Here is a 57671-nt window from a genome sequence, read left to right on the forward strand (position 1 = left end):
TCTCCCAAGGGCGTCTCGAAGCGCTGCTGAACTTCCAGACGATGGTCGCCGACCTGACCGGGGTCCCGGTTTCGAACGCCTCGATGCTGGACGAGTCCACGGCAGCCGCCGAAGGCATGACCCTGATACGTCGGGCCGGACGTGCCAAGTCCCCGCGGTTCGTCGTGGACGACGATGCTTTCCCGCAGACGCTCTCGGTGATCGAAACCCGCGCCGAGCCGTTGGGGATCGAGATCGTACGAGCCGATCTCTCCCGGGGAGCGGCGGGACTCCCCGAAGGTGACTTCTTCGGCGCGCTGCTTGCCTACCCGGGAGCGTCCGGAGCGGTTCGGGACCACGAGGAGGTCATCGCCGAGATTCACCGGCGCGGCGGTATGGCCGTGGTCTCGGCGGATCTGCTGGCGTTGACCATGCTGCGCGCCCCGGGCGAGATCGGTGCCGACGTGGTGGTCGGCACGACCCAGCGATTCGGGGTCCCGATGGGCTTCGGAGGCCCCCACGCGGGCTACATGGCCGTGCGCAAGGGAGTGGAGCGGCAGCTTCCCGGTCGACTGGTCGGAGTGAGCGTGGACGCCGATGGCAACCAGGCCTACCGGCTCGCGTTGCAGACCAGGGAACAGCACATCCGCAGGGAGAAGGCGACCAGCAACATCTGCACGGCCCAGGTGCTGCTCGCCGTGGTCGCCTCGATGTACGCCGTCTACCACGGCCCCGCGGGGCTGCGCTCGATCGCCACCCGCACGCACCGGATGGCCACCGTGCTGGCGGAGCAGCTGCGGCGTGGCGGGGTGCAGGTCTGCCACGACGAGTTCTTCGACACGGTTCTCACCCGCGTCCCCGGCCGCGCCGACGACATCGTGGCCGCCGCGCGCCGCAACGGGGTGAACCTGCGCAGGGTTGATGCCGATCACGTCGGTGTCACCTGTGACGAGACCACGACCAGGGACCGCCTCGCGCTGGTCTGGCAGGCCTTCGGGCTCGAGGAGGGCGAGCGTGCTCCGGTGGACGAGCTGGACGCGGAAGTCGGCCCCGCACTGCCCGCGGGACTGCTGCGCGAGAGCGACTACATGACCCACCCCGTGTTCCACCGCTACCGCTCGGAGACCGCCCTGCTGCGCTACCTGCGCAGGCTGTCGGACTCCGACGTGGCTCTGGACCGGAGCATGATCCCGCTCGGCTCGTGCACGATGAAGCTCAACGCGGCCGCCGAGATGGAGCCGATCACCTGGCCCTCCATAGCCGAGCTGCACCCGTTCGCACCGGCGGAGGACGCGGCCGGGCTGCTTCGGGTGGTGGAGGACCTCCAGGACTGGCTGGCCGAGATCACCGGTTACGACGCGGTGAGCCTGCAACCGAACGCGGGCAGCCAGGGGGAGTTCGCCGGCCTGCTGGCCATTCGGGCCTATCACCACGACCGTGGTCAGGGGCAGCGCGACGTCTGCCTGATCCCGGCCAGTGCGCACGGCACGAACGCGGCCAGCGCGGTCATGGCCGGACTGCGGGTGGTCGTGGTGCGTTGCGACGACGAGGGCAACATCGAGATGGACCACCTGCGTGAGCTGGTGGACAAGCATCACGACGACCTGGCCGCGATCATGATCACCTATCCTTCCACGCACGGGGTCTACGAGGACACGGTGCAGGAAGTCTGCGGGGTGGTGCACGAGGCCGGTGGCCAGGTCTACGTGGACGGCGCCAACCTCAACGCCCTGATCGGGCTCGCCCGCATGGGCAAGTTCGGTGCCGACGTCTCCCACCTGAACCTGCACAAGACCTTCTGCATCCCGCACGGCGGAGGCGGGCCCGGCGTCGGGCCGATCGGTGTGCGCGAGCACCTGTCGCCGTTCCTGCCGAACCATCCGCTGCAGCCGCAGGCGGGACCGGAGACCGGGGTGGGACCGATAAGCTCCGCCCCGTGGGGCAGTGCTTCCATCCTGCCGATCTCGTGGGCCTATGTCCGCATGATGGGGGCCGACGGTCTCCGCCGGGCCACGCTCACCGCCGTGGCCTCGGCGAACTACGTGGCCAGTCGGTTGAACGACCACTTCCCCGTGCTCTACACGGGTAACGGCGGTTTCGTCGCGCACGAGTGCATCCTGGATCTGCGGGAGATCACCAAGAACGCGGGGCTGAGCGTCGACGACGTGGCCAAGCGGCTGGCCGACTACGGCTTGCACGCCCCGACGATGTCCTTCCCCGTGGCGGGCACGTTGATGGTGGAACCGACCGAGAGCGAGAACCTCGAGGAGCTGGACCGCTTCTGCGACGCGATGATCGCGATCCGGGCCGAGATCGACAAGGTCGCGGCGGGTTCTTGGCCCGCCGAGGACAACCCGTTGGTCAACGCTCCGCACACGGCCGCGGCGCTGGCGGGGGACTGGGAGCACCCCTACGGCCGGTGGGAGGCCGTGTATCCCGTGGGTACCCCGGAGAACAAGATCTGGCCGCCGGTGCGGCGGATCGACCAGGCCCGCGGTGATCGCAACCTGGTGTGCTCCTGCCCGCCGCTCTCGGCGTACGAGGGGTAATCGGGCGAGACGCGACTCCATCTAATACGGTGGGCTCTTTACGTGACCGACTCCGAGAGGGGTAAGAGCAGTATGCTCACCATCAGTGAGAACGCGGCCGAGGTCATCAAGTTGATCTTGACCGGCGGAGAGTCCCCCGAGGGGGCCGGTCTGCGTATCAGCTCGCCTAACGGGCAGGCCGCGGCCGAAAGCCTGGAGGCGGCGGTCGCGACCGCTCCCGAGGACGACGATGAGGTCATCGAGCAGGCCGGTGTGCGCGTCTTCCTGGACACGCAGGCCTCCACCGTGCTCGGGGACAAGACGCTGGACGCCGAGCGGGACGACAACGGGGAGTTGGGTCTGACGGTCAGCGGCTGACCCGTACGCAGTATCGGGGCGGGGTGGCCACCTGCGTGGCCACCCCGCTCAGCGCTTCAGCAGCTCGGCACAGACACCGATCAGACGCCCCCGGAGGCGGGAAGCCCGTTCGCCGAACGCGCGTTGCCGACGGACGTACTCGGCACGTCCGTGCGCCGTTTCGATCTCGATCGGCGAGTACCCCAGTTCGCTCAGGTCGTAGGGGCTGGCGCGCATGTCCATCTCACGGATGTCGGCGGCGAGTTCGAAGCAGTCGCCCATCAGTTCGGAGGGGACGAACGGGTCCAGCTTGTAGCACCACTTGAACACGTCCATGTTGTTGTGCAGGCAGCCCGGTTGCTCCATCCGAACCCGGTCCTGCTGCGTCGGCTGCAGCGAGTTGAGGGGGCGTGCCGCGGTGCTGAAGAAGCGGAACGCGTCGTAGTGACTGCAGCGGATCCGCATGGACTCGACGACCTCGTCGGTCCCACTTCGCCCGAGACGCAGCGGCCAGGAGGAGTGCCGCAGTTCGTCCTGGGAGATCCGGTAGACCATCGCCCATTCGTGAAGTCCGAAGCAGCCGAGCTGTGCAGTCCGCGATTCGGTCGCTCCGAGCAGCCGGTGGATGAACTCCACGGTCTCGCGTCGTTGCGGGGTGAGCTCCGCCGGATCGACCGCGACCCCCTGCGGGGTCTCGACGTACCCCCGGCGCTCGAGGAAGTCCCGTCCTCCCTCCAACGCCACCCCGAACCCGGGTTGCCAGCGTTCCAGGCGGGAGGGGCGCTGGGTGTAGTAGGTGAACAGGAAGTCCATCACCGGATGCTTCTCACCGCGCTCGCGGCGTCGGCGGTGCGGTTCCGTCCAGTGCAGCATGCGGTTCCGGTGCTGTTCGGCGCGCGCTCGCCACTGGGCTTCCGTCAGGACCTGCTCGACCACGTCCACCACGGTAGTCCAGCGCGTCCCGCCCGATTCGGGAGGAGCCCCACGGGCGGGTGACGTCGGTGCTCGAGGAGGCCGCGGGTGCGCCCCGGCCCGTCGGGCGGCCGGTGCTCGGACCGGTGGACGGGCGAGCACCGACCACCCCGCGGGATCACCTCACGTGCGTGGCGTCCCGGACGGTGCCGACGTACTCCTCGACGAGGTCCTCCAGCGCGACCACCCCCAACGGTTTGCCACCGTCGTCGATGGCGGTCGCGAGGTGGCTACCGGTGCGGCGCAGTGTCGTCAGGGCATCGTCGAGACGAGCCCGGCTCCGGACGTTCGGAAGCGCACGCACCCGCGAGGGCGCGACCGGAGTGCGTGACGAACTGCCCGCCTGGTCCAGCACGTCCTTGACGTGCAGGTACCCGAGCAGCCTGCCGTTGTCGGCGCGGACGGGGAACCGGGAGAACCCGGTGGATGAGACCGCGTGCTCCACATCGGCCAGCGTCGGGTCTCCCGGCAGCGTGGTGAGCTCGTGGAGCGGAACCAGCACGTCACCGACGGTGCTTTCCACCGAGGAGAGCGTCTTGGCCAGCCTGCGGTGTTCGGACTGGTCCAGCAGGCCCTCCTTGCGCGACTCCACGAGCAGTTCGGCCAGTTCCGAAGAGGTGTAGGCGGTTTCCAGGTCCTCCTTGGGCTGGACCCGCAGCATCCGCAGCACCGCGTTGGCCAGCATGTTGAACAGCGCGATGAGCGGGCGGGCGATTTTGACGAACCCCACCAGAGCGGGGACCAGCCACAGCGCAAGCCTCTCCGGCTCCGCGATCGCGAGGTTCTTCGGAACCATCTCGCCGATCAGCACGTGCAGTACGATCACCACGGCGAGTGCGATCGCGAAAGCCACCGCGTGCAGCAGCACGGACGGTGCGGGCACGGGACCGAGCAGCCGTTCCAGCTGGTGGGCGACAGCGGGCTCTCCGAGCCGCCCCAGCCCCAACGAGCACAGGGTGATTCCCAGCTGGGAGCTGGTCAGCATCAGCGAGCCCTCCTGGCTGGCCCTGATGACGGTCCTGGCCCGGTGCACCCCCTGCTCGCGCAGTGCTTCGAGGCGGTCGCGGCGGGAGGACAGCAGCGAGAACTCGGCACCGACGAACAACGCGTTCAGCAGCAGCAGGAGGACCGTCAGCCCGATGGCAGTGCCGTCGTTCATCGGGACACCTCCTGCTCCCGGTGGGCCCACTCGGGTAACTCTCGGGCGTCGAGCTCCGCGGGCAGGTGCTGCAGCCGCAGCTCCGCGATCCGGTTCCGGTCCATGGCGGTGACGGTCAACATCCAGTCACCCTCCTGGATCCCGTCACCGGGGGCGGGGATCCGTCCCAGCCCGGACAGCACCAACCCGGCGACCGTTTCGTAGTCGCCTTCCGGCATGGCGAAGCCGGTGGCCTCCTCCAACTCGTCGGCGCGCAGCAGTCCCGAGATGGTCCAGCTGGACCCACCGGTGCGGCGGACCGCGGCCGCTTCGCGTCGGTCGTGCTCGTCCCGGACGTCACCGATGATCTCCTCGACGACGTCCTCGAGGCTGACGATGCCCGCCGTGCCTCCGTACTCGTCGACGACCAGGGCCATCTGCAGCCCGGAACCGCGCAGTCGTTCGAGCAGCGCGTCCCCCTCGAGGGACTCCGGCACCGTGGGGACCGGCTTGGTCAGCGGTCCGACCGCGGTGTCGGCTCGTGCTTCCAGCGGCACCCCGAACGCCTGCTTCACGTGCACCACACCGTTCACGTTGTCCAGATCCCCGCTGTGCACGGGAAAGCGGGAGAACCCGGTGCGGCGCGCGGTGTCGATCAGCTCGAGGACGTCGTCCGTGGCGTCGAGAGACTCGACGCGGACCCGTGGAGTCATCAGTTCCTGCGCCGTGCGTTCCCCGAAGCGCAGCGAGCGGTCCATCAGGGCGGCCGTGGCCTCGTCGAGAGTGCCGTGCTCGGCGCTGGAACGCACGATCGAACCGAGCTCGTCGGGGGAGCGGGCCGAGCGCAGCTCCTCCTGGGGTTCGATCCCCATCCTGCGCAGGAACCAGTTCGCGCTGTTGTTCATTCCGTTGATCAGCGGGCTGAACAGCCGGGAGAACAGGGAGTGGTAGCCCGAAACCGTTCGCGCGGTCGGAAGGGGACGTGCGATGGCGAGGTTCTTGGGAACCATCTCGCCGAAGACCATCGACAGGGTGGTGGCCAGGAAGATGGCCAGCACCAGGGCGACCGGAACGGCCACTCCCATCGGGGCCCCGAGGGTGCTGATCAACGGCCGGAGCAGGTCACCGATCAGCGGCTCGGCCACGTAACCGGTAACCAGCGTGGTCAGCGTGATCGCAACCTGCGCACCGGACAGCTGGAAGGACAGGGTGCTGTGCGCGCGACGCACCGCCTTGGACCGCCGGTCTCCGACCTCGGTGACGTGGGCGTCGATCGTGCTTCGCTCGAGGGTGGTGAGGGAGAACTCTGCCGCGACGGCCAGCGCGGTGCCGAAGGTCAACACCCCGACGAACAGCAGTCCGGCCACAGCGATAAGAACGTCCATCAGCGCCCGCCTCGCTCTCGGCGGGCCCGGCACCGTGGCCGGTGATCGTCAACAGAGGCGCCGGGTCTTCGACCCGGCCCGGTACTGTCGTCGGTCGAGTGTGCCTCGGGCACTGACGCTGTCCCTCCTTTGCGTCACTTCACGTGGCTGCACACGGCCTAACGGGAGTCGCCCTCGACCGTGCGAGCTCGGTGGTCGTGTGTTCGGTATCGGTATTCTAGCGCGTCTCGGGGCGGTGAGGCCCGGATTGTGGCGCGGATATCTACGCGGGCCGCGCGCGGCGGCCGCTGATCGGGTCGCCCGCGACGTCGTCGAGGCGGCGCCGCACGCGCCGCCAACCGGCCCGGCCGAGCAAGCCGTCCGGACGAGACCCCTCAGGGCTGTCTGCCGAGCATGGCCAGCAGCTTGCTCTGCGGATCCGCCGATTCGGCAACCGGTTCGGGCGGCGCGAAGATTCCCGCCCCCCGGATCGCGTCCATCTGGGGTTCGAACACGGCGTGGACGGTCTCCACCAGTTCGGGGTCCAGCGTCGCGTCGGCCTGGATCCCTCTGGCCAGGTCCCACGCGTGCACGGCCAGGTCCATGGTCATCTGCCAGCCGTACTCCTCGGTCGGGACGGTGCCTCCTGTCACGTGCACACGTCCGTCGAGCGAAACGTTGTCCCAGGCGGAGCGCGCGATCCCGCTCGCCTCCTCCCAGGCCGCGCGGGGAGCCTCGCCGACCTGGTCGCCGTCGAAACGGTCGCCGACCTCCTCCAGGGAGTGCCCCTCCAGCAGCCAGGGCACCCACAGCTGTTCGCTGATCAGGTGGTTGAGCAGGTCGCGCACGCTCCACTCGCTGCACGGGGTGGGGTCGTCCAGCTGGTCGACGTCGGTGCGCTGGACGCGCTGGTCGAATTCGCGCATGGCGAGCCGGTGTGCCGGCAACAGTTCCATCGTCCCTCCACGGCGTCGTGTTCTCGGGCGGGTGGAAGCTCTCGCGGAGAGGGTAGCCGATTCGCCAGGCGGGGGCGTGTCATCGGACACATTGAGTGTTCGGCTGTGCTACAAGCACAGTGAAGAGCAGTTCGACATTACTGTACGAAACATTTTTCATGCGAGAGGTCGCACATTCGAGGGACCTAGTGCTCGTTTCCAGTGACGGAGCGCGTATCCTCCCGCAAGTTGTTAGGTGGCTACAGCCGCCGTGCCATGCGTACGAGAGGACGTGATCGTGAACACCTCCACGGTTACGAACGAGCCACGCGGGAGAGGTTTCTTGGGCCAGCCTCCCGGGCTCTCCACGCTGTTCTTCACCGAGATGTGGGAGCGCTTCTCCTACTACGGGATGCGGGCCATCCTGGCGCTGTATCTCTACACCGCGGTCGCCGACGGCGGTCTGGGGCTGGACGAGAACAGGATCGCGGTGCCGCTGGTCCTGGCTTACGGCTCCTCGGTGTACCTGACCGGTGTCGCCGGTGGTTGGCTGGCCGATCGCGTGCTCGGGTCGCAACGCGCCATCTTCTACGGCGGCGTGCTGATCATGTTCGGGCACATCGCCATGGCCGTCCCCGGTGGCCTCACCGCGCTGGGGGTGGGGCTCGGCCTCATCACGATCGGTACCGGCCTGTTGAAGCCGAACGTGTCCAACGTGGTGGGCGGTCTCTACGACAAGGAGGACACGCGGCGCGACGCCGGCTTCTCGATCTTCTACACGGGCATCAACCTCGGTGCCTTCATCAGCCAGATCCTGACTCCGGCCCTGCAGACCGGCATCGGTTTTCACTGGGGCTTCGGTGCGGCCGCCGTCGGGATGGCTCTCGGCCTGGTCCAGTACGTCCTCGGACGTGGTCGTCTCGGTGAGGCGGGGCGCCGGCCGGTCAACCCGCTGCCCGCCGACCGCAGGAACACGGTCCTGACGAGGGTCGCGCTCGTCGCCGTGCTGATCCTGGTCGCGCTCGGGGGCGCCGTCTTCCTGTGGGGCATCCCGGGGCTGATCAACAGCATCACCGGGATCTCGATGGTGCTGCCGGTCGCGTACTTCGTGGTGATGTTCAGGAGCAACCAGATCACCAAGATGGAGCGGGACCGTCTGGTCGCCTACATCCCGCTCTTCCTCGCCACGGCCATCTTCTTCCTGCTGTTCGAACAGCAGGCCGCGACACTGGTGGTGGTCACCGACCAGCAGACCGACACCACCGTGTTCGGCTACGAGTTCCCGGTCGGCTGGTTCCAGTCGGTCAACCCCCTGGCCATCATCATCCTGGCTCCGCTGTTCGCCATCATGTGGACCAAGCTGGGGCGGCGTCAGCCGAGCACCCCGGGCAAGTTCGTGGGTGGTCTGGTCTTCGTGGGGCTCGCCTTCCTGTGGGTGGTGTTCTCCAGTCTGTTCACCAACGCCGAGGGGCTGCTGAACCCCTTCATGATCGGGTTCGTGTTCGTGCTGCTGACCATCGGCGAGCTCATGCTCTCCCCGGTGGGGCTCTCGGCCACCACGAAGTTGGCTCCGCAGGCGTTCTCCTCGCAGACGATGGGGCTGTACTTCCTGGCCCCCGCCCTGGGGCAGGGCGTGGCCGCGCAGGTCACGAAGTTGTACTCCGCCGACCACCAGAACCTGTACTTCGGTGGTGTCGGGCTCGTGACCGTCTTCCTGGGAATCGTGCTGGCGTTGCTGGTTCCGGTGATCAAGAAGTACATGCGCGGCGTGCTGTAGTTCGGTCTCCGCGGGGTGAGCCGAGGGAGAGTGCGGATCCGCTGCTGGTCGTGTGACCGCCGGAGGAGTGTGGACCCGGCTCGCTTCGTCGAGCCCTGACGCGAGCGGGCACGATCGTCGCCGAAGTGGTGATCGCGAGGCGGCGGTCGTGCCCGCTGCTCCCGGAGGCACGGATCGACCGTGGTGCTGGTTCCCCGCCGACGGGGTGCTCCGCGGCAGCGGCTGATGCCGCGGAATCGTCGGTTCTGCTCCTTTTCGAGCCGGCGGTGGTGCAGATCACGGTCAATGGCCGTCAGGGAAGCGCGAAGATGTCACCGAGCACGGTGTCCTCGCCCCGCAGCCGGTGACCCGCCGGACTGTCGTGAACGACGAGCAGCTTGTCGCCATCGGGCTCGGAAACGACCGAGATCCCCTCCGCGTGGTCGTCACCGGACCCGTGCGGCAGTTCGAGTTCCACCGGGAGCTGTTCGGCACGCAGCACTTCCGGATCCCGCGAACGGGCCGCGCCCTTCCAGCGGTGCACCCGCACGGGCCCGTCCAGCTCCATGGACGGACCGGCCAGGATCAGCAGGTCCTCACCGTGGGGACACAGATCCCGCACCCCCAGGCCGTCGAGGTCGAGGAAGTGCTTGCGGTAGCGCGATCCCCCGAAGCTGTCCAGCACGAGTTCGGCGGGGTTCCGGCCCTCGACGGGGGCGATCTCCAGCAGCACCGCCCACCCGCGCAGGACGGGGCCGCGCATTCCGAGGAAAAGGTGTTCGCCCTTGAGCGCCACCCCCTCGATGTCGAGACCGTTGTCCTTCGCCGGGATGCGGAGGAAGGGGCTTAGGTGCGCGTCCGCGGCCAGTGCCTCGGTGAGGCCGTCCTTGCGCCGCGCTCCGAGCACGGCCGAACGCCTCCCGTCGGCGGTCTCCCGCACCACTCGCGGCAGCCCGTCCTCGCCGCGTTCCACGGCCAGCCGGGCCACGATGTGCCGATTGGCCTCGTCACGTACTCTGGCCAGCCGTTTCGCGGCCTTGGCGTCGTCGTGCTTCGGCTTGATCTTCTTGCGTACCAGGCTGTGCGACCCGACGGCCCACAGGTGGTCCCCGTCCACCCCGAGTCCCTCGATGTCGGCCTCGGAGTCCCCGGCGCCGGGAAGCGGCACGAGATCGGCCAGCCGAAAGGTGCGCTGCGCACCGTAGGAATCCGGGCGATCCGTGCGCTCGGCGTTCAGCCGCTCCACGGTCGCCGTCTCGTCCCCGGCCAACCACAGGCAGCCGCTCGCGTCACCGCGTATCGCCGAGATGTTGACGTGCGTGTCCGCGGAGATCGATTCCTCGTGGAACCGCAACGCCACGCGCCGTTCGATATCGTGCATGTCCGCATTATGCTGCCCGCCGGGGGCGGAGTCGTCGATACGCCCGACGTCCGTGCGGTCGCTCGCCGAAGCGGTCCGATTCCTCGCGCTCATCCCGCCGGTTCCGTTTCCCTCCTGTCCGCGACACCGAACTCACGACCGAGATCGTGGATCGTCTGCCCGATCCGGTCGAGCAGGTTGATGGTCCGGTGCAGCGAGGTCGGCCCCGAGGGCAGGGCTTCGGCTATGTCGTGCAGCTGTTCGGTGTAGCCGCGCAGGACGCGCAGCGTCTCGTCGAAGGCCCGGTCGCTTTCGTCGGTCAGCGCTTCGGCGGACTCGGCCATGGCCCACAGTGCCTCGGCGATCCTGCGACGCGTGTCCTCGTCGGTCATCTCCGCGGTGTGCCCGAGCGCGACCGCGAGGTTGCGCACGTAGTAGGCGCAGCCCTGCGCGACGGTCAGCTCCCGTTGCAGTCTGCTGTTCCGCGAGCGCAGCCGCAGCCCGGTCAACGGTCGTGCGCTGTCGCGCAACCGCTGCAGCTTCTCGTCCAGCTCGCGGGTGCTCTCGCGCAGCCCGGTGACGGTTCCGGCGGAACTGGTCTCGTTGCCCGCGTGTCGCAGCAGGTCGCGCAGCTGTAGCAGGAACTCGCGGGAACGCGAGCGCACCACGGTGCGGGTGCTCGTGGGCAGGATCAGCACCGCGGCCAGCACACCGGCCGCCGCTCCCACCGCGGTTTCGACGAGCCTGATTCCCAGCACCGACGCCGAGAAGGTGCCCAGGATGCCGTAGAGGATTCCCAGCGCGGTGGTGATGAAGAAGGTCAACGCCGAATAGGAGTATCCGAGGCAGTAGAAGGCCAGGAAGAGGCAGCACAGCACCAGCAGCAGCTCGGTGACGAGGTGTCCGGTCACCTGCGAGGCGACCAGTATGCCCGCCAGCACCCCGAACACGGTTCCCGCCGTCCGTTGCCAGGCGCGGACCAGCAGGTCGCCCCGGCTGTTGACGCTGATGAACACGACGAAGGCCGTGATCACCGCCCAGTACCAACGGTTCGGGGAGACGAACTGGCCACCGATGATGGCCAGCGCCGCCGCGCTGGTCACCTGCACGGCGATGCGCACCTCCGGGCGACGCAGCCCGGTCTCGGTTTCGGCGCCGTCCTCCGGGGAGGACTCCTCCAAGTCGGGATCGGACCCCTCCGCCGCTTCCCCCTCCACGGTGGGTTCGCTCTCGCCGCCGACCTCGGAGGTGGCCTCGGCCAGTTCCGCCATGGCCGAACCGAGCCTGCGCACCGTCATCGCCAGCTCGACCGACCCCTGGTCCTCGAAGTTCTCGGCGACCCTCTTCCCGGCGGCGCGGAACTCGGCCGGATCGGTGCGCAGCACGTCCAGCAGCGGGGCCAGCGCGGGGACGGCCCTGGTGTCGTCGGGATCCTCGAAAGCTCGGGTCAGCGGTGTGAGCAGGTTCTCCGCCGCCAGTTCGACGTTGAGCAGCCGTTGCCGCAGCAGGAGCCTTCTGCGTTCGTCGAGTCCGGGGAGCTGCTCGAGCACGCCCTCGAGCATCAGCGCCGTCTCGTTCAACCGGGTGGAACGTATCCGCAGTTCGCGGTGCCGCTTCGGCGAGTCCGGATGTTCGGCGAGGTCCCGAACCGCGTGCAGCAGGGAGTGCACGTGTGCGCGCAGGGTTCTGCGGCCTCGCTCGAGAACCCCTTGGGGATCGTCGCGGAGGAGCACGAAACGCAGCAGACAGGCCGCCAGGGCGCCGCACACGGCGGAAAGGGCCATGTAGGGGATCTGCCCGAGGGTCGGGCGCAGGAACATCGCGAAGAAGTAGCCGAAGAACCCGACGAAGCCCAGCGCGAAGTAGCGCACTCCGAACCGGCGGATGTAGGTGGCCAGGAAGATGACCACGAGGAACGCCCCCACCTTCAACAACGGCAGGGGCTGGGTCACGGTGGCCACGACCAGACTCGCGGTCGCGGGCAGCGGCATCAGCAGGGTCGTCACGAGCCGTTGCCGCTGGCTCGTGTCGTTGACGGCCACCGAGGACTGGATGGCCACGATCGCGCCGATCAGAGCGCTGGACAGCGGCTGCCCCAGCAGGGTGAGGCTCGGCAACATCACCACGAGAGTCAGGGCGACGGAGCAGGTCACCCTTATGGCTGTGCGGAATCTGCGGAGCGCGGGATCCGAGGCGACGAAGCGGTTCCACCACTCGCCCCACATGCTCGCCTCCGGCTGTCCTCACTCGGAAGGTCTTCCGACGGTGTTCGATGGGCCGGGGGCGAGATTACGCCGAGTGCTGCGCGCGGGCATCGCACACGCCGTGCGGGCGGGCGAATGCGCTGAAGCTCACTCGGGTTCGGGGAGCTGCCGGGGTCAACCGCTGCGGTGCCTGCGGACGCTCTCCTCCACGAGATCCAGTACCGGGTCCAGGTCGTCGGCGGGCAGTCCCATGGCCAGATGCGAAACCAGCCCCTCGAGAACCAGCTCGAGGTAGGCGGTGAGCACGTCGACGTCCACGTCGTCCCGGAGGTTGCCGGAGCGGTGCTGGCGCTTGAGTCGTTCGCGGGTGGCCGCGGTGAGCTGCTCCGAACGCTGTGCCCACCGGCTGCGGAACTCGGCGTCGGTGCGCAGCCTGCGGGAGACCTCCAGCCGGGTGCCGAGCCAGTCCGCTCCGGGGGCGGCCCCCTCCCTGCCGTGGGGGTCGGAGAGCAAATCGCGCATGACCTGGACCAGCCCCTGCTGGGCGACCACATCGGCCATTCGCTCCGCATCGTCCTCGGCCAGGGCGAGGAACAGGGACTCCTTGTCCTTGAAGTGGTGGAAGATGGCACCGCGGGAGAGCCCGGTGGCTTCTTCGAGCCTGCGCACGGTAGCGCCTTCGTAGCCGTGCCGTGCGAAGCAGGCTCGCGAGCCGTCCAGGATCTGGCGGCGCCGGGCCTGCAAGTGGTCCGAGCTTACGCGAGGCATGAGCTGATCGTCGCAGCTCGCGCGGGCGGATCGCAATCCGTACGTACGTTTTGTGAGTTCTCCGCGGGGCGACTTCCGCCGGAGTGGCGCGTTTCCTACCAGCCTCCGTGCACGCGGCGCAAGTGGTGCGTCACGGCGGGATCATCGGTAGCGTAAACGTACACGAACGGACACAGGCGGTGATGAACGTGGCCGTGTCGATCGAGCGGGAGGACGACATACACCCGGATCCCCACGAGATGCCCACGTCGCGTCTGCGGACACGTGCCGAGGCGGAGGCCTACGTGGCCTCGGTGTGCTTCAAGCACGGGCCCCCGCGTTTGTCGGGCGTCGAACTCGAATGGACCGTGCACCATGCCGAAGATCCCCGAAAACCCCTCGAGACCGCGGTCCTGGGCAGGGCTCTCGGTCCCCACGCCCCGGACTCCCTGAATCCGGACGGCCCCCACCAGCCGCTGCCGAACGGATCGGTGCTCACCCTCGAACCGGGGGGACAGGTCGAGATCTCCAGCCCGCCGCACGAATCGATGAGCGGGCTGTTGGAGGCGGTGGCGGCCGACGCGGAATACCTGCGCGAATCGGTGGGACGAGCGGGGCTGGTCCTCGGGGACCGGGGCATCGACCCGTGGCGCCCTCCGCGAAGAGTGCTGTCGGTTCCGCGCTACGCAGCGATGGAACGCGCCTTCGACCGGATCGGCAGCGGTGGCAGACGCATGATGTGCAGCACTGCCGGCGTGCAGGTGTGCCTCGACATGGGCGAACGTGAGCGCCTGGGAGCCCGTTGGGCCGCCCTGCACGCGCTCGGCCCCGTGTTCACGGCCACTTTCGCCAATTCGCCGGTGGCCCTCGGAACCGACACCGGCTGGGCCTCGGCGCGCGCACGCTCGTTGCTGCACACCGACCCCCCGCGCACTCGGCCCGCTCCGATCTCCCCGGACCCGGCACACCGCTGGGCCGGCCACGTGCTCGACGTCCCGGTGGTGTGCCTTCGCAGGGACAGCGGTGACTGGACGGCCCCGAGCGGCATCAGTTTCGCGGAGTGGATCGGGGGTTCGCTCGGGGAGGCACCGAACCGGGACGATCTCGATTACCACCTGAGCACGATGTTTCCCCCGGTGCGTCCACGCGGCTACTTCGAGGTGCGCTACGTCGACGCCCAGCCGGGGTCGGAGTGGATGCTGCCGGTGGCGGCCCTGACGGCGCTGTTCCGCTCGGAAACCGTGGTGGACAAGGTGCTGGAGGAAACCGCTCCGATCGCGCACCGCTGGGTCTCCGCGGCGCGGGACGGCTTGAACGACTCCGAGATCGCCCGCAGTGCGGGAGCGGTCTTCGACCTGGCCTGTCGTTGTCTGGAGGCGGCTCCGGACGCCCCGAGCGGGTTGGCCGAGAGGGTGGCCACCTCGGTGGAACGGCGGCTCGGGAGGCGTTGAAGCGGTGATGGTGCTGCTGAGGCTCCCCTGCGGAGTGACGTAGGCGCCTCGAGGTACTCGCAACGTCCCGAGACACCCACCACGTGCCGGTACCCAGCCGGGCACACGAGTTCTGTCACGGATTCTAAGGAGGACACCGGTGAGCACGATCGGCCCGGAAGTCGCAGATCTCTCCCCGGAGGAGCTTCGCGGTCGCGTCGCGGTCGAACTGGAACGCACCCGGCGCCGCAGCGCGGAGTTGACCGACGCCGTCGACGACGAGGAGCTGGTCAAACAACACTCCCCGCTGATGTCCCCACTGGTCTGGGATCTCGCGCACGTCGGAAGCCAGGAGGAGCAGTGGTTGGTGCGCGACGTCGGCGGGCGACGTGCGCTGCGCCCGGACATCGACGACCTCTACGACGCCTTCCAGCACTCCCGTGCGAACCGCCCCGAACTCCCCCTTCTCGGGCCGGGCGAGTCCAGGGAGTACGTCGCGACCGTCAGGGACAAGGTTCACGACGTGCTCGGGAGGGTGCCGCTGGAGGGGAGGAGGCTGGTCGAGCACGCCTTCGCGTTCGGCATGATCGTGCAACACGAACAGCAGCACGACGAGACCATGCTGGCCACCCACCAGCTGCGTCGCGGGGAACCCGTGCTGCACGCTCCGGACCCGCCCGGCCCCGAGCCCGGTGGGGCAAGGCGCGGGGAAGTGCTGGTTCCGGGGGGCCCCTTCACGATGGGCACGTCCGGGGAACCGTGGGCGTTGGACAACGAGCGTCCGGCCCACCGGGTTCACGTGGACGACTTCCTCATCGACTCCCACCCGGTCACCAACGCCGACTTCTTCCGGTTCATCGACAGCGGCGGGTACCGGCAACCGTGCTGGTGGAGCGAGCAGGGCTGGCGGTACCTGGCGCACGCTGAGCTGAGCGCACCGCTGTTCTGGCAGCGCAGCGGCGATGTGTGGATGCGCCGCAGGTTCGGACGCGTCGAGCCGGTGCCACCGGACGAACCGGTTGTGCACGTCAGCTTCCACGAGGCGCAGGCCTATGCGAACTGGGCGGGCAGGAGACTCCCGAGCGAAGCGGAATGGGAGAAGGCGGCGCGGTTCGACCCGAGCACGGGGAGATCGCTGCGCTACCCGTGGGGGGACGATCCCCCGGAGGAGCGGCACGCCAACCTCGGACAGCGCCACCTCCGCCCCGCTCCGGTGGGGACCTACTCCGCGGGGAGGGCCCCTTCGGGAGCCTGGCAGCTTGTCGGCGACGTGTGGGAGTGGACGGCCTCGGACTTCGCCCCCTACCCGGGGTTCGAAGCCTTTCCGTACCGGGAGTACTCCGAGGTGTTCTTCGGACCCTCGTACAAGGTGTTGCGCGGTGGTTCCTTCGGAACCGACCCGGCCGCGTGCAGGGCGACGTTCCGGAACTGGGACCTCCCCGCCCGCCGTCAGATCTTCGCCGGATTCCGCTGCGCCCGCACGCCCGCGGCCGCCGAGCTCGACTGATCGGACCCGGGAATGTGCCGTCACGTCGGATATCTGGGCCCGCTGGTCGGGTTGGACGAACTGCTGCTGCACCCCGCCCACTCATTGCTCGAACAAACCTGGGCGCCGAACGACATGCGCGCGGGGGGAACGGTCAACGTGGATGGTTTCGGGGTCGGCTGGTACGCGCGGGACGGCACGGTCCCGAAGCGCTACAGGGCGGAGGGGCCGATGTGGGCCGACGGGAACTTCGCGGAGCTCGCCGGTTGCGTCCGGTCCGGTGCCGTCGTCGGGGCCATCCGTTCCGCGACCGGATCCACTTCCGCGGTACGCACGGCTTGCGCGCCGTTCGGCTCAGGTCCCTGGCTGTTCAGCCACAACGGATCGGTGCCGGGATGGCCGGACACGCTGGCCGATCTCGCGGACAAGCTGGACCCCGCGGATCTGGTGACTCTGGACGCCCCGGTGGACTCGGCGCTGGTGTGGGCACTGCTGCGGCACCGGCTGGACGGTGGGCAACCTCCGGCGGACGCCGTGCGCGACACGCTGGCCGAAGTGGTCGCGGCGGCCCCGCGGGCACGGATGAACCTGCTGCTGTCCGACGGGGAGACGCTGATCGCCACCACGTGGTCCCACTCCCTGGCAGTGTGCCGCACCGACGAGGCGGTGCTGCTGGCCTCGGAGCCGTTCGACCCCCCCGTCGAGGTGCTGGGCGGGACGGGTGCCTCCGGGAACGGGGGACCTGACTGGCATCCCGTCGCCGAGGGCTCTCTCGTGATCGCCGACCGCGTCTCCACCAGCTGCACACCGCTGTTCGAAACTTCTCCCGAGAGCAGGTAACCGGATGAACTCAGTGGAACCGCTGGACCACAGGTCGGAAAGCGACGTGACACGCGAACTGCTGGCCGACGCGCGGATCGGGCTCACCGATTCCCCAAAATGGTTGCCGCCGAAATGGTTCTACGACGCGCGTGGCAGTGAGCTGTTCGAACGCATCACCGAGCTGCCCGAGTACTACCAGACGAGGGCCGAGTACGAGATCCTGGAGCGGTACGCGCTGGACATCGTGGAAAGAACCGGAGTGGACACCCTGGTCGAACTCGGTTCGGGGTCCTCCTACAAGACCAGACTGCTGTTGGACGCGATGCGCAAGCACGGAGCCCCGAAGCGCTTCGTCCCCTCGGACGTCTCGCGCTCGGCCCTGCGCGGCGCGCTCTCGGCGCTCTCCGCGGACTACCCGGAGCTGGAGCTGCACGGGATCGTCGGCGACTTCGCCACGACTCTGGCGGTACTGCCCACGGGAGGCGAACGGATGATCGCGCTGCTCGGGGGAACCATCGGCAACATGCCTGTCGAGCAGCGGGGTGGTTTCCTCGGCGAAGTGCGGAGTTCCCTGGTGCGCGGGGAGTGGTTCCTGCTGGGGACCGACCTGGTCAAGGACCCTTCCAGGCTGTGTCGCGCCTACGACGACAGCGCCGGGGTGACCGCGGAGTTCAACAGGAACGTGCTGCACGTGCTCAATCGCGAGCTCGGGGCGGACTTTCCGGTGGAGGAGTTCGAGCACCGTGCCCGTTACGAGCAGGGGCGGGAACGCATCGTGCTGGCGCTGCGCGCTCGCCGCGCGATGCGGGTGTGGCTGCGGGTCCCCGAACTGGCGGTCGAACTCGCCCGGGGAGAGGAGATCGAAACCGAGATGTCGGCGAAGTTCCGCCGAGGGGGAGTCGAAGCGGAACTGGAGGCGGCCGGGTTCGAGCTCGCCGGCTGGTACACCGACGAGGCCGGCGATTTCGCCGTTTCACTGGCCCGCGCCCGCTGATTCCGGTGCCGCGTCCGGTTCAGTCGTTCCGCGCCGGGGAGTCGATCGTGGCGGCGGACTCCGTGGCCGCCTCCTGGAGGTCGGGAGAACGCATCAGGCAGGGCAGGCAGGGCATCCCCGCGGGAAGGTCCGAGACCTCGGCCTGCTCGGCGGGAATGCCGATACCGCAGTGGGTCCGCCACTCGTCCGGCGTCGTGCCGGAGTCGTCCGGGGTGCACAGATGTACTTGGCGTTGGGTCTCCCCCACGACCCCGGCCCGGTACCGGACGATGACCGTCCCGGTCATGTGGTGGCTCCGACGCGCTCCTTGGCGACCTCCATGCAGCTGTCGCAGGTGGGCCAGAGCCAGTTGAGCTCGTTGGACGCGGCCGCCACGACTCTGCGTCCGCAGAGGGTGTCGAGTCGTTCGCCCGCACCGTGCTGCTTCCCACCCGGCAGTGGTCCCGCGACGGCGTGGCGCTGCTGTTCGGCGGGCTGCCAGTGGTGTTTGAGTTCGCTCGTCATGATCACACCTCCGTGAGGGGGACGCGCGGCTCGGGCAGAGGTGATGCGTGCGGACGGAATATGTGACCGTTTTCACCCATCCGAGTGAGCTAAGTTGTTAACAGAACCGAAGCCCACACCGATCCTAGTAGGAATTCCGTCAGCCGTGTTCGTTCGGTTGCCCGAGTCCGGGCCCTCGGCGCTGCCTGCGCCGGAATCCTCGTCCGAGCAGTCGGCACCGCCGGGTGCGCCGTGTCGTGTCCCGCGAGGACGTCCTCGACGTTGTTCGGGTCGTTACCCGGCCTCGGGACCCGGTCGCGAGACCGGGCGGGAGTTCCGCCGCCCGAGCACTCACGCGGACCGGGACGACGGAGTCCCGCTGTCCGCTCACGCCGCTCACGAGAAATGTGGCGCCGCGGCCGGAGAACGGCCGCGGCGCCACATCGGGGGAACGGTCCTCCGTCAGGAGTTGACCATGTTCCGCAGCACGTACTGCAGGATGCCGCCGTTGCGGTAGTAGTCCGCCTCACCGGGCGTGTCCACGCGCACGTCCGCGTCGAACTCGACGGTGGAGCCGTCCTCCTTGGTGGCGGTCACCTTGACGGTGCTCGGGATCTCCCCGTCGTTGAACCTGGTGATCCCGGCGATGTCGTAGTGCTCGGTACCGTCCAGCCCGAGCGACTCGGCGGTGCTTCCCGCGGGGAACTGCAGCGGGACGACACCCATACCGATCAGGTTGGACCTGTGGATCCGCTCGAAGGACTCGGCGATCACGGCGCGCACGCCGAGCAGTGCCGTTCCCTTGGCGGCCCAGTCACGGGAGGAACCGGAGCCGTACTCCTTGCCCGCGAGGACCACCAGCGGCGTGTCCTGCGCGGCGTAGTTCTGCGCGGCGTCGTAGATGAACGCCTGCGGACCGCCGGGTTGGGTGAAGTCCCGGGTGTAACCGCCCTGCACGTCGTCGAGCAGCAGGTTGCGCAACCTGATGTTGGCGAAGGTGCCGCGGATCATCACCTCGTGGTTGCCCCGGCGCGAGCCGTAGGAGTTGAAGTCCTTGCGCTCGATGCCGTGCTCACGCAGGTACTGCCCGGCCGGGGAATCCGGCTTGATCGCCCCGGCGGGGGAGATGTGGTCGGTGGTGACCGAATCGCCGAGCAGCGCGAGAACCCTGGCACCCGAGATGTCGCCGAGCGGCTCCGGCTCGCTGCCCATACCCTCGAAGAAGGGAGGCTTGCGCACGTAGGTGGATTCCTGGTCCCACTCGAAGGTCTCGCCCTCGGGGGTGGGCAGTTCCCGCCAGCGCTGGTCCCCGGCGAACACGTCGGAGTAGTCGTTGGTGAACATCTCCTGGGTGATCGCGGAGTCCATGGTCTCCTGGATCTCCTGCGGGCTCGGCCAGATGTCGCCGAGGTAGATCGGGGCGCCCGCCGCGTCGTGCCCCAGCGGATCGTTGGCGAAGTCGAAGTCCATCGAACCGGCCAACGCGTAGGCGATCACCAACGGTGGCGAGGCCAGGTAGTTCATCTTGACGTCCGGGTTGATCCGGCCCTCGAAGTTCCGGTTGCCGGACAGCACCGACACGACCGAGAGGTCGTTGTCCTGCACGGCCTGCGAGACCTCCGCGGGCAGCGGACCGGAGTTGCCGATGCAGGTGGTGCAGCCGTAGCCGACCAGGTGGTAGCCCAGCTTCTCCAGGTACGGCCAGAGCCCGGCCTTCTCGTAGTAGTCGGTGACCACCTGGGAGCCGGGAGCCATCGAGGTCTTGACCCAGGGCTTGGTCTCGAGCCCCTTGTCGACGGCGTTGCGGGCCAGCAGCGCGGCACCGAGCATCACCGAGGGGTTGGAGGTGTTGGTGCAGGAGGTGATGGAGGCGATCACCACGGCACCGTGGTCGAGCACGAACTCGCCCCGCTCCTCGGAAGAGACCTTGACGGGGTTGGAGGCCCTGCCTGCGGCCCCGTCCGCGGCCGAGACCAGCTTGGGCTTGTCCCCCTCGTCGTGATGGGTCACCGCCGGTGCGTCGCTCGCGGGGAAGGACTCCTCACCGGCCTCGTCGAGCGCGGTGTCGTCGGAGCTGACCGGGACGTACTCCTCGAGCGAGCCGCGGAAGGAGCTCTTGGACTCGGAGATGGCGATCCGGTCCTGCGGACGCTTCGGGCCCGCTATGGAGGGAACCACGGTGGACAGGTCGAGCTCCAGGTACTCGGAGTACTCGGGTTCGTGGTTCGGGTCGTGCCACAGGCCCTGTTCCTTGGCGTAGCTCTCCACCAGGTCGAGCTGGTCCTGGGAACGCCCGGTGAGCTTGAGGTACCGGAGGGTTTCCTCGTCGATCGGGAAGATCGCCGCGGTGGAGCCGAACTCCGGGCTCATGTTGCCGATCGTGGCCCTGTTCGCCAGGGGGACCGAGGCGACGCCGGAACCGTAGAACTCCACGAACTTGCCGACCGCTCCGTGCTCGCGCAGCATCTCGGTGATCGTCAGCACCACGTCGGTCGCGGTGGCCCCCGGCGGGATGTCGCCGGTCAGCTTGAAACCGACGACCTTGGGGATGAGCATCGACACCGGCTGGCCCAGCATGGCGGCCTCGGCCTCGATGCCGCCGACTCCCCAGCCCAGGACACCGAGTCCGTTGACCATCGTGGTGTGCGAGTCGGTGCCCACGCAGGTGTCCGGGTAGGCCTGGCCGTTGCGGGCCATCACCCCGCGAGCGAGGTGCTCGATGTTGACCTGGTGGACGATGCCGGTTCCGGGGGGTACGACCTTGAACTCGTCGAAGGCGTTCTGTCCCCACCGCAGGAACTGGTAGCGCTCCTTGTTGCGCCCGTACTCGAATTCCACGTTGCGCTCGAAGGCGTCCGACTTGCCGAACACGTCGATGACCACGGAGTGGTCGATGACCAGCTCGGCCGGAGCCAACGGGTTGACCGAGGAGGCGTCGCCGCCGAGCTCGACGACCGCCTCGCGCATCGTGGCGAGGTCGACGACGCAGGGGACACCGGTGAAGTCCTGCATGATCACCCGGCCGGGGGTGAACTGGATCTCGGTGTCCGGGTCGGCCTTGGGGTCCCAATTGCCCAGGGCACGCACGTGGTCGGCGGTTATGTTCACGCCGTCCTCGGTGCGCAGCAGGTTTTCCAGCAGGATCTTGAGACTGTAGGGCAGCCGCTGCGCACCGTCGACGGCGTCGAGCCGGAACACCTCGTAGGAGGCGTCGCCGACTTGCAACGTGTCGCGGGCGCCGAAGCTGTCCTTGCTCACAGGTGCGGTCACGTTTCACTCCATCTCGTGACGGGCGTGCGCAAGTTCGGGAACCACACGGGTCCGGTGGAGTCTCGCGCACACCGGTGGTTCGTGCGCGCGGACCCTTGCTTCAGCGTAAACAGTACGCTTGTCCTATATTTGTCTTCAAGGCAGGGTCGGCCGAAACGAACCCCGGTCCGTGCACACTCGCGCAATTCTCGCGGTTTTTCCCCCGTCGGAATGAACGGACCCGTGCGGACACGGCAACGAAGGCCGAAGTCCGCGCGAACCCCCGCTCCGTCGAGCCGTCCTCCGCGGAGGACGGCCGTGCGGAAGGGATGCGGCGCACGAGCCGTGCCCGCCCCCGGCCGCGGTGCACGCTGCCGGTCCGCATGGGCTTACGGGGGGCAGCCCGCGGAGCTCCTCCTCGGCGTCGAGATCCGGCGGAGCGGGAGCCCGCGGGAGTCCCCGCCCGGCGACCACCTCGACGACCCGAGCGGGGAACTTCGGTCAGAGCCGTTCCGGAGCGGTCTCGGTCAGTTCCCCGTCCAGCCACAGCCATCTGGTGATGCCGATCTCGCCGAGGAACGCGACATCGTGACTGGCCACGATCAGCGCCCCCCGGAACGCGGACAGCGCCGTGACCAGCTGCCGGACGCCGTGCATGTCGAGATCGTTGGTGGGTTCGTCCAGCAGCAGCAGCTGCGGAGCCGGTTCGGCCAGCATCAACGCGGCCAGACCTGCTCTGAAGCGTTCCCCGCCCGAGAGGGTGGACACGGTTCGGTCCGCGCGATCCTTCTTGAACAGAAAGCGGGCCAACCGTGCTCTCACCTCGTTGTCCCCGGCCCCGGGAGCCAGCCGCTTCGCGTTCTCGACCACCGAGAGGTGCTCCTCGAGCACATCGGCGTGCTGCGGCATGTAGCGCAGTGGAACCGGTGCCTCCACCGCTCCGCCGCCGACCGCGCTCCTGCCTGCCACGGTGTGCAGCAGGGTGGATTTGCCCGCTCCGTTGGGGCCGGTGAGCGCGATCCGCTCCGGCCCGCGGAGCTCGAGATCCCCGATCAGCTCCCCGCGGGGAGTCCGCGCTCCGCGCACCGCGAGCACGCGTCGACCCGAGGGCACCGCCGTGGCGGGAAGGTCGATCCGAACCAGTTCGTCGTCCCGTACGCGTTCTTCGGCCGACTCCAGTCTCGCCCGCGCGTCCTCCAGCGCCCCTTCCCGCATGACCCGCTGCTTGCCCGCCGAGTCCTGGGCGGTCCGCTTCCGCTCACCCAGCACGATTCGTGGAGCGCGGTTCTCGGCGCGCATCCGGAGGCCGTAACGCTTGCTCCTGGCCTGTTTCTCCTGCTGCTCGACCGACTTGCGTCGTTGACGCCGCAGTTCGGAGTCGGCGGAGCGAACCGCGCGTTCGGCGGCTTCGCGCTCCGCTTCGAGAGCTTGCTCGTAGTGTTCCAGGTTCCCGCCGTAGTCCGTGATCGCACCGTCGCGCAGCTCGGAGATCCGGTCCACCAGCCGGAGCAGTTCCCGGTCGTGGCTGATCGCGATCAGCGTTCCCTCGTAGTTCCGCACGGCGTCGTGGAACAGGTTCCTGGCTCGTCGGTCCAGATTGTTGGTCGGTTCGTCGAGCAGCAGCACCCCCGGGCGGCGAAGCAACTGTGCGGCCAGGTGCAGCAGAACGAGTTCCCCGCCGGAGATCCCGACCACCGGGCGGTCGAGTCCGATACCGCCCAGTCCGAGCCGGTCGAGCACGGCCAGCGAGCGTTCCTCGACGTCCCAGTCCTCGGCGAGGGCGGTGAACAGCTCCTCGTCGGTGTGCCCGCGTTCGATGGAGCGCAGTGCCGCTCTCCTGCGCGAGACGCCCAGCACGTCCTCGACCCGTTCCGTCGGATCGGTCGCGATGTGCTGCGGCAGCAGGCCCGTCTCGCCGGTGATGCGGACGGTTCCCTCCCGCGGGGCCAGTTCGCGGGTCAGCAGTTTCAGCAGGGTTGATTTGCCCGCTCCGTTGAGGCCGATCAGTCCGGTGCGTCCCGCCCCCGCGGTCCAGTCGAGGCGGTGGAGCACACGCGTTCCGTCCGGCCAGGAGAAGGAGAGGTTCTCGCAGATGACGGAGCCGTTGTCGCGCATGGACGCGTCTCCCGTGAACAAGTCGTGTCCGGTTGGTTCCGACGTGTGGAGACACCGCGCCCGCGCCGTACGCGTGAGAGCGATTCGAACGGCCGGGGCCGAAGCGAGGAGGCACTCGATCAGAGGTCACATCACCGGTACGCGCCGGGAGGCACGCACGGCGTCTCGTCGACCTCAGCTGAGCACGTTCCCTCCCCGGGGCGGCGGCAAGTCGGGAACGACGCTAAGCGGGCGAGCACTGTCGCGCAACCCGTTTTTCCGGCGGTGACCGCACCGGGAGCCGCCGGACTCGTTTCCCGGGAAACGAGTCCTGAGCGAGCTTTTCCGGAAGCGCGGTCGTTCTCGACATTTTCGGTTGTTCTGGTCGTGCGCGTACTCTTTTCTCCTCTCCGGGGGCACACGGCCACTGCTGCCCGTGCCGCCGCTGGCCGGAGCCGCGAGCGAGGAGGGACACGAAGTGGTCGTGGCCACGAGGAGAAACTGCCTCCCGCCGTGCGCGCGGCCGGGGCTCGTCCCGTCGCGGCGGGGGTTCCGAAGTGCTCCGTTCGCCGGATTCGGAAACGAGGGCAGAACCACCCCAGGAAAAGGTGGTGGAACGTTTCCCCGAACTCGTTCGTCGAGAACCCCGGTGCCGCGTGCGGAAGCGCGGGCGGACGGGGAGACGCTCGTGACGCAGACGGACTCCCGAACGCCGGAATGAGCAGCACAGACGAAAAAGGTGCGGCGGTCACCACCGGCGGTGGCCTCGTCCTCGGATCGCGTGCCGGTCCGGAGCGGGACTACGGTGTCGGCATGAGCAACCAGGCACTTCCGCGACGCAGGTTGAGCGAGTACGGCCCCACCGTGAGTGCCGTTGGGTACGGGGCGATGGGGTTGTCCGGCGTTTACGGGCAGGCCGATGACGCGGAATCGGAGCGGTTGCTGCGTCAGTTGCTCGACCTCGGGGTGAATTTCGTCGACACCGCCGATGTATACGGCGACGGACACAACGAACAGCTGCTCTCGCGTGTGCTGGCCGACCGCCGGGACGAAGTCGTGCTGGCGACCAAGTTCGGAGCGGGGAGTGAGACCGGCCTGGGCAGGCCGGAGCACGTGCACACGGCCATCGACGCGAGCCTGCGGAGGTTGGGGACCGACTACGTCGATCTCTACTACCTGCACAGGGTCGACCCGGAAACGCCGATCGAGGAAACGGTCGGGGCGCTCGGTGAACTCGTCAAGGCGGGAAAGATCGGCTACATCGGACTTTCCGAGGTCAGCGCGGACACCCTGCGCAGAGCCCACGCCACGCACCGGATCACCGCCGTGCAGCAGGAGTACTCCCTGTTCAGCCGCGAACCGGAGCAAAGGCTGCTGCCGACCATGCGGGAGCTCGGCGTCGGTCTGGTTCCATACTCCCCGCTGGGCAGGGGGATGCTCGGCGGCGCCTTCCGGGGTGGTGACCAGGTGGAGAACCTCGAGCAACGCAGCAGGCGCTATCCGCGGTTCGCGGGGCAGAACCTGGACCGGAACCTGCAACTGGCCGGTGAGCTGCAACGGAAGGCCGAGGAAATCGGGCGTACCCCGGCGGAGCTCGCGCTCGGCTGGGTGCTGGCTCAGGGGGAGGACGTCGTTCCCATCCCCGGCAGCAGGAATCCGGACAGGGTCGCGGCCAACGTGGAGGCGGCGCGACGTCCGCTCGACGAGGCGGTGGTCGCGGAGCTGAGCCGGTTGTTCCCCGCGGGGGTGGCCGCGGGGGATCGCTACGCCCCCGAGTACTCGTCCCGGCTGGAGCTCTGAGCGGAGCACGGGACCGGGGCTGACCGGCCTCGTGCCCTTCCCGGCGCGCACAGCGCCTCCCGTGCCCGTGGCGGGGCCCGGGGACCGGATGCTTGGTCCCGGTGCGTGCCGGGTAGTTCCACGGTGTGCCGGAGCTGCCGGATGTAGAGGGATTCCGCCGCCTGGTGGCCGCGAACGCGACGGGGCGGCGAATCGACTCGGTCGTCGTGGCCGATTCCGGGGTGCTGGAGCCGGGACTCGATGCGGACCGGTTCGCCCGCGCGGTGCGTGGACGCCGTCCGGGCCCCGCGCTTCGGCACGGGAAGTGGTTGCTCCTGCCGCTCGGGGACTCCTCGAGTGCCCACGGCGTTCCCTGCCTGCTGGTGCACTTCGGCATGACCGGCGGGTTCGTGTGGTGCACCGGGCATGCGGACGGGCATCGGCACGACAGGATCCTGCTGGGGTTCGAGAGCGGTTCGGAACTTCGCTACCGGGACATGCGCAAATTGACCGGTGTGCGGATGGCGGAGGCCGACTCGGAGGTGGACGAGTTGTTGAACGCGCTCGGCCCCGACGCGGCCGAGGTGTCCGCGGCCGAGTTCGCCGCGAGACTGCGCGGTACCGGCAGTGGGATCAAGGCGGCTCTGCTCGATCAGTCGGTGGTGGCGGGGCTGGGCAATCTCTGCGTCGACGAAGCACTGTGGCGGGCCCGCACCCATCCGCGCCGGAAGTCCCGGGAGCTCACCGCGACGGAGCTCGGTGAGCTGCACCGGGCGATGGGGAGTGTGCTGCGTTCGTCCGTTCGGGAAGGGCGTGTTCCGGAGCGGCGCGGATGGTTGAACGGGATCCGGAACGAGCGGTCCCGCCGCTGCCCCCGCTGTTCGGCGGTACTGTGCCGCGCCGCTACCGCCGGGCGAACCACCGTCTGGTGCCCGAGCTGCCAGCCCGAGTAGTTCGCGGACGTCCCGGTGAGCTCGCTGCTCGGGGGCGTCGCGGTGAGTCCCGGGGGCCTCACCGCTCCGGGAGCGCTCGCCTCTCGGTTTCCTCAATGGCGAGCCGGTAGCCACGTTTGATGACGGTCCGGACGAAGCGCTCGTTTCCGAGGGCCGTGCGCAGTCGTCCGATGGCCATCTCGACGGCGTGCTCCTCCCCGCCGTTCGGCAGGGCGTCGACGAGTTCACGCCGGGACAGCACCTTGCCGGGATGCTCGGAGAGTTTGCGCAGCAGGGCCATGGGACTGGGCGGGACGGGGCGCAGTTCACCGTCCAACAGGACGCCCTGCCCGCGCAGTTCCACGTGGTTCCCACCGATGTTCAGCCGTCGGACACGTTCGGGCAGGGTCTCGTCGAGCGAACGCACCAGTGAGCCGAGTCTGGGGCGCTGCGGGAAAGTGACCGGGACCTCGAGCCCTTCCAGCGGAGCGGCGCAGACCGGACCCACGCAGGCGACCAGCACGTGGTGTCGAAGCGTGTCGAGCAGGGCCCGTTGACGACCGGTCCGCAGCGCGAGGTCGAGCGTGTTCGTCACCGCGGGGGCGCTCGTGAAGACCAGCGCATCGACCCGCCTGATGAGTACCTCGTCCAGCAGCCGGTCGAGCGGTGTTTCGTCGTGCGGTTCGGACCAGCGATACACGGGCAGCTCGATCACCTCGGCCCCGGCCGCGCGCAGCTCCGCCGTGAACTCCGGCATTCGCTGTCCGTGCAACTGGACCGCCACGCGGCGTCCGGACAGGTCGTCCCCGCGCAGCCGGGAGAGTATCCCCGAGCTGCTCTCGGAATCCGGGGACCAGGACTCGCAGAGTCCGGCGGCGCGAACCGCTCCGGTCGCTTTCGGCCCTCTGGAGAGGATCCTCGCCGAGCCGAGCACCGTGGCCAGCTCCGCGCCGACCCCCCAGCCCTCGGCCGCCTCCAGCCAGCCGCGAAACCCGATTCCCGTGGTTACCACGACCACGTCGGGTGGATTCCTCAGCAGCGATTTGCTCATCTCGAACAATTCGCCGTCGTCGGCGAGCGGCAGAATCCTTATGGCCGGGCCGTGGCGCACCTCGGCCCCACGTCGTCGCAGCATGGTCGTCAGCTCCTCGACCCGACGTGTCGCCGTCGTCCCCACGGTGAACCCGGTGAGCGTGCGTTGTTCCTCCCGCGTCGTCGTCATCGGTGCCGCAGCCCTCGGGCAGGACCCTGCTGCGCACCGGACGACGCTCTCGGCCGGGGAGCGGAATGGGACTCGGTCATCTCCTCCTCGCGTTCGCTGAACTCGGCGGCCATGTTCGTGGTGATCGATGTCGTGGCGGATTCGGTGCGGTTTCCGCGCCGTTAAGCGTCCGCCGCGCGTGCCCGATCCGCCCGCGGGATGTCGGCGCGGAGATAGCACCACCACGTCGTCGCCGCGCAGAGCAGGAAGAGGAGGAGGACGGACATCAGAGCGGGGGTGAGTGTTCCCGTCGCCTGGAGGGAGAACTTGAAGATCAGGTTGATCAGCACACCTCCGAAGGCGCCGACCGCACCGACCACCCCGATGACGGCGCCGGACCGGCGTTTGGCCGCTCTGTGCGCGGTTTCGAGGTCCTCACCGGTACGTGCCGCGCGTTGCTCGGCCTCCCGGACGAAGACCGGGGGGATCATGCGGTAGGTGGAGCCGTTCCCGACCCCGGTCAGCACGAAGAGCAGCACGAACGATCCGAAGAAGACGGCGAAGTTGTCGAGGCGGGTTCCCGCCAGCACACCGACGGTGCCCGCTGCCAGGCCGAGGAAGTTCCACATGGTGATCCGCGCGCCGCCGATCCGGTCGGAGAACCAGCCTCCGAGAGGACGTGCCACCGAACCGATCAGTGCTCCGACGAAGGCGAGCCCCGTGAAGGAGGAGAAATCGCTGAACGCGATCCCGATCAGGGAGGGGAAGGCGAAGGAGAACCCGATGAAAGAACCGAATGTTCCCACGTAGAGCAGCGCCATTACGGGGGTGTGCCCGCTGGTGAGGGCTTCCCGGTAGGATCCGTTGTCCGGTTTCGCCGCGGTGAGGCTGTTCATGAATCTCCACGAAAGCGCCGCGGTGAGGATGATAACCGGCATCCACATGAGCGCGGCGTAGGAGAGGCTGACCCCCGTTCCCAGGTGGACGACGAGCGGAACGAGCAGCTGGCTCACGGCTACCCCGATGTTTCCCCCCGCCGCGTTGAGGCCGAGGGCCAGGCCTTTCCGGTGTTCGGGGAAGAAGAAGGAGATGTTGGTCATCGAGGACGAGAAGTTGCCACCTCCCACCCCCATGGTGGCCGCTGTGAGCAGGAAGAACCAGTACGGGGTGTTCTCGGCCGCCACGGCCGCGGCGAGCATGGCGCACGGTACGAGGAGCAGGCAGACGCTGGTGGTGGTCCAGCCTCTGCCGCCGAAACGGGGGACGGCGAAAGTGTAGGGAACACGCAGCAGGGCCCCGAGCAGGTTGGGCAGGATCAGCAACCAGAATTTCTGGCCGACCCCGAAGGAGTGTCCGGCCTCGTCCAGTCCGACGACTACCGTGCTCATCAGGGTCCACACGTTGAAACCGAGATGTTCTGCCACGATCGATACGCCCAGATTTTTCCAGGCGATTTTCCTGCCCGTGCGGCGCCAGAAAGAGGGGTCCTCCGGACGCCAGTCCTCGATCCAGTTCCCCCGGTGCCGCGCGGGGGTTCGCTCCTCTTTTTCCGCGGTCGAAACGCTCACTGCTCATTCCCTTCCGTCCGGTTCGCTCCGGCGACCCTAAGGAGGGAATTTTGCGTGTTCGATGTGTTCCGTGAACAAGTCGTCAAGTTCGGCTCACCGGCCCCGCCCCGGTGCGTGAGGTGCTCTCCCGGTCGTGACGGGCTCGGGTTCGCGGGAAGGGTGAACGTCCGCCCGGCCCCGCTGGGACTCCGGCCGGCTCGGTTCGCGTGGCGGCACGCGGGCGTACCTGCCGCCGGATCCGGGGGGAGCGCCCCGACGTCCCGGGTGTTCACCACGCGGCGTCGGGGCCCTCCGCGCGAGAGCCGCACCGCGGGAGACCCCGCGGTGCGCGCCAACTGCTCGGGTGTGACGTTCCTGTGCTGTCGCTTCAGTTCCGCAGTGCCACGGCCGCGGCGGGAGCGAGGGGCAGCCGAGGGAACAGCGTTGCCTGGTAGGCGTGGTAGACGTCCGGTTTGCCGGACCAGACGGAGTGCGAAGGCCGCCCGTCCGGAGTGAGCTCGTGGTGCCAGCTACCCCGGGAGTGGTCGATGTGACGGGTGCGGGCGAAGTCCCAGAAGGTGGCGTACCACTGCTGGTAGTAGGTCTCGGCGGTGCGTTGGTACAGCGCTGCCGCACCCAGGATGGCCTCGGTGGTCACCCAGTGCATGCGCTCGCGAACCTGCGGGCGGTCCTGCCAGTCGAGCGTGTAGACGAAGCCCGGGTGCCCGTCGGCGTGCCAACCGTGCTGTATACCCGCTTCGAAGAGGTTTCGTGCGTCGGAGATCAGCCAGTTGGGGGCCGCGTCACCGAGCGAGGCCTCGAGGTGCAGCAGTAGCCGGGCCCACTCCAGCCAGTGGCCGACCGTCGTGCCGTGCGGGCGGAACGGGTCGTGGGGGAACTCGCGGTTGTACTCGGGGTCGGGCTCCCAGTCGGGGGTGAAGTGCTCCGGGAGGCGCCATGCGTGGGTGCGGGCGACCTCGTCGATCAGCGTTCCGGCTATCCGCAGCGCTCGCTGGTGCCAGATCCGCTCACCGGTGACGTCGCCCGCGGCGAGCATGGCCTCCACCATGTGCATGTTGCTGTTGGCTCCCCGGTACGGCTCGGTGGAGTGCCACTGCCGGTCCCAGCTTTCCAGGGAGAGTCCTGCCTGTTCGTCCCAGAACTCGGTGTCGACGATGTGCAGCGCCTCGTCCAGCAGCTCCCGCGCCCGGGGTCTCTCCGCCGCCGCGGCGCTGCTCGCCGCGAGTACGACGAAGGCGTGCTCGTAGGCTCCCTTGGCGGTGTCGGTCGTGCTGGTGAACCAACCACCGTGCGCGTGGTCCCGGAGCGGACCGAGTAGGGCCTCCACGCCGTGGTCGGCGATCTCCGCCGTCGCCGGTACGCCGTCGAGATGAGCCAGGCTGAACACATGGGTCATCCGGGCCGTGATCCAGGTTTCCACCGGGCGCTCGGAGTCCGGGACTCCGGACTCGTCCAACCAGCCGAAGCCTCCTCGTGTCACCCGGGCCGAGGAGGCGAAGTCGAGCAACCTGCGCCGTTCTGTGGTCAGCCAGTCGCCGTGTGCGGGGGAGTGCGGATCGGTCACTGCTGTTCCTCGCGGGTCGGATGATGTTCGGCTTCGTGGGAAGTTCCGGGCCCGCGCGTGCTGCTTCGAGGTGGTGCGGGTGCGGGAGCTGAATCGGTACTTCCACACGACCAACGGACGTTATCGACCTCCGTCCTTCGCCGGTGTGCTGGGGCGGGCGCGCCGCGGGGGCTTCGGGGCGCACGGAAGTGATTCGTCTAGACCATTGGGCGCGGCGCCCGCGTGAAAGTGAAATCTTTGTTCGCCGTGGGCGGGCATTCTGGACAGGGGCCGGTCGGGTGACACATGTTTACCTGTTCGGGTGAGATGAATATGACGTTACTGATTCGATTCCGAGTTTTCTGATTCGATTCAAGTTGATTGGGTTCGGAATCCTCGGACGATGTCTGTCACGCTTGATGGTGACTCCGGTCCGGGCGATCACCGGCCGAGAAGGACATGAAGATACACCCGAAGGAGAGCGCACCGTGTTCAGCGACGACATGCGGTTGATCGCACGAGAGATGGTTGCACCGGGCAAGGGTATTCTCGCGGCCGACGAGAGCACCGGGACGATGGAAAAACGTCTGCACGCCGTCGGCCTCGATTCCACGGAGGAAGTGCGACGGCAGTACCGCGAGCTGATCGTGTCCACTCCCGAGCTCGGCAAATCGATCAGCAGCGTGATCCTGTTCGACGAAACGGTCAGGCAGGACTCCTCCTCGGGTGTTCCGCTGCGCAAGGTGGCCGAGGACAACGGAGTGCTGCCGGGGATCAAGGTGGACAAGGGGGCCAAGCCCCTGGCGGGCAGCGACGGGGAGAAGATCACCGAAGGTCTGGACGGGCTGCGCGACCGGCTTTCCGAGTACGTCGAGCTCGGCATGAATTTCACCAAGTGGCGTGCCGTGCTGGACATCGCCGCCGATCGGCCGAGCGACTACGCGATCCACGCCAACGCGCACGCGCTCGGGCGCTACGCCGCGCTTTCCCAGGAAGCCGGCCTGGTTCCGATGGTCGAGCCCGAGGTGCTGATGGACGGTGACCACTCCCTGGAAGCCGCGGAGGAGGCGACCGTCCGGACGTTGCGCGAGGTCTTCGACGAGCTCGCGAGGCAGCGCGTCGAACTGGAATCCATGGTGCTCAAGCCGAACATGGTGGTCGCGGGCAAGGACCACCCGCGGCAGCCGAGTTCCGCGGACGTGGCCGAGGCGACGGTGCGCGCACTCAAACGCACGGTCCCCCCGGCCGTGCCCGGGATCGCCTTCCTGTCCGGCGGCCAGAGCGACGAGGAGGCCACCGTCAACCTCAACGCGATCAACCAGCTCGGGCCGCTGCCCTGGCAGGTGACGTTCTCGTTCGGACGTGGTCTGCTCGCCCCGGCGCTGCACGAGTGGGTCGGTCGCGCCGAGAAGTTCGACAGCGCCCAGCAAGTGCTGGCGCACCGGGCCAAACTCAACGGTGCCGCCCGCGAGGGGAACTACGAGTCCGTGCTGGAGCACGCCTGAGCGGACTCGCGCACGCCGCCGGAACGAGGCGGTTCCGGCGGGTGTCGCTCTCGTGACCCGGGAAGGCCGCTCCCGCGGTGCGGGAGCCGGCCCGGGCCGTCGACACCCGGTGTCGGCCGGACCGGGCCGGTTTCGCCGGGACGCCCCCGCGAGAAACCCCTGGAGTCCCGCCGCCGCCACGGAACGCTCGTCGTGACCGTGGCGGAGCGGCCGAACCCGTCGCCGGACCGGTTCTCAGTCCAACTGCTCCGCCAGGGACTCCTCGAGCACGTCGAGTCCCTCGTCCAGCAGCTCGGCCGATATCACCAGCGGAGGCAGCAGGCGAATCACGTTGCCGTAGGTGCCGCAGGTGAGCACGACGACACCGCGTTCGTGGCAGGTCTTGGCCACCCGTGCGGCCAGTTCGGGGTCGGGCTCGTCGCTTCCGGCACGGACGAACTCGACACCCAGCATCGCTCCCCGGCCGCGCACTTCGAGGATCCGCTCGGTACGCGCCGCCAGCTCACGCAGCCTGGGCATCGCGCGGTGCTGGATGTCCCGTGCGGCCCCGGCGAGGTCCCGCTCGCGCATCGCCCGGATAGCTCCCAGGGCAGCGGCGCAGGACACCGGGTTGCCGCCGTAGGTGCCGCCCAGGCTCGCCGGGGGCAGTGAGTCCATCACCTCGGCACGTCCGGTCACCCCGGCCAGCGGCATCCCGCCCGCGATCCCCTTGGCCGTGGTGATCAAGTCGGGCACCACTCCCTCGTGCTCACAGGCGAACCAGTCCCCGGTCCGGCAGAACCCGGTCTGGATCTCGTCGGCGACGAAAAGCGCTCCGCTGTCGGTGCACCACCGCGATATCTCCGGCAGGAAGCCCTCGGCCGGTTCGACGAACCCGCCCTCACCCTGTACGGGCTCGACGACCACGGCGGCCACGGAGTCGGCCCCCACCTGCTTCTCGATCCGGTCGATCACCCCACGGGCCGCTTCGGCCCCGTCCGCGCCGTCCCGAGCCGGACAGGACATCGGCATGCGGTAGATCTCGCTGGTGAAGGGGCCGAACCCGTGCTTGTAGGGCACCGATTTGGCGGTCATCGCCATCGTGAGGTTGGTGCGCCCGTGGTAGGCGTGGTCGAAGACCACCACGGCTTGCCTGCCGGTGGCCCTGCGAGCGACCTTGACCGCGTTCTCCACCGCCTCCGCCCCGGAGTTGAACAGCACGGTGCGCTTGTCGTGCTCCCCGGGAGTCACCGCGGCCAGTTCCTCGCAGACCTCGAGATAGTTCTCGTAGGGCGTCACCATGAAGCAGGTGTGCGTGAATTCGCCGGCCTGGTCGCGGATCGCATCGACCACCTCGGGTGCAGCGTTGCCCACGTTGGTCACCGCGATGCCCGAGCCCAGATCGATCAGGACGTTGCCGTCCGCGTCGTGCAGCACGCCTTCCTCGGCTCCCGTGACGTAGACGGGCAGCGCACTGCCCACACCGGCCGCCACGGTCTTCGCGCGGCGTTGCTGCAACTCACGCGACTTCGGTCCGGGGATCTCGGTGCGCAGCAGTCGTTTCCGCGAGGCGCTCGTCTCCTCGTGCGTGAGCGTGGTCATCGCCGTCTCCGATCCGTCGTGACGTGTTCGGGGACAGCTTCGGCCCTCCAGCGATGATATGCAGTAGACACAACGGCTACTAGCGCACGGTTCGATGGACGGTTTGGAGTTGTTGCCCGGTGCCGCTGACTGTGCGGGGGCTTCTCGCCGACCCGGAACTGGAGCTGACGTCCCACGGGAGCCGGAGCTCCGCGGACCGGCCGATCTCCTGGGTGCACACCAGCGAACTGGCCGATCCCACCCCGTTCCTCGAGGGCGGGGAGCTGTTGCTGACCACGGGGCTGACGTTGCGCGGCCACGAGTGCGGCGAGTACGTGAGCAGGCTCGCCGCTGCCGGTGTGGCCGGGCTCGGCTTCGGCGTGGGACTCACCCACGGTGAGGTGCCGCGGGAACTGGTCGCGGCAGCCACCGAAGCGGGACTGCCGTTGGTGGCCGTGCCGCACCGGACACCGTTCATCGCGATCAGCAAAGCGGTTTCACGCGCGCTGGCCGAGGACGAGTACGAGGGAGTCCGACGGCTCAGCCGAGCGCAACAGGAACTGGCCCGCGCGGCGGGGAGCAGAGGAGGACTCGCCACGCTGGTTCGCAAGCTGGCCGGCCTCGTCGAGGGGTGGGTGCTGTTGCTGGACGGCGCGGGAACGGTGCTGCACGCCGCTCCGAGCACGGCCGGGATCTCGGCCCGCGTGCTCGCCCCCGAGGCCGAGCGGCTGCGCGGCAGGCAGGGGAGGGGGACAGTGGACTTCGAACTGTCCGGGCAGGAGGTCAGCATGCAGGACCTCGGAGCCGGGAACGGGGCAGTGCTCGTCGTCGGGCGCACGTGGTCGTTCGGCACGTCCGACCGACAAGTGATCAACTCGGCGGCCTCGCTGCTGACCCTGGCTCTGCGGCAGACCGAGACGTTGCGCGCGGCACGGAGGAAACTGCGCACCGGATTCCTGCGCACACTGTTGGCGGGCGAACCCGTCTGGGAGACGCTCGACGACCTGCGGACCGAGTTCCCCGCTCCGCCCCTCCGGGTGCTGGCCTTCGAAGGGGCCCGTGATTCGGGGGAGCTGCTGTACCTGCTCGAGACGGAGCACTTCGAGGAAGCGATTTACCCGGTCGAGTACGAAGGGGCCGTGATGGCGGTGGTTCCGGCGGGGGGTGGGAGTCTGGAGCAGCTGAGCCGACGGCGTGACGTGCTGCGGGTCGGAATTTCCGAGCCGTGCGACCTGAGCGGGATGTCGCGTGCCCTGCGCCAGGCCGAGCAGGCCGTGGCGGCCGCGCGTACCGGGGACAACACGGTGTGGTTCGCCGAGTTGGCGGGGTGGGGGCTGCTTGATCTGGTTCCCGCCGACCGGGTGACCGGATTCGCGGAGTCCCTGCTGGCTCCGCTCGAGGGCAGGAACGAGCTTATCGTCTCGCTGCGCGAGTGGTTGGCCCGGCACGGGCAGTGGGATCCGGCCGCGGGAGCGCTGGGGGTGCATCGGCACACGCTCCGCAACCGGATCCGCAAGGTCGAGTCGCTGCTCGGGCGTGATCTGGACCAGCCGGGGGTGCGTGCGGAACTGTGGTTGGCCCTGCGGGTGCTGAACGGGCCCGAGCGCTGATCGAAGTTCTCCGGTCGAGTTGTCGGTCGGACGGGGTTCTCCGGTGCGGCGGTACCGGAACACTCTCCGAGGAGCCGGCATCGCCGCGGCGAGGTTCCGCCAACGAGCGCCCACGACCACCGAAACGGAAAAGCTCCAGGAGGAAGGAACTCCATGCTGGTCGAAGACCTGCTCGCGGACCGGGAACTGTCCTTGGACGTCCGGGTGCGGGGTGACGTCACTCGTCCGATCCAGTGGGTCCACACGATCGAGATCAACGCTCCCGCGAACTTCCTGCGCGGTGGAGAGGTGGTGCTCACCGCGGGGGTCTGGCGTACCGCCGGGGTGCGGGCCGGTGACTTCGTGGCGGATCTGGCCTCCGCCGATGTGGCCGCCGTGGGGTTCGGACTGGTCCCTCCCGAGACCGAGGCTCCCGAGGAGTTCGTCGAAGCGGCGCGTGCGCACGGGTTGACCTGTTTCGTCGTCGGTGCGGAGGTCGCCTTCCTCCAGGTGGTCCAGGCTTTCGTCGGCAGCAAGCGAGTGGAGTGGGAGCGCCCGCTGCGCAGACACCTCGATCAGCACGACGCCATAGTGACCGCGTTGCGGTTGCGTCGCGGGGTGGGCACGGTGCTCTCCGTGCTGGAGAGACAGCTCGCGGACCCGGTCGCGGTACGCGGTTCCGCGGGACTCATAGCGGGCCGCCCTCCCAGCCCGGGGCACCCGGTTCCGCTGGTGGGGGAAGGACTCGCCGACGCGGAGCTGCTGCTGCCCGTGCCGCTCGAGGAGCTCGACGTGGAACAGCACGCCGCGGTTATGCAGGCCATGCCGTTCATCGCGCTCGAGATCGAGCGGAGCAGAGCGGTGCGGGCCACGGAACTGCGCTACGCCTGGGAACTGTTCGAATGGGTGCAGGCCGGCACCGTTGGGCTGGAGACGGTGCGGACGAGGCTGCACTCGTTCGGCCTGCCTCCCGAAGGCCCGTTGGCGGCCGTGGTGGTTCGCACGGGAGCTCCCGAAGCGGTGTCGGCACGCCTGGGTGAGGTGCTCGGCACGGACGGAGTGGCCGTGCGACGTGGTGACGAGGTAGTGGCTTTCGTGCGCAGCGTGGACAGCGTGCCGGAGCTGGCACGTGGGCTGCACCGGTCCGTGAGCGGCGTGTCCGGGGACGTACGGCTGGGGATGGGTGCCCCGGGAAGCGCGGCCGAGTTGCGGGTGAGCCTGCTGCAGGCCGCGCACGCGGCCGAGGCCGTCCCCGCGGGAGAGGGGGTACGTTCCGGTGCGGGGGGTTGGATGACCCACGACCAGCTGAGTTCCCCGACGCTGCTGCTGGCCGCGCAGGACCCGGAACTGCTGGCGGCCACCTCCCGGGCACTGCTGGGCTCCGTGCTGGAGCACGACCAGCGTCGGGGAACGGAACTGATTCCCTCCCTGCGGGTCTTCCTCGACGCCGGAGGACGCTGGCAGGAGGCGGCACGAACACTGCACGTGCACATCAACACGCTGCGCCATCGCATGGGGCGCGTCGAGGAGCTGACCGGGAGGACGCTTTCACACACCCCGGACCGGGTGGATCTGTACCTGGCGTTGCGTGCGATACGGCAGACGCGCGATTCCCCGTGACGACGGTCGTCGCGTTGTGCGATCGTCCAAAGCTTGTCGTGTACTTCGGAGAATCGATGACTCCCCCAGGCTCGTGATGGGGCCCACACTTGCCGGTGCCGCGCGGCTCGAACGTTGCCCTCGGCGCCGTTCGGCGCCCACCAGTCGCAAGGAGGTCACCGATGACCGAGGAACCGTCGTCGCGCGATCGCGGCGTCGGCATCGAGGTGCACGGTGTCGACACGATCCCGGAGCCGGACAGAACCGGTAGGCCGCGTGACGTGATCGGCATTCTGTTCGGGTCGAACATGTGCCTCGGCGTGATCATTTTCGGGTGGCTGCCCGCTTCGTTCGGGCTGGGTTTCTGGGCCAGCGTCACCTCGATGATCACCGGCACCCTGCTCGGGACGGTGCTGGTCGCTCCGCTCGCGCTGGTGTCGTTCCGCACCGGGACCAACCTCTCCACGAGCAGTGGCGGTCACTTCGGCGTGCGCGGGCGGCTGATCGGTTCGGTCATCGGCCTGCTGCTGTCCCTCGGGTACGGGGCCCTGACGCTCTGGACCGGTGGAGCCGCCGTGGTCGGCCCGTTGCACAGGCTGTTCGGGTTTCCGAACGGAGCGTGGGGATACAGCCTCACCTACGCGGTCCTGTCCCTGCTGGCGGTGTTCACCGCGATATTCGGGTACCAGTTGCTGACCGTGCTCAGTAAATGGGTCGCGGCGGGGACGACGGTGTTGATGATCGTCGGCCTGTTCGCCTACGCGGGGAAGTTCGACCCTTCCCCGGTGGTCGACGGCGGCCATTTGCTCGGTGACTTCTGGACCACGTGGTCGCTGTCCACGGTGGCCGCCGGGTTGAGCGGCCCGATGGCGTTCATAACCCTGCTCGGAGACTACAGCCGTTACGTCTCGCCGAACCGGTACTCGCCGACGCGGGTGTTCGGAGCTTCGGCCCTCGGGATGATCCTCGGTCTGCTGGTACCGCAACTGTTCGGGACGTTCACCGCGTTCGCCTCCCGAGCCGCGGAGGACTACGTGGGCCCGCTCGTCGCGGCGGCCCCGCTGTGGTTCCTCGTGCCGCTGCTGTTGAGCGGGGTGTTCGGCACCATCGGCAACGGGGGCATCCTCATCTACAGCATGGGGTTGGACCTGGACGCCATCGTGCCGAACCTGTCCCGGATACAGTCCACGACCCTGGTGTCGGCGCTCGCGACCGTGCTGGTCTTCCTCGGCTACTTCGTCTGGGACGCGCAGTCGGCCGTCACCGCTTTCGTCCTGCTGCTGACCGCGGTCGGAACGCCGTGGGCGGTGATCACGTTGATCGGCTTCGCGCGCTGCGGAGGCAGCTACGACACCGAAGCCCTCCAAGTGTTCAACCGGAGGTCGCGCGGCGGGATCTACTGGTACACGGGCGGGTGGAACCTCAGGGCCACCGCAGCGTGGGCCATCGGTTCCACGGTCGGTCTGCTGTCCGTGGACACCGCGCTGTACACCGGACCGCTGATCAGCATCACCCACATAGACGTGAGTTTTCTGCTGGCGGCCGCCACGACGGCCGTGGCCTACCTGTCGCTGACCGCGACGGCCACGCGGCCCGGCCCGAACGGGGCCGACAGGGAAACGAGCGCGCCCCGGACAGCCGGGGTCTGAACGCGGGATTCGTATGAACAGGAAAGAGCGTACGAGTATGGACACTTATGACGTCGTCGTCATCGGAGCGGGGTTCGCGGGGCTGACAGCGGCCAGGGACCTTCGTGAGGCGGGTGAGGACGTACTGGTCCTGGAGGCCAGGGATCGCATCGGTGGCTCCACCTGGTACCGGCCGGACGCCTTCGACGGGTTCGGCCTGGAGATGGGCGGTACCTGGATCGTGCCGCAGCAGCGGCACGTCTTCGCCGAAGTGCACCGCTACGGGATCCGGGTGGCCGACAGCGAGCTTCCCCCGCGCATGACTTGGTCCGATCACGGCCAGGTGCTGGACACGTTGCTGCCGGTCCCTCCGGAGGAGTACGAGCAGCTCGAACACGTGATGCGTTCGTTGATCGAGGCGGGGAGGAGGATCGATCCGGAACGACCACTTTCCGAGCAGGGTCTTTCCGATCTCGACGTGCCGATCCGGCAGTGGGCCGAGCAGCAGGGGCTGTCCGGGAACTCCGGGGAACTGTTGATCTCCTGGTTCTGCGGTTGTGCGAACGCGAGCGAGGAGACCGGATCGGCTCTGGACGTGATCCGTTGGCTGGCGGCGATGGACAACTCGCTGTGGGGGATGGTGCAGGCGAGCGTGCTCGGCTACACGTTCGTCGACGGCACCGTGTCGCTGGCCGAGGCGATAGCCGCTGACGCCGGTGCGGAGCTGCGGTTGTCCAGTCCCGTGCGCGAGGTGCTCGCCGACGGAAGGGGAGTGACCGTCGGCTACGACGGCGGTTCCGTTCGGGCTGAGCGGGTGTTGATGACCACTCCCGTGGGCGTGTGGCGCGACATCCGGTTCGAGCCGGAGCTGTCGGCGGCCAAACAGGCGATCTCCCGGGAGAACCACGCGGGGCAGGGACAGAAGATCTGGGCGCTGGCACGTGGGGTTCCCGAGGAGCTGAGCGGTTTCGGGTGGGGAACGGCCTTCGACTACGTCGGTGCGATGGCCACCACGGAAAACGGCGTGGTCCTCGTGTGCTTCGCGCCCGAGGACGGTCGGGTCGACGGGGCGGATCCGCACGACGTGCAGCGTGCCGTCCGCGAGTTCGCCCCGGAGGCGGAGATCGTCGACGTCGCCACCCACGACTGGGTGGGCGACGAGTTCTCCAAGGGGACCTGGGCGACCTTCCGGGCCGGGCAGTTCGCCGAGTACGAGATCAGCGTCGGCGAGCCCGAGGGGCGCGTCCACTTCGCGGGCTCGCACACGGCCGGACGCTGGCGCGCCTTCATCGACGGCGCCATCGAGTCCGGCAAACGCGCCGCGGCCGAGATCTCGGAGGCCGGGCGGCTTGATGGACGGGGAACGTGACGGGGCTCGATTCTTCGACCCGTGCGCGAGTGGAATTGTGAGGAGCGGACAGTGTCAGAGCCCATGGACCGGGAACCGGTCGGTCCGGTCGACGCCACCAGGATTCCCCGGTACGGCGGTGATTCGACCTTCGCGCGACTGCCGAGGTACTCGGAGGTTTCCGATGCCGACGCGCTGCTGTGGGGAGTGCCCTTCGACACCGGGGTGAGCTACCGTCCCGGAGCGAGGTTCGGGCCCGGACACGTCCGGCAGAGCTCCAGACTGTTGCGGCCGTACAACCCGGCCGTCGGCGTCTCCCCGTTCGCGGCTCGGCAGGTCGCCGACGCCGGGGACGTGGGAGTGAATCCCTTCGACGTCGGCGAGGCCATTTCCACGGTGGAGTCGGCCGCCAGGGAAATGTCCGGGACCGGCCGCACCCTGATCACCATCGGCGGTGATCACACGATCGCGCTGCCGTTGCTGCGGGTGCAGCACGAGCGGCACGGTCCGCTCGCCGTCCTGCACTTCGACGCGCATCTGGACACCTGGGACACCTACTTCGGCGAGCCCTACACACACGGAACTCCGTTTCGCCGTGCGGCGGAGGAAGGGCTGATCGACCACGAGCACTCGATGCACGTGGGGCTCCGGGGCCCGCTGTATTCCGGGGTGGACCTGGCCGAGAGCGCGCGGATGGGGTTCGCCGCCGTGCACTGCCGGGACTTCGCACGTGCCTCGCTGGACACCATCACGGAGCGCGTCCGTGCTCGGCTCGGTTCACGCCCGGTCTACGCCTCGATCGACATCGACGTGCTCGACCCCGGGTTCGCACCGGGGACGGGTACTCCGGAAGCGGGCGGGCTGTCGAGCAGGGAGCTGCTGGAACTGCTGCGTGGTCTCGAGGGGCTGAACCTCGTCGGTGCCGACCTCGTGGAGGTTTCCCCCGCGTACGACCACGCCGAGATCACAGGGATCGCCGCTTCGCACGTGATCTACGAACTGTTGAGCATTCTTCCGGAGGGACGCTGATGCGCACCGTTCACAACGTCGTCGACGGGGTGTCCGTCGAAGCCGGTGCCCGCCGCACGGCTCCGCTGATCGACCCCTGCACCGGGGCGGAGTTCGCCCGCGCCCCGGTTTCTTCCGAGGCCGATGTGGACGCGGCCTACGCCGCGGCCGAGCGGGCTTTCACCGAGTGGCGTCGCAGCACTCCCGCCGAGAGGCAGCGGGCGTTGCTGCGGCTGGCCGACGTGCTGGAGGACCGTACCGAGGAGTTCGTCGCTGCCGAGGTGGCCAACAGCGGTAAGCCGGTGGCGGCCACCCGTAGCGAGGAGGTCGAGGCAGCCATCGATCAGATCAGGTTCTTCGCGGGGGCCGCCAGGCTGCTGGACGGTTCGGGGGCAGCGGAGTACGCGCCGGGCCACACCTCCTACGTTCGCAGGGAACCGGTCGGCGTGATCGGCCAGATAGCGCCGTGGAACTACCCGTTGATGATGGCGGTCTGGAAGATCGCTCCCGCGATCGCGGCTGGGAACACGGTGGTGCTCAAACCGGCGGACACCACTCCGGTCACCGCCGCGATGCTCGGTGAGGTCGCGGCGGAGGCGCTGCCCAGCGGAGTGCTCAACGTGGTCTGCGGTGACCGTGATACGGGCAGCGCGGTAGCCGCTCATCCGACGGCGGCGATGGTGTCGATCACCGGGTCCAGCAGAGCGGGTAAGCAGGTCGCGGCCGCTGCGGCCGAGGACGTCAAACGCGTGCACCTGGAGCTGGGAGGCAAAGCCCCGGCCGTGGTCTTCGCCGATGCCGACCTGGACACCGCCGCCGTGGAAATCGCCGAAGCCGGGGTGTTCAACGCCGGTCAGGACTGCACGGCTGCCACCAGGGTACTGGTGGAGGCCTCGGTGGCCGAGGAGTTCACCGCCAAGCTGGTCGAGCGGGTCAGCGGTCTCCGATGTGGTCCGCCTTCCGACCCGGAGGCCACTTTCGGGCCGCTGAACAACGCGGCGCAGTTCGAGCGGGTGAGCGCGCTGATCGAGCGGTTGCCCGAACACGCGAGAGTGCTGACGGGCGGAGCACGGGCGCGCGAAGAGGGGTTCTTCTTCGAGCCGACGGTGATCGCAGGGGTGCACCAGCACGACGAGGTCGTCCAGGAGGAGGTCTTCGGACCGGTGCTGACCGTGCAGGAGTTCGAGTCCGAGCAGGAGGCCCTGCGGCTCGCCAACGGGGTGGACTACGCGCTGGCCTCCAGCGTCTGGACCCGGGAGCACGGGCGGGCCCAACGTTTCGCGGCCGAACTCGAATTCGGCTGCGTGTGGGTGAACACCCACATGGTGTTGCTCGCCGAAATGCCGCACGGGGGCTTCAAGCACTCCGGTTACGGCAACGACCTGTCCCGCTACGGGTTCGACGACTACACGCGTGTCAAACACGTGACGCACAGTCTGCGCTGAGAACCGGCGATCCGAATCCCGCTTCCCGTCGGCCCGGGGCCGTCGTCACCGCGGTGCGAGAGGTACACCCGTTCCCCGCCGCGGTTCGGTCCGCTGCCGACGGGACCTGGATCGGCACGTGCCGGGCGTGCCGATCGTGAGCGGGCCGTCCACCACGGCCGACCGTGGTGGACGGCCCCGCCTCTTTCGCAGCAGGCGGCGGGGCACCTGGCGGGAGGGCTTGCTCGAAGTGCCCCGCGACGCGGCGCGACACCGCCTCACCTGCCGGTGACCGACCACTCGAGCAAGCCGTTTCGCGAGGAGTCCCTGGACATTTCGTCGATTCGCTTCGTTCGGACTGGACCGATCGGCACTGCACGGCGCGCGTGTGGGGACCGTAGCGTCGCTGTGAGGACGACAAGGAGGACCATGGTTACTGGATACTGGGTGGCCGGAGCGGCTGCTGCGGGCGAAACGAGCTTCGAGGTGTCGCATCCCGGGGACGGCTCCTCGGTGGGGACCGCCTACTTCGCCACCGAAGCCGACGTCGAACGGGCCGTCTCCGCCGCGTGCGCGAGCGTCCGCAGGACGGCCGCTTCGCCTGCGCACGTGAGGGCGGCGGCGCTCGAGCACGTTCGAACCCGCTTGGAGGAGCGTTCCGAGGAGTTCGCCCGGCTGATCACGGCCGAGAACGGGAAACCGCTCTTCTGGGCCCGCGCCGAGGTGGCACGGTCGGTGTCGACGTTCCGGTGGGCGGCGGAGGAGACACGTCGCTGGTCGGGTGACTTACAGCGGCTGGACACCGATCCCGGGGGCGTGAACAGACTGGCACTCGTCCGCCGTCCACCGCGGGGAGCGGTGCTCGGGATCGCCCCGTTCAACTTCCCGCTGAACCTCGCGGTGCACAAGCTCGCTCCCGCGCTGGCGGTCGGAGCCCCCATCGTGCTCAAACCCGCACCCATGACTCCGCTCACCGCGCTGTTGCTGGGTGAGATCCTGGCCGAGACGGAGCTGCCCTCCGGAGCGTGGTCGGTGTTGCCGACCACCGACGAGAAGGCGGCCGAACTGGTCGGTGATCCGCGGTTGCCGGTGGTTTCCTTCACCGGGTCCGGCCCGGTCGGGTGGGGGATCAAGGACGCCGCCCCGCGCAAGCACGTCACGCTCGAACTGGGTGGTAACGCCGCGGTGTTCGTCCACGAGGACTGGACCGAGCGGGACTACGCGGCCGAGCGGATCGCCACCTTCGCCGTGTACCAGGCCGGGCAGTCGTGCATATCGGTGCAGCGGGTGCTCGTCCATCGTGGAGCCCACGATGATTTCGTCCCCCGGCTGGTCCGGGCCGTGGAGTCGCAGAAGTCCGGTGACCCCTTCGACGAGGCCACCCGGGTGGGACCTCTGATCGACGAGGAGGCGGCGGAGCGAGTGGAACGGTGGGTCGACGAGGCCGTCGCCGCGGGGGCTCGGGTGCTCACCGGAGGGGTGCGGCGAGGCTCGAGTTACGAACCTACGGTGCTGACCGGGGTCCCGGACGACGCGAGGGTGCTCACCGAGGAGGTGTTCGGCCCGGTTCTGGTGGTGGAGTCGGTGGACTCCGCCGACGAGGCGTTCCGGCGCGTCGACGACTCCCGCTACGGTCTGCAGGCCGGGATCTTCACCAGGGACGTGCGGCTGGCGTTCCGGGCGTCGGCCGAGCTGGAGGTCGGCGGTGTGATCGTCGGTGATGTGCCGAGTTTCCGGGCCGACCAGATGCCCTACGGAGGAGTGAAGGAGTCCGGCGTCGGCAGGGAGGGGGTGCACGCCGCGATGACCGATCTGACCGAGGAGAAGGTGACGGTGCTCGCCGGAGTCGAGGTCTAGCTCGGCTCGCGGTCCCTCTCCCGGGGACGGTGCCGGTGAGGCGGGGCCGGGCGAGTCGCCCGGCCCCGCCTCACCGCGCGCTCGGGACGTGCCTGTTCCGGGCGGGGCCCGGGAGTCTTCCCGGAGCCTTGTCCGCGAGGAGGAGTTCCCGAGTGGTCAGCCCCGGCCGGTTTCGTTCTCCGCGCCGCCCTGCTCCTCCGGGGCGCGGGAACGCAACGATTCCGTGGGCAGGAAGTCCTGCCGGTGATCCACCTGCAGGGTGGTGTGCCGGATCTCGTGCCGTTCGCCCAGCAGCCGTTCGACGGCTGTCCGTCGTTCGTGGCAGTCCTGATCGGCCGAGACGAGCACGTGGGCGGACAGGGCGGGAAAACCGGAAGTCACTTCCCAGACGTGCAGCTCGTGGACCTCGACCACCCCGGTGACACCGCGTATCTCCGTTTCCAGCAGCTGCGGGTCGATTCCCCTCGGTGCGGCTTCGAGGAAGACCCGGGCCGAGTCGCGGATGAGCCCGTAGCCCGCCCTGGCCATGAGGGCGGCGACGACGAGCGCGGCGAGCGCGTCCGCGCGTGTCCAACCGGTCGACAGGACCACGAGTCCGGCCACCGCTGTCGCGACGAAGGCGTAGAGGTCGTTGAGGATGTGCTGGAAGGCACCCTCGACGTTGAGGCTCTGCCTGTTGCCCTTGTTGATCAGCCACGTGGCGATCAGGTTGACCACGATCCCGACCAGGGCAGTGACGAGCACGAAGGCACCGGCCACGGCGGGAGGGGCGATCAGCCGGCGAACTCCCTCGACGACGAAGTAGCCGACCAGCGCGAACAGCGTTATTCCGTTGATCTGGGCCGAGAGTATCTCGGCTCTTTTGAGGCCGAAGGTGTAGGCGCCCCTGGCCGGGATTCTGGCGAGCCTGCCCGCCACGAGCGCGAGGGCCAGCGCTCCGGCGTCGGTGAGCATGTGACCGGCGTCGGAGATCAGCGCTAGCGAGGAGGCGTACACCCCGACCACGATTTCCGCGATCATGAACAACGCGATCACGACCAGTGCCGCGCTCAGATACCTCCGGTCGGCTTCACGGTCGGCGACGTGTGAGTGGCCGTGTCCGTGCTCGGCCATCCGCGCACCTCTCGCTGTCACTTCGAGGGCCGTGCCGGTTGTTCCGCGCACGTTGACACCCTAGCGTGCGCAGAATTGCTTCGCAGGAAGCAGGCGGAGCGGTGTCCGGGGAATTCGACTCGAATGGAGCGCGGGATGTTCCGGCGGAACTCGGGTGGAACGGGTACGAGCGAAAACCGGAATCCCCGTGGGGCTTTTTCCTCGTCCGGATTCACGCGAAGCACGGCCTCGGAGGATTTCCCGTTTCGGGCGTTTCCGGTGCCGCGCGGCTCCCGCGCGTGCTCTCGGACCGGTGTACGGGGCCGGGGACACCTCGGTGCACGAGTTCGTTCGGAGTGCCGATCCGGTGCGACCGAGGACGTCTCCCGGGAAGCACCGGAAAGAAGCACCCGAGGCGGCCCGCGGCGGAGAGCCGCCCCGGGTGCTCACAGGCTGTTCAGCTCCTCCTCGGTGAGCAACCGAGAGCGCAGCAGAAAGCGCAACCCGTCCGGGGCCTCCAGCGAGAACCCGCTGCCGCGTCCGGTGACCACATCGATGGTCAGATGGGTGTGCTGCCAGTACTCGAACTGCGGGCCGGACATCCACACCTCGATTCGCTCGGGGACACCGGGGACACTCAGGTCCCCCAGGTGCACGTCGTGGACTCCCGTTCGGAACTCCCCCTTCAAGTAGCACATCGGTGCGCTGCCGTCACAGCACCCACCGGACTGGTGGAACATGATCGCGCCGTACCGCTGACGCAGACTTCGAAGGAGTTCGGCCGCCCGCTCGGTCACGTCCACCCTGCCGATTTCCCCCGAATTCATCAGAACAGCCCCATGGAGTTCACCGAGTAGCTGACCAGCATGTTCTTGGTCTGTTGGTAGTGATCGAGCATCATCTTGTGGGTTTCCCTGCCGATCCCGGACTGCTTGTAACCGCCGAAAGCGGCGTGTGCCGGGTACGAGTGGTAGTTGTTCACCCAGACGCGCCCGGCCTGAATGTCCCGGGCGGCTCGGTACGCGGTGTTTCCGCTCCGGGACCACACACCGGCCCCCAGGCCGTAGAGCGTGTCGTTGGCGATCTCGACGGCCTCTTCGTAGTCCCCGAAGGACGTCACCGAGACCACGGGGCCGAATATCTCCTCCTGGAAGATGCGCTGCCTGTTGTGCCCCTCGAAGACGGTCGGTTCCACGTAGTAACCACCGCTGAGTTCGCCCCCCGGATCCGCCCGTCCGCCACCGGTGAGGATCCGGGCGCCCTCCTGCTTTCCGATGTCGATGTAGGCGAGGATCTTCTCGAGCTGGTCGTTGCTGGACTGGGCCCCGATCCTGGTTTCGGTGTCCAGCGGATGCCCCGGGGCGCTCCGCTCGGTGCGTTCCACCGCAGCCGCGACGAACTCGTCGTAGATACCGCGTTGCACCAGGGCGCGGGACGGGCAGGTGCACACTTCGCCCTGGTTCAACGCGAACAGCGCGAACCCTTCGAGCGCCTTGTCGTGGAACGCGTCGTCGGCGGCGGCGACGTCGTCGAAGAAGATGTTCGGACTCTTGCCGCCCAGCTCCACCGTGGCCGGGATGATGTTCTCACTGGCGTACTGCAGGATCAGTCTGCCGGTGGTGGTCTCCCCGGTGAAAGCGATCTTGTTGATCCGCGGGTTCGAGGCCAGCGGCTTCCCGGCTTCAACCCCGAATCCGTTGACCACGTTGATCACTCCGGCGGGCAGCAGATCTGCGATCAGCTCCAGCAGGACGTGGATCGAGGCCGGGGTCTGTTCGGCCGGCTTGAGCACCACGGTGTTGCCACCGGCCAGCGCCGGGGCGAGTTTCCACGTGGCCATCAGTATCGGGAAGTTCCACGGGATGATCTGGCCGACCACTCCCAGGGGTTCGTGGAAGTGGTAGGCGACCGTGTCCTCGTCGATCTGGGAGATCGTGCCTTCCTGAGCCCGCAGAGCTCCGGCGAAGTAGCGGAAGTGGTCGACCGCCAACGGCATGTCGGCCGCCAGCGCTTCCCGCACCGGTTTGCCGTTCTCCCAGGACTCGGCCACGGCGAGCTTCTCGAGGTTCTCCTCGACGCGATCGGCGATGGCCAGCAGCACCCCGGCGCGTTCGGCCGGTGCCGTCTTGCCCCACGACCTGGCGGCTCCTTCGGCCGCGTCCACGGCCTTTTCCACGTCGGCGGCAGTGCCGCGGGCCAGTTCCGTGAACGTCCGCCCCGTGACGGGGGTCGGGTTCTCGAAGTACCCGCCTTCGGCCGGGGGGACGTACTCGCCGCCGATGAAATGGTCGTAGCGGGCCCTGTACTCGACGACGGATCCGGCGGTTCCCGGAGCTGCGTACTGGGGCATTCCCCCACCTCCGTTCGAACGGTGTCGACTTGCGCGGCCACCGCGGTACGCGGTTTCGCGAGGGGTGGTCGGTACGGGGGAATTCTGGGGATCGCGACGTTGCAACAGCGTTTCGTGCGAAAAGCGGCGTCCGCGACGGTGGTCGAGGCTTGTACATAACCCTGATCGCCTATCAGTATGATGTCGATCGCATCGATCGACGCGTACGACCGTGATGACACCGTGAGGCAGGTCGATTGCCCGAACACTTCGCCATGATGAATTTCCCGGAAGTCTCCATCGATCCTCTCGAACGGGCTCGCAGGCTCGAACGGATTCACGCCGCGACGCTCTCGGAACCTGACGGCGGGGAATCTCCTCGGCCTGTGGTGGCCGCGTCCTGGCAACGTTCGCTGGAAGCACGAATCGACCCCAACGGCTGGAAGCCGCCGGTCGTCTTCGCCGCGGAGGAACTCGAGGAACAACGCGACGCGCACTCGTTGGCGGGCTGCCTTCCGATGCTGCGCCGGACGTTGTTGGACGAGGTGGGCGAGTGCGCCCACATCATGATCGTTACCGACGCCGAGGGGAACATCCTGTGGCGGGAAGGACATCCGAGCGTGTGCCGCGAGGCCGACGATGTCCTGCTCAGCGAGGGAACCCGTTGGGCGGAGGAGGCCATCGGCACCAACGCCATGGGCACCACGCTGGCTACGGGCGCACCGGTGCAGATCCACTCCGCCGAGCACCTGGTTTGCACGTACCACTCCTGGACCTGCGCGGCCAGTCCGATACGGGATCCGGAGACTGGGGAGGTCATCGGTTCGATAGATCTCAGTGGTCCCCTGCACACCATGCACCCGGCGCTGCCCGCTCTGGTCGCGGCCGCGTCCCGGCTGGCGGAAGGGGAGCTCGCCGAGCGGATGCGTCTGCGGCACATGCGGATCGCCGAGCGGGAGATGCCGCGGTTGCGCGCGTCGGCCGGGGAGTCGGCGGTGCTGTTGAGCCCGTACGGTCGGGTTATCGCGTCCGAGCCGGGAAACTCCACGGTCCCCGAAGGACCGGTTCCGCGGACTTGCGGGGAGGAGTTCGACGCGGGCAACGGCAGGAAGGCGGTACTCGAGCCCTTGACGGAGGGCTACCTGCTGCGAACGTACCGGGTCTCCGGTGCGGAACAGCGCGATCCCGTGCTGCGGTTGCGCTTCACGGGAATGTTCCCCGAGGTGGAGTTGAACGAACGGGCCGTTCGCGTGGGACAGCGGCACGCCGAGTTGCTCACGGCCCTGACGCTGCGCCCGGAGGGCGTGAACGCCGAGCAGCTGGCGCTGATGGTGCACGGCGAACAGGGCAACCCTGTTACCGTGCGTGCCGAGGTTCACCGGTTGCGTGCTCGACTGGGGACTTCGATCGTGCGCACCAAACCGTACCGTCTCGGTGCGCGGGTGGAGGCCGATTTCGCCGCGGTGCGTTCGCTGCTGCGCGAGGGACGGGTGGTGGCGGCTCTGGACCGCTACGGCCAGGGGCTGCTGCCCGGATCGGACGCACCGGTCGTGCGTGAGGAGCGGGAGGAGCTGCTGGCCGGGATGCGTGCTGCCGTGCTCGCCGCGCAGGACCCGGAACTGCTGTGGCGCTTCGCCCACACCGAGAGCGGGAGGTGGGACGCGGAAGTTCTGGAGCGGCTGCTCGAAACCCTGCCCGCGAGGGACTGGCGTCGTGCCGGAACCAGGGCTCGGCTCGACCGGTTGCTGAACGACGAGGGGTGAACGCCGGCGGGGGACCGAGGGGCTCGCTGCCGGTGGTTCCCGCGCCGAGCCTCGGTGACCAGGGGACACGCTGCGTGGTTCCGGCCCGTGGCCGGCTCACCCGAAGCTCGTGTCGCCGGAGACCTGCCGGTCACGGATGTCGGTCGATCACGGGTGGGAGTCACACGAGTTCCGTTGAATCGGGCCCGAACTGCCCGCCCGGGAATAAAACATCCTTCACGTTCGCTGTGAAGTTGGCAGTCCTGTCATCTTCTCGTTCCCGTCCGGAAGGTCGTGATGGAAAAAGTCGCGGAACACAGCACGTCCACCTCGGCCAACGCGGGTGTGTCCGAACCCACCGGTTGGGCACGAGCCCGGATCATCCTCGTCCTCGGGGCTCTGGTCGCCTTGGTCCCCCTGACGATCGACATGTATCTGCCCGCCCTACCGGCCATCGGCGAAAGTCTCGACGCCAGCTCTTCGGCCACCCAGCTGACGCTGACCGGGACCCTGCTGGGACTGGGGCTGGGCCAACTGGTGATGGGACCGTTCTCCGACGCCGTCGGCCGCCGGACTCCACTGATCGTTGGTATATCCGTGCACGTGGCGGCATCGCTGCTGTGCCTGGTCGCCCCCAACGTCCTGGTGCTCGGAATCCTGCGCGTGCTCCAGGGGGCCGGCGGGGCGGCCGGAATGGTCGTCGCCCTCGCCTCGGTCAGCGATCTGTTCAGCGGACGCACCGCGGCGACGACTCTCTCGCGGTTGATGCTGGTCAACGGGGCGGCTCCGATTCTCGCGCCCACGCTGGGCGGCGTGATCCTGCTGCAACTCTCGTGGCGCGGGGTGTTCGCCGTGCTGGCCGCCCTGGGAGTGGTTCTGCTGGTGCTGGCGATTCTCGCCCTGCGCGAGAGCCTGCCACCCGAGCGGAGGCACAAGGGGGGGATGGCACCCGTGCTTCGCTCCTACCGCCAGCTGCTGAGCGACGGGCAGTTCATGGTGATGATCCTGGTGGCGGCGCTGGGAATGTCGGCGTTGTTCTCCTACATCTCCGGGGCCTCGTTCGTGCTGCAGGAGCAGTACGGGCTGAATCAGCAGCAGTTCGGGCTGGTATTCGGCCTCGGCGCACTGACGATCATCGCCTCCACCCAGTTCAACGTGGTCCTGCTGCGCAGGTTCCCCCCGAAGCGCATCGTCTTCGGTGCGCTGACCGCGGCCACCGTGGCCGGTGCGGTACTGACCACCGTGGCCGTACTCGGTCTCGGCGGACTCCCCGGCTTCTTCGTTCCGCTGTTGTTCATGCTGGGGGCGGTCGGTTTCGTGCTGCCCAACGCGCCGGCGTTGGCCCTGGAACGGCACGGTGACTCCGGCGGTACCGCCGCGGCGGTGTTGGGGGCTTTCCAGTTCGGGCTCGGTGCCTTCATGGCGCCGATCGTGGGGCTTCTCGGTAACGACGGCCCCGCCATGGCCATGGCCATGACCGGAGGTGTGCTGATCGCACTGGTGGCGCTGACCGTGGTCACGAAGCGCGGCGGCTCCGCCGGTGCGGACGAGTCCATCGTCGAAGCCGCCTGATCGGGGAGCCCCCTAGGCGCAGGCGGCGCCGAGACGACCACCCGAGCCGCTCGCGCCGTTGCGGGGTCTCCCGTGCGCGCTCTCGCGAGGACGGCCCCGGCGTTGTGCGGAACAAGCCGTCCGAAGTCGGGACACCCGCTCACGAACCCGCTGGAGGTTCCGCTCCGGCGGAGCTACGACACCCCGAACGGAAAGCACAAGTGAGTCGAGGACGGCGTCCGGGCGGTCGCGCCGCGCGGACACGAGCGTGGATCCTCGCCGGTCGTTCGACCGGCGAGGAGCACTCGTAGGGGGAACCGGCTCAACGCTGGCTTTCGGCCCTGCCGAGAAGCTCGACCAGCTGTGCCGCGTTGACGTGTGCGTAGTCGCGGTAGCAGTTGTTCAGCACCACGTACGTGGTGCTGACCGAAGCGGAGAGCTCGCGCAGCCCCGGTACCCAGGCGGCCAGCTCCGCTTCCGAGTACTTGTAGCCGAAGCGTTCCTCCTTGGTGCGGCTGTTCCACTTCGCGGAGCGCCCGTGGAGACGAACGACTCCCGGATCCGCGGGGGAGGCGATCACGGGCGGTGTAGAACTGCCGTGCCCCTGGGGCATGTCGACGACCACATAAGGCAGGCGGTACTCGTTCAGGAAACCCAGCGTTCGTTCCCGCTCGGGTCCCTCCATCCAGGTGTGGTTGCGGAACTCGACGCACACCGGCAACGGTGCGGCGCGGTCCCGGCACTCGACAAGGTAGCGTCTGTTTCCGGGACCGTTCGAGAACCACGGCGGGAACTGGAACAACACCGCTCCCAACTTGCCCGCCTCGTGCAGCGGGGACAGCGCGGTGCGGAAACGGTGCCAGAGTTCCTCGACGACCTCCGGACCGAGATCGTCGAGATACACATTGTCCCGCTGGGTCCCAGCTGCCCACCTCAGATCCCGGGGAAGCGCGGACGGTGCCGTGGGATGCCGGGTGAACAGTCGGAAAGCCTTGACGTTGAACGTGAAGTGCTCGGGGGTGCGTCGCACCCACAGTTCCGCGGTGCGTTCGGCCGGCGGGTGGTAATAAGTGGAGTCGACCTCCACCAGCGGAAACCTTTCCGCGTAGTAGGCGAGCCTTTTGGCCGGGGTGTTGATTTCGGCCGGGTACCAGCCGGATCGGAGCAACCCGCGGTCGGTCCAGCCCGCCGTTCCGACCAGGATCTCGCCCACGGGCCCAGCATGACACCTCCGTCCCTGAGGCGGGAGCGGACGTGTTTTCCGAAAAAGACCGAAAACACGGGCGGAGCGGGAGCCGGAGAGTTCCGGTCACTCGGCGTGGAGCCTCCAGTCCCGCAACCCGAGCAGGAGCGTGGCCAGCGCCGCTCCGAGAAAGAAACCACCTCCCGCGCCGAGCAGCAGGCACAGCAGAGCGCATCCGTAGGAGAAGGCGATCAGCGCCGTTCTGGGCGTGAGCTTTCTGCGGAACGAGACGTACGAACTGTTCCCGGTCATGAGCTCGGCGAGATCGGGATCGTCTCCGCTCAGGTGTTGCTCGATCTCGTCGAGGCGGCGCCGTTCGTCCCGGTCGAGCATGCCCCACCTCCCGCCATCGAACCAGTTGCACCCAGCATCACTCGCGATGGATGGACAGGAAAGGACGGGACTTACCCGAATCTGGTATGTGACCGGGTACTTGCTGCTCGGAGGCCTGTTCGGCAGTGGTGGGAAGGTGTTGCGGGAAGCAGCCTGCCACGTTCATCATGTTGTTACGCGCCGCACTCGCCGGGGTTGAGCCGTGCGGATCGCGGAGCGTCGGTTCTCCGGCCGCGTACCGCAGGACATCGAAGAGCGACTCGGGGGACGCGCGACGCTTCCGATGGGCGCGCGAAGGATCGGCGCCGCCACGTGAGCCTCGGAGCAGCGAAATCCGAGCGGTATCGCAGTTACCTCTGGAGAAGATCATGATCGCGACAGAGCAATGGGTCGTGACGGTCTACATCGACGAGCGTGACGACAGGACCCAGGCAGAGGCCCGATTGATGAAACGGGGCGAATCGGAGCTTCACGGCAGCGGAGTCGCCCACCGGAATCCGCGGGACGTCAACGTTCCCGAGATCGGGGCCGAACTGGCGGCGTCCAGGGCGTTGTCCCAGCTCGCTGATCAGCTGCTCGACGTCTCCGCCGCGGATGTCGAACGGTCGACCGGTCAACCCGCGCACTTCCACAGCTGACACTCGTCGAACCCGGCCCGGACGACACGAGCTCCCCGTCGGGCGGCGAGAGCGCGGTCTCCGGCGGGACGCCGAGAAGCGGCGATTTCGTGCTCGTCAGCGCACGACCGCCACGGGACAGCGTGCGTAGTGCGCCACGGCGTGGCTGACCGATCCGAGCAGGCTCGAGCGGATCGGCCCCCGTCCCTGGCTGCCCACGACCAGGAGATCGGCCTGCTCCGAGGCCGAGAACAGGGCGTCGGCTGCTCCTTCCGTGGTGACCACTTCGCTGTGCAGGGAGACGTCCGGGTACTGCTCCTTCCACTCGACCACGGACTCCGAAAGGACTCTTTCGCAGGTCTCGCGCACCTGTTCCCAGTCGAGTTTACGTCGTGCGGTCGGGGACGTGGTGTACTTGCGGACCTCGTTCCAGGACAGCAGTGCGACCAATTCCGCCTGGTGCCGCGAAGCGAACTCGTAGGCGAACCCGATCGCCCGCTCGCTACCTCGCGAGCCGTCCACGCCGACCACCACCCGGGTGAATCGCCGGGGGTCCGCGGCGATTCGTTCTCGCTCGCGTTCACCACGTACCACCACCACCGGAGGACGGGCGGTACGCACGAGTTCGGCCGAGGTCGAACCGAGCAACATGCGCCAGGGTTGGGACTGTTCCGGTGGTCCCAGCACCAGCAGGTCGGCTCGGTCCGCCACCTCCCCGATGATCTTTGCGGGATGCCCCAGCTTCATCACGGTGTCCACCCGGAGCTCGGGCAACTCCTCCCCGCACTCGGACACCATCGTGTTCACTTCGTTCTCGCATTCCGTGCGCAGCGGTTCGAACTCCACGGACTCGGTGGGCAGGCGGATTCGGGTGAGCTGCTCCAGCGGGGCGGGAATGGCCCGGACCACCAGAAGCTCCTGATTCCTGCTGACCGCTTCGAAGGCAGCCCAGCGAACGGTTTCCCGGGAGTTGTCGAGTCCGTCGAATCCGACGACGACTTTGCCGTTCTGCTCTGCGCACATCGCTGCCAACCCTTCGCGCTCGCCAAGGTGGTGGTTCCCGCCGAACAGCTCGTCCAGCCCGGCTCCTCCGAGCAGTCCGACAGTCATGGTAAGCCCGTGAGCGGAGCTCGTGGGGTGCGAATCCACGCCTGTTCCGGTGTGTCGGTCCCCTCACCCGGTGCCCGGACATCGGTCTAGCACGGGCGGGACGTCGCGTTCCCGGCCGGTCGAGCCGAGCGGACTCCTCCGCCCTCCTGTCGGAGCCTTCCGCCGTTCGCGAGAGGCGGAGTCCGCGCTCGTTTCGAGTGGACGCGTGCGCTGCCGCTCCCGCGGGAGCCACGTGCCGACGGAACGGATCAGCTCAGGTTCTGCTCCAGTCGCTGGACGTAGTTGTCGATGAAGTGGTCCCGGACTCCGTCACCGACCGGAGCGAACAGGTCGCCGGTGAACCCGGCCACGCTGTCCGTCACCTCTTCTGCGACCGAGAGGTCCTCGTGCAGCGCGCCGTGCGCGTCGAAATAACGAACGTCGTTGACGTGGTGGAAGACGGGTTCCGGGGGAACCTGCGCAACGACGTCGTTGTTGTTGACGAAGCGGAAGGTCCGTTCGACGAAGACCTCGTCGTAGGCGTTGGCCAACAGGCGGTCACAGGTTCGTGGTTGACCGAAGGTGTAGACGCCGTCGGCCAGTGTGCTCGGGGTCTCGAAGTACATCCGCGCCGAGGCCAGCATCGCGAGGGCGCCGCCGAGGCTGTGGCCGGTGAACCACAGGGTCTGGTCGTTGTCCCCGAACTCGTCCACCGTCTCGTGCACCTGGCGATGCACGGCGTCGAGAGCTCGGTTGAATCCCTGGTGCACGGTTCCCGTGTCCGCCGGACCCGATTCGACGAGGACGTCGGCGTCGGACAACCAGTCCTTGAGCCGCTCCGGTTCTGTCCCCCTGAAGGCGACGATGATCATGTTCTCGCTCGCCGCGACGAAGCCCTGGGTGTCCTGGATGGGCAACGAGGCGTCCGTTTCGCCGTGGAAGTAGCGGAACCGGTCGAACCCCCACTCGGAGGTCGTCGAGCGCATCTCGTCCTCGCCCGCGTAGGCCAGCTCGGCCGCCTTGGCCAGCCAGTACGCGTGCTCGAGCCTGTAATCGGTCACGGTGTGATCGAGTTCGGGAACGCTCATGCTCGAAAAGTCCTTCCGGGGTGGTGGGCGTTTGATTCGGTGACGGATTCCCGTGGTGCGCGTGTCGCTCGGCCCCGTCGTTCCAGGGGCGTTCGCCCCTTCGGACAACTATGGCAACCAAGATCCGGAAAAGAGCAGTCCGCTCACCGGAAAGTATGAGTATCGGTTGTTCTTCTCGGTGGAGTCGTGTTCGGTCCTTCGTGTTCTGCCGGGATCGCCCGCCCGGGCGGAGTCGAGCCGGGAGCGCGTTCGCGCCGAACGCTTTTCCCGCTGCGCCGGACACACGTTCGTGTTATACGGGGAGAGGCGTGAGCACGGGAACTCGTATGAGGTCGGAAGGGTTTTTCCGCTGTCGAGGAGCGGTCGGGGCCGGGGATTCCCGGGGCTCCGGGGGATCGGACCTGTGGAGCACCGGTGAGGAAGTGATCCCGTGAGCGGTGGCGGCTCCCTGCTCGCAACGACGGCTTTTCGGTTCCCGGACGGCTCGTTCGAGGAGTGCCTCGGAGAAGGAGGCGGTGACGGTGGGGGAATCCGCTCTCCGCTTGAGACGTCTGATCCACCCCGGCGGCAACCCGCTCGCCCGTGGCTCGGATCGCCTGGAGGGGCTGCTGCTCGCCCTCGTGCTGACAGCGCCTCTGCTGGCCTTGCCGGTATCGGTGGTGGTCGGCGCTCAGACCCATGCCGAGCAGTTCCGGGAAGCACGTCACCAGGTGCGGAGCAGGACCCCGGTGACGGCGGTGCTGTTGGAGGAATCCGTTTCGGAGGTACCCAACATTCGCGGGACGACCGCGGTCTCCGAGACCCCCGCCTACTGGCATTCACCCGAAGGGGTTCTTCGGACCGGAACCGTTGCGGCCGAAGTGGGAACTCCGGCGCGGGAAGGTGTGCGGATCTGGGTCAACGAGCGGGGCGAGAAGGTGCCGTCTCCGTTGAGCAGGGGTGGTGCCCTTCGGGAGGGCCTGGCCGCCGCGGCGAGTCTGTGGCTCGCGATCCTGTTCGGATGCGTGGGACTTTTCTGGGGGTCGCGTTGCCTGCTCGACCGTGTGCGGCGGCGGAGCTGGCACCGGGAATGGGAGATGTTCGGCCCTCTTTGGAGCGGGTTCCGCGACGGCGGCCAGACGTGAGGGGAGCTTGATGCGAGTACGGGACATCATGGAGGAGCCCGGTGCGGTGGCCAGAGCCGGCACGCCGGTGAAAGCCGCTGCCGGAATGCTGGTGGAGCACGGCGTGACCGCCCTGCCCGTGGTGGACTCCGAGGGCTTCCTGCTCGGGGAGGTGACCGAGCTCGATCTGGTACGGGACCGCTTTCCGCGTGATCCGCGGTACTCGAACGGGGCGGAGGAGCGCTCGGAACCGCCTCCCCGAGTCGTCGGCGAGCTGATGTCCCCCCGAATCACCGGCATAGACCCCGAGACGGACGTGACAGATCTGGTGAGAGTCCTCCTGGAGGAGCGCGTCCGCAGTGTTCCCGTCGTGGAGGAGGGACGACTGGTGGGCATGGTGACGGGGCGCGATCTCGTGCGTACTTTGGCACGCGACGATGACCTCCTGGCCAGGGACATCAGCTATCGTCTCTCCTTCGTCGGAGGGCCGAGGCGATGGCGTGTGGAGGTCGACGAAGGAACGGCCCTGATCGTCGACGCCTACGACAGCGCCGAGGACCGCCATGTCGCCCGAGTGCTCGCGGAGAGCGTCCCCGGGGTTCTGCGGGCTCATTGCAGCGCCTCCGCGACGGAGGAGAACGGCTGATCGCGAGAATCGCCGGGAGCCGAACCGGGGTTTCGCCCGGTCGCACGGTGCTCCGCGGGACTCCGCCGCGCCCCGCGTGCGATATGTGGTGTCTTCGTGTTTCTTCCGTGGCGGAGGGAATGTGACATCACACCTTCGATTCGGCGGCTACCGGTGTACGACGGAACGGATTCGTGTGTAAGATGCAGTCGATCAGCGTTGCACGAGTGAGTCGCGGCGCTGCCGTGTGGACTACTTCGCGGAGAGTCTTCAGGCCGATCGAAGCGGAAACACTTGGCTGCGACGTTGGTCAAATGGGGTAAACGTGGCTACTGTGGGAAACCGGTTGCGGGTTGAGACCGTCTGGAGGACGGTGGAATCCCGTTGGCGGAGCCCGGTGATCGCGGACCGGTGCGGTGA

The 57671-nt window shown here is 68.3% G+C and carries 44 protein-coding genes (1 of these 44 running past the window's edge); 22 read left to right on the plus strand and 22 right to left on the minus strand.

Going from position 1 to position 57671, the window contains the following annotated elements; all coding sequences use genetic code 11:
* Window positions 1-2528 carry the 3' portion of an aminomethyl-transferring glycine dehydrogenase gene (gene gcvP / locus FHR84_RS07955; RefSeq protein WP_179534801.1) on the plus strand. Its footprint begins 367 nt before the window's first position, so the window shows 2528 of its 2895 coding nt (coding positions 368-2895); the start codon falls outside the window, past its left edge; it ends in the stop codon at window positions 2526-2528.
* A 72-nt stretch (window positions 2529-2600) separates the two neighbouring features.
* Window positions 2601-2885 (plus strand): HesB/YadR/YfhF-family protein, encoded by a 285-nt coding sequence (locus FHR84_RS07960; RefSeq protein WP_142076486.1) that lies wholly within the window; start codon window positions 2601-2603, stop codon window positions 2883-2885.
* A gap of 48 nt (window positions 2886-2933) precedes the next feature.
* Here FHR84_RS07960 and FHR84_RS07965 read toward each other — a convergent pair whose 3' ends face one another.
* From FHR84_RS07965 to FHR84_RS07980, 4 genes are all read right to left on the minus strand, one after another.
* The gene (locus tag FHR84_RS07965) at window positions 2934-3737 is read right to left on the minus strand and encodes a 3-methyladenine DNA glycosylase (RefSeq protein ID WP_179534922.1); all 804 of its coding nucleotides are present in this window, start codon (window positions 3735-3737) and stop codon (window positions 2934-2936) included.
* A 217-nt stretch (window positions 3738-3954) separates the two neighbouring features.
* Window positions 3955-4995 carry a hemolysin family protein gene (locus tag FHR84_RS07970; RefSeq protein WP_179534802.1) on the minus strand — a complete coding sequence of 347 codons (1041 nt, stop codon included), beginning with the start codon at window positions 4993-4995 and terminating at the stop codon, window positions 3955-3957.
* Window positions 4992-6359 carry a hemolysin family protein gene (locus FHR84_RS07975; RefSeq protein WP_179534803.1) on the minus strand — a complete coding sequence of 456 codons (1368 nt, stop codon included), beginning with the start codon at window positions 6357-6359 and terminating at the stop codon, window positions 4992-4994. Before FHR84_RS07975 ends, FHR84_RS07970 begins: the two co-directional genes overlap by 4 nt.
* Window positions 6360-6733: 374 nt before the next feature.
* Window positions 6734-7294 (minus strand): TIGR03086 family metal-binding protein, encoded by a 561-nt coding sequence (locus FHR84_RS07980; RefSeq protein ID WP_179534804.1) that lies wholly within the window; start codon window positions 7292-7294, stop codon window positions 6734-6736.
* Between the two features lie 271 nt (window positions 7295-7565).
* On the opposite strand from FHR84_RS07980, the gene FHR84_RS07985 reads away from it, so the two are divergent.
* Complete coding sequence (locus FHR84_RS07985) at window positions 7566-9050, plus strand: oligopeptide:H+ symporter (protein ID WP_179534923.1); 1485 nt, start codon at window positions 7566-7568, stop codon at window positions 9048-9050.
* A 292-nt stretch (window positions 9051-9342) separates the two neighbouring features.
* Here FHR84_RS07985 and FHR84_RS07990 read toward each other — a convergent pair whose 3' ends face one another.
* From FHR84_RS07990 to FHR84_RS08000, 3 genes are all read right to left on the minus strand, one after another.
* Window positions 9343-10410, minus strand: coding sequence for a DUF3616 domain-containing protein (locus tag FHR84_RS07990; protein ID WP_246300320.1), 1068 nt, complete (start codon window positions 10408-10410; stop codon window positions 9343-9345).
* 89 nt (window positions 10411-10499) lie between these two features.
* Entirely contained in the window at window positions 10500-12614 is a 2115-nt protein-coding gene (locus FHR84_RS07995) for an FUSC family protein (protein ID WP_179534806.1), read from the minus strand.
* Window positions 12615-12767: 153 nt separating this feature from the next.
* On the minus strand, window positions 12768-13361 hold the full coding sequence (locus FHR84_RS08000) for a TetR/AcrR family transcriptional regulator (protein ID WP_026152311.1): 594 nt from the start codon (window positions 13359-13361) through the stop codon (window positions 12768-12770).
* A 182-nt stretch (window positions 13362-13543) separates the two neighbouring features.
* On the opposite strand from FHR84_RS08000, the gene egtA reads away from it, so the two are divergent.
* The 4 genes from egtA (at window position 13544) to egtD (ending at window position 18072) form a co-directional block, all read left to right on the plus strand.
* Window positions 13544-14791 (plus strand): ergothioneine biosynthesis glutamate--cysteine ligase EgtA, encoded by a 1248-nt coding sequence (gene egtA, locus FHR84_RS08005; RefSeq protein ID WP_218862357.1) that lies wholly within the window; start codon window positions 13544-13546, stop codon window positions 14789-14791.
* A gap of 139 nt (window positions 14792-14930) precedes the next feature.
* Entirely contained in the window at window positions 14931-16277 is a 1347-nt protein-coding gene (gene egtB / locus FHR84_RS08010) for an ergothioneine biosynthesis protein EgtB (protein ID WP_179534808.1), read from the plus strand.
* Window positions 16278-16289: 12 nt separating this feature from the next.
* The gene (egtC, locus tag FHR84_RS08015; protein ID WP_179534809.1) at window positions 16290-17096 is read left to right on the plus strand and encodes an ergothioneine biosynthesis protein EgtC; all 807 of its coding nucleotides are present in this window, start codon (window positions 16290-16292) and stop codon (window positions 17094-17096) included.
* 4 nt (window positions 17097-17100) lie between these two features.
* The gene (gene egtD / locus FHR84_RS08020) at window positions 17101-18072 is read left to right on the plus strand and encodes an L-histidine N(alpha)-methyltransferase (RefSeq protein WP_179534810.1); all 972 of its coding nucleotides are present in this window, start codon (window positions 17101-17103) and stop codon (window positions 18070-18072) included.
* Window positions 18073-18091: 19 nt separating this feature from the next.
* On the opposite strand, the gene FHR84_RS08025 is transcribed toward egtD, so the two are convergent.
* The 4 genes from FHR84_RS08025 to FHR84_RS08040 all read right to left on the minus strand — a co-directional run bounded on the left by FHR84_RS08025 (window position 18092) and on the right by FHR84_RS08040 (window position 23919).
* On the minus strand, window positions 18092-18358 hold the full coding sequence (locus FHR84_RS08025) for a hypothetical protein (RefSeq protein WP_179534811.1): 267 nt from the start codon (window positions 18356-18358) through the stop codon (window positions 18092-18094).
* Window positions 18355-18576, minus strand: coding sequence for an HC3 family zinc finger protein (locus FHR84_RS08030; RefSeq protein ID WP_142076498.1), 222 nt, complete (start codon window positions 18574-18576; stop codon window positions 18355-18357). Before FHR84_RS08030 ends, FHR84_RS08025 begins: the two co-directional genes overlap by 4 nt.
* A gap of 441 nt (window positions 18577-19017) precedes the next feature.
* Window positions 19018-21825 (minus strand): aconitate hydratase AcnA, encoded by a 2808-nt coding sequence (gene acnA, locus FHR84_RS08035; RefSeq protein ID WP_179534812.1) that lies wholly within the window; start codon window positions 21823-21825, stop codon window positions 19018-19020.
* Window positions 21826-22305: 480 nt separating this feature from the next.
* The gene (locus FHR84_RS08040) at window positions 22306-23919 is read right to left on the minus strand and encodes an ABC-F family ATP-binding cassette domain-containing protein (protein ID WP_179534813.1); all 1614 of its coding nucleotides are present in this window, start codon (window positions 23917-23919) and stop codon (window positions 22306-22308) included.
* Between the two features lie 792 nt (window positions 23920-24711).
* On the opposite strand from FHR84_RS08040, the gene FHR84_RS08045 reads away from it, so the two are divergent.
* Together FHR84_RS08045 and FHR84_RS08050 are read left to right on the plus strand one after the other, a co-directional pair.
* Window positions 24712-25698 carry an aldo/keto reductase gene (locus FHR84_RS08045; RefSeq protein ID WP_179534924.1) on the plus strand — a complete coding sequence of 329 codons (987 nt, stop codon included), beginning with the start codon at window positions 24712-24714 and terminating at the stop codon, window positions 25696-25698.
* Between the two features lie 125 nt (window positions 25699-25823).
* On the plus strand, window positions 25824-26630 hold the full coding sequence (locus FHR84_RS08050) for an Fpg/Nei family DNA glycosylase (RefSeq protein WP_179534814.1): 807 nt from the start codon (window positions 25824-25826) through the stop codon (window positions 26628-26630).
* 58 nt (window positions 26631-26688) lie between these two features.
* Here the strand turns inward: FHR84_RS08050 and FHR84_RS08055 are convergent, their stop codons facing one another.
* From FHR84_RS08055 to FHR84_RS08065, 3 genes are all read right to left on the minus strand, one after another.
* Window positions 26689-27831 carry a uroporphyrinogen-III synthase gene (locus tag FHR84_RS08055; protein ID WP_179534815.1) on the minus strand — a complete coding sequence of 381 codons (1143 nt, stop codon included), beginning with the start codon at window positions 27829-27831 and terminating at the stop codon, window positions 26689-26691.
* 161 nt (window positions 27832-27992) lie between these two features.
* Entirely contained in the window at window positions 27993-29378 is a 1386-nt protein-coding gene (locus tag FHR84_RS08060) for an MFS transporter (RefSeq protein ID WP_179534816.1), read from the minus strand.
* A 367-nt stretch (window positions 29379-29745) separates the two neighbouring features.
* Complete coding sequence (locus FHR84_RS08065; protein WP_179534817.1) at window positions 29746-30942, minus strand: AGE family epimerase/isomerase; 1197 nt, start codon at window positions 30940-30942, stop codon at window positions 29746-29748.
* A 467-nt stretch (window positions 30943-31409) separates the two neighbouring features.
* On the opposite strand from FHR84_RS08065, the gene FHR84_RS08070 reads away from it, so the two are divergent.
* Entirely contained in the window at window positions 31410-32426 is a 1017-nt protein-coding gene (locus FHR84_RS08070; protein WP_179534818.1) for a class I fructose-bisphosphate aldolase, read from the plus strand.
* A gap of 234 nt (window positions 32427-32660) precedes the next feature.
* Here the strand turns inward: FHR84_RS08070 and gabT are convergent, their stop codons facing one another.
* On the minus strand, window positions 32661-34007 hold the full coding sequence (gabT, locus tag FHR84_RS08075; RefSeq protein ID WP_179534819.1) for a 4-aminobutyrate--2-oxoglutarate transaminase: 1347 nt from the start codon (window positions 34005-34007) through the stop codon (window positions 32661-32663).
* A gap of 119 nt (window positions 34008-34126) precedes the next feature.
* On the opposite strand from gabT, the gene FHR84_RS08080 reads away from it, so the two are divergent.
* From FHR84_RS08080 to FHR84_RS08110, 7 genes are all read left to right on the plus strand, one after another.
* Window positions 34127-35596, plus strand: coding sequence for a PucR family transcriptional regulator ligand-binding domain-containing protein (locus FHR84_RS08080; protein WP_179534820.1), 1470 nt, complete (start codon window positions 34127-34129; stop codon window positions 35594-35596).
* A 153-nt stretch (window positions 35597-35749) separates the two neighbouring features.
* Window positions 35750-37195, plus strand: coding sequence for a PucR family transcriptional regulator (locus tag FHR84_RS08085; RefSeq protein WP_179534821.1), 1446 nt, complete (start codon window positions 35750-35752; stop codon window positions 37193-37195).
* 161 nt (window positions 37196-37356) lie between these two features.
* Entirely contained in the window at window positions 37357-38823 is a 1467-nt protein-coding gene (locus FHR84_RS08090; RefSeq protein ID WP_179534822.1) for a purine-cytosine permease family protein, read from the plus strand.
* 37 nt (window positions 38824-38860) lie between these two features.
* Entirely contained in the window at window positions 38861-40171 is a 1311-nt protein-coding gene (locus FHR84_RS08095) for a flavin monoamine oxidase family protein (RefSeq protein WP_179534823.1), read from the plus strand.
* Window positions 40172-40234: 63 nt separating this feature from the next.
* Window positions 40235-41179, plus strand: coding sequence for an agmatinase (gene speB / locus FHR84_RS08100; RefSeq protein WP_179534925.1), 945 nt, complete (start codon window positions 40235-40237; stop codon window positions 41177-41179).
* Window positions 41179-42603 carry a gamma-aminobutyraldehyde dehydrogenase gene (locus FHR84_RS08105; RefSeq protein ID WP_179534824.1) on the plus strand — a complete coding sequence of 475 codons (1425 nt, stop codon included), beginning with the start codon at window positions 41179-41181 and terminating at the stop codon, window positions 42601-42603. The genes speB and FHR84_RS08105 overlap by 1 nt, the downstream gene beginning before the upstream one ends.
* A 408-nt stretch (window positions 42604-43011) precedes the next feature.
* Window positions 43012-44439, plus strand: a complete 1428-nt coding sequence (locus tag FHR84_RS08110) for an aldehyde dehydrogenase family protein (RefSeq protein WP_179534825.1) — start codon at window positions 43012-43014, stop codon at window positions 44437-44439.
* 156 nt (window positions 44440-44595) lie between these two features.
* On the opposite strand, the gene FHR84_RS08115 is transcribed toward FHR84_RS08110, so the two are convergent.
* The 3 genes from FHR84_RS08115 to exaC form a co-directional block, all read right to left on the minus strand.
* On the minus strand, window positions 44596-45552 hold the full coding sequence (locus FHR84_RS08115; RefSeq protein ID WP_179534826.1) for a cation diffusion facilitator family transporter: 957 nt from the start codon (window positions 45550-45552) through the stop codon (window positions 44596-44598).
* 425 nt (window positions 45553-45977) lie between these two features.
* Window positions 45978-46358 (minus strand): DUF779 domain-containing protein, encoded by a 381-nt coding sequence (locus FHR84_RS08120; RefSeq protein WP_179534827.1) that lies wholly within the window; start codon window positions 46356-46358, stop codon window positions 45978-45980.
* The gene (gene exaC, locus FHR84_RS08125; RefSeq protein ID WP_179534828.1) at window positions 46358-47881 is read right to left on the minus strand and encodes an acetaldehyde dehydrogenase ExaC; all 1524 of its coding nucleotides are present in this window, start codon (window positions 47879-47881) and stop codon (window positions 46358-46360) included. The genes FHR84_RS08120 and exaC overlap by 1 nt, the downstream gene beginning before the upstream one ends.
* 254 nt (window positions 47882-48135) lie before the next feature.
* Between exaC and FHR84_RS08130 the strand changes: the two genes are divergently transcribed.
* Window positions 48136-49623 (plus strand): GAF domain-containing protein, encoded by a 1488-nt coding sequence (locus FHR84_RS08130; RefSeq protein ID WP_179534926.1) that lies wholly within the window; start codon window positions 48136-48138, stop codon window positions 49621-49623.
* Window positions 49624-49899: 276 nt separating this feature from the next.
* A complete protein-coding gene (locus FHR84_RS08135) occupies window positions 49900-51174 on the plus strand; it encodes a multidrug effflux MFS transporter (protein ID WP_179534829.1) in 1275 nt (424 codons plus the stop codon).
* 301 nt (window positions 51175-51475) lie between these two features.
* Here FHR84_RS08135 and FHR84_RS08140 read toward each other — a convergent pair whose 3' ends face one another.
* Both FHR84_RS08140 and FHR84_RS08145 read right to left on the minus strand, forming a co-directional pair.
* Window positions 51476-52366, minus strand: a complete 891-nt coding sequence (locus tag FHR84_RS08140; RefSeq protein WP_179534830.1) for a DUF72 domain-containing protein — start codon at window positions 52364-52366, stop codon at window positions 51476-51478.
* Window positions 52367-52462: 96 nt separating this feature from the next.
* Window positions 52463-52729 carry a DUF3040 domain-containing protein gene (locus tag FHR84_RS08145; protein ID WP_179534831.1) on the minus strand — a complete coding sequence of 89 codons (267 nt, stop codon included), beginning with the start codon at window positions 52727-52729 and terminating at the stop codon, window positions 52463-52465.
* Between the two features lie 368 nt (window positions 52730-53097).
* Between FHR84_RS08145 and FHR84_RS08150 the strand changes: the two genes are divergently transcribed.
* Complete coding sequence (locus FHR84_RS08150; RefSeq protein ID WP_179534832.1) at window positions 53098-53367, plus strand: DUF1876 domain-containing protein; 270 nt, start codon at window positions 53098-53100, stop codon at window positions 53365-53367.
* Window positions 53368-53463: 96 nt separating this feature from the next.
* On the opposite strand, the gene FHR84_RS08155 is transcribed toward FHR84_RS08150, so the two are convergent.
* Together FHR84_RS08155 and FHR84_RS08160 are read right to left on the minus strand one after the other, a co-directional pair.
* Window positions 53464-54456 (minus strand): universal stress protein, encoded by a 993-nt coding sequence (locus tag FHR84_RS08155; RefSeq protein WP_218862363.1) that lies wholly within the window; start codon window positions 54454-54456, stop codon window positions 53464-53466.
* Window positions 54457-54704: 248 nt separating this feature from the next.
* Window positions 54705-55523, minus strand: a complete 819-nt coding sequence (locus tag FHR84_RS08160) for a lipase family protein (RefSeq protein WP_179534833.1) — start codon at window positions 55521-55523, stop codon at window positions 54705-54707.
* A 542-nt stretch (window positions 55524-56065) separates the two neighbouring features.
* Between FHR84_RS08160 and FHR84_RS08165 the strand changes: the two genes are divergently transcribed.
* Together FHR84_RS08165 and FHR84_RS08170 are read left to right on the plus strand one after the other, a co-directional pair.
* The gene (locus FHR84_RS08165; RefSeq protein WP_218862365.1) at window positions 56066-56647 is read left to right on the plus strand and encodes an Rv1733c family protein; all 582 of its coding nucleotides are present in this window, start codon (window positions 56066-56068) and stop codon (window positions 56645-56647) included.
* Between the two features lie 10 nt (window positions 56648-56657).
* Complete coding sequence (locus FHR84_RS08170; protein ID WP_246300323.1) at window positions 56658-57272, plus strand: CBS domain-containing protein; 615 nt, start codon at window positions 56658-56660, stop codon at window positions 57270-57272.
* Window positions 57273-57671: the final 399 nt, after the last annotated feature.

The organism is Actinopolyspora biskrensis (genome assembly GCF_013408175.1).
GTDB classification, from domain to species: domain Bacteria; phylum Actinomycetota; class Actinomycetes; order Mycobacteriales; family Pseudonocardiaceae; genus Actinopolyspora; species Actinopolyspora biskrensis.

Bases quoted from the DNA above. Each gene is read 5' to 3' on its own strand.
- FHR84_RS07990 (WP_246300320.1), bottom strand. From the start codon at position 10,410: ATGCACGATATCGAACGGCGCGTGGCGTTGCGGTTCCACGAGGAATCG.
- FHR84_RS07970 (WP_179534802.1), bottom strand. From the start codon at position 4,995: ATGAACGACGGCACTGCCATCGGGCTGACGGTCCTCCTGCTGCTGCTG.
- FHR84_RS07995 (WP_179534806.1), bottom strand. From the start codon at position 12,614: ATGTGGGGCGAGTGGTGGAACCGCTTCGTCGCCTCGGATCCCGCGCTC.
- FHR84_RS08160 (WP_179534833.1), bottom strand. From the start codon at position 55,523: ATGAGCGTTCCCGAACTCGATCACACCGTGACCGATTACAGGCTCGAG.
- FHR84_RS08030 (WP_142076498.1), bottom strand. From the start codon at position 18,576: ATGACGAGCGAACTCAAACACCACTGGCAGCCCGCCGAACAGCAGCGC.
- FHR84_RS08040 (WP_179534813.1), bottom strand. From the start codon at position 23,919: ATGCGCGACAACGGCTCCGTCATCTGCGAGAACCTCTCCTTCTCCTGG.
- FHR84_RS08085 (WP_179534821.1), top strand. From the start codon at position 35,750: ATGCTGGTCGAAGACCTGCTCGCGGACCGGGAACTGTCCTTGGACGTC.
- FHR84_RS08055 (WP_179534815.1), bottom strand. From the start codon at position 27,831: ATGACGACGACGCGGGAGGAACAACGCACGCTCACCGGGTTCACCGTG.
- exaC (WP_179534828.1), bottom strand. From the start codon at position 47,881: ATGCCCCAGTACGCAGCTCCGGGAACCGCCGGATCCGTCGTCGAGTAC.
- FHR84_RS08090 (WP_179534822.1), top strand. From the start codon at position 37,357: ATGACCGAGGAACCGTCGTCGCGCGATCGCGGCGTCGGCATCGAGGTG.
- FHR84_RS08155 (WP_218862363.1), bottom strand. From the start codon at position 54,456: ATGACTGTCGGACTGCTCGGAGGAGCCGGGCTGGACGAGCTGTTCGGC.
- FHR84_RS08135 (WP_179534829.1), top strand. From the start codon at position 49,900: ATGGAAAAAGTCGCGGAACACAGCACGTCCACCTCGGCCAACGCGGGT.
- FHR84_RS08105 (WP_179534824.1), top strand. From the start codon at position 41,179: ATGCGCACCGTTCACAACGTCGTCGACGGGGTGTCCGTCGAAGCCGGT.
- FHR84_RS08130 (WP_179534926.1), top strand. From the start codon at position 48,136: ATGATGAATTTCCCGGAAGTCTCCATCGATCCTCTCGAACGGGCTCGC.
- FHR84_RS08120 (WP_179534827.1), bottom strand. From the start codon at position 46,358: ATGAATTCGGGGGAAATCGGCAGGGTGGACGTGACCGAGCGGGCGGCC.
- FHR84_RS07960 (WP_142076486.1), top strand. From the start codon at position 2,601: ATGCTCACCATCAGTGAGAACGCGGCCGAGGTCATCAAGTTGATCTTG.
- FHR84_RS07975 (WP_179534803.1), bottom strand. From the start codon at position 6,359: ATGGACGTTCTTATCGCTGTGGCCGGACTGCTGTTCGTCGGGGTGTTG.
- FHR84_RS08110 (WP_179534825.1), top strand. From the start codon at position 43,012: ATGGTTACTGGATACTGGGTGGCCGGAGCGGCTGCTGCGGGCGAAACG.
- egtA (WP_218862357.1), top strand. From the start codon at position 13,544: ATGAACGTGGCCGTGTCGATCGAGCGGGAGGACGACATACACCCGGAT.
- egtD (WP_179534810.1), top strand. From the start codon at position 17,101: ATGAACTCAGTGGAACCGCTGGACCACAGGTCGGAAAGCGACGTGACA.
- FHR84_RS08025 (WP_179534811.1), bottom strand. From the start codon at position 18,358: ATGACCGGGACGGTCATCGTCCGGTACCGGGCCGGGGTCGTGGGGGAG.
- FHR84_RS08150 (WP_179534832.1), top strand. From the start codon at position 53,098: ATGATCGCGACAGAGCAATGGGTCGTGACGGTCTACATCGACGAGCGT.
- FHR84_RS08095 (WP_179534823.1), top strand. From the start codon at position 38,861: ATGGACACTTATGACGTCGTCGTCATCGGAGCGGGGTTCGCGGGGCTG.
- FHR84_RS08115 (WP_179534826.1), bottom strand. From the start codon at position 45,552: ATGGCCGAGCACGGACACGGCCACTCACACGTCGCCGACCGTGAAGCC.
- FHR84_RS07965 (WP_179534922.1), bottom strand. From the start codon at position 3,737: ATGCTGCACTGGACGGAACCGCACCGCCGACGCCGCGAGCGCGGTGAG.
- FHR84_RS08000 (WP_026152311.1), bottom strand. From the start codon at position 13,361: ATGCCTCGCGTAAGCTCGGACCACTTGCAGGCCCGGCGCCGCCAGATC.
- FHR84_RS08045 (WP_179534924.1), top strand. From the start codon at position 24,712: ATGAGCAACCAGGCACTTCCGCGACGCAGGTTGAGCGAGTACGGCCCC.
- speB (WP_179534925.1), top strand. From the start codon at position 40,235: ATGGACCGGGAACCGGTCGGTCCGGTCGACGCCACCAGGATTCCCCGG.
- FHR84_RS08170 (WP_246300323.1), top strand. From the start codon at position 56,658: ATGCGAGTACGGGACATCATGGAGGAGCCCGGTGCGGTGGCCAGAGCC.
- FHR84_RS07980 (WP_179534804.1), bottom strand. From the start codon at position 7,294: ATGGAACTGTTGCCGGCACACCGGCTCGCCATGCGCGAATTCGACCAG.
- gabT (WP_179534819.1), bottom strand. From the start codon at position 34,007: ATGACCACGCTCACGCACGAGGAGACGAGCGCCTCGCGGAAACGACTG.
- egtC (WP_179534809.1), top strand. From the start codon at position 16,290: ATGTGCCGTCACGTCGGATATCTGGGCCCGCTGGTCGGGTTGGACGAA.
- FHR84_RS08145 (WP_179534831.1), bottom strand. From the start codon at position 52,729: ATGCTCGACCGGGACGAACGGCGCCGCCTCGACGAGATCGAGCAACAC.